Raw genomic sequence first — 51,262 nt, 5'->3', positions numbered from 1 at the left:
GGAGAGAAAGAACTTTGGGATGCTATATTGAACCTGTTAGAACCTAAAGTGACACTTGACCCTGTTGTTATAAAAGCTAATGGACCTCAATTTACTACAAAATTAACATGCTTGTAAAAGTTCGTTGCGCAACAGCCACGTCATCGCTCGTGACTAACTATTTCCAGGCCTCCGGCCTTTAATGGCACATGGGTAATTATGGGTACGTTTCAAAACACATCTTCCATCTCCCTACATGGGTAAATATGGGTATCCGCACTATGTGCTCCCGATAGCTACCGGGAAGCAAATTAATAATGACCTAATAACAGACTCCATGGGTAATTATGGGTAAATTTCAAAACACATCTTCCGTTTTCCATTTTACATCTTCCATCTCACTATATGGGTAAATATGGGTATTTCAAAGAACTGCTTTTGTCTTAACTCTTGATTCTTTAATGTTGAGTCTCAATCCATACAATGTAAGAAAAATCCTTCAAATTATCAAATCAGCACCTATATTTAAACCAGATTTGCCATCGTATGAAAACCAGACTACTATTACTATGCCTTGTAGCTCTTTTTGCATCTTGTATCTATGACCCGGGCAATGATGATATAACTATTATCAATCACACACCGGACTCTTTATACTGCTATGTTCACGGCTACAAGAGATTAAATGATTACAACTACAATTTTTCGTTCGACTCAACCGCAGCAAGCACAAATCGCAAGTACGACTACGATGTTGCTTATAATATTAACATTAGAAAAATATTGCCAAATGACACTATACACCCGTCAATCAATGCCCATAGTTGGAAGGATGTTGCATTAGCAGATAGCGGCTTGACTATTGCCTTTTATAAAAGAGATATTCAAAAACTACCTGAAAATACACCGCTATCACCAAGCAATATATTTCGTAGAATAGACCTTACACCAAAGCAGTTAGATAGCCTGAAGTATACGATTGTTCTTAAATAACAAAAAAGCCCCGCGAAACTCGCAGGGCTTTCCATATTTCAATATCGATTATCTCCTTCTGCCGAATATCCTCAACAGCATCATAAACAGGTTTACCAACGTAATGTATAATACTAAACCACCAATCAGCGCTAACTTTTTGCCCGATGCCGAACCATACTCGATACCCGCGCCAATGCGTTTTAACAGTTGCATATAATAAGCTGTTAAGCCCGTAAATACAGCCACACCGATAAAGCTTAAAATATAGTCTAACTGTTCGCTATGAATAAAATAGTTTATTCCGAAAGAAATAAACAAGGCGATGAAAGCAATATATATAATGTTTCCAAACTTCGTCAAATCCTGATGTGTGTAGTATCCTGCTGCAGCCATAACACCAAAAAGCAATGCCGAACTGATAAATACCGATGCGACAGAACCACCTGTATACTGGGAGCATATCAAACCAAGGCTAATGCCTATCAGGCTGGCATAGGTAATAAATAATAAAACCAAAATTGGGTATGATATTCTGTTGTAGCCAATCTGCATCACTAAGGCAAAAACTAAGGGCGAGAAAACCGCAAAATACCCGAACCCGGATAAACCTCCTGTTGTTGGATTGAAAACCAGCTCTTGGTAAGCCGAGTTACTGTAAAACAAATAAGCAACATATGCCGATATGCCCAATGCCACAAACATCCAGGTAAACACCCCGGCCAAAAACCTGCGCGAAGCAATAGTGGCTTCGTCTTCTACTTGTATTACGTTATCATAAACGTAGTCATCTCTTTTTACTTCCATTTTTAAGTTATCCTTTTATTAAAAAATTTTGTGATATAAATATAAACGTATTTTCCTTCGGTTTAGTAAGCCAAAGGTAAATTATTAGCTCAAACGTTTCACCAATTGTTCTTCAACTTTTTTAAATACCTGCAAAGGCTTTAGCGCCCGCCAACCCAAATCGTCCAACGCGCCGCCAAAGTTGATGTAATAGTCGATATTGTTTGTTTTGAACTCGTTGATGACATGCTCGCGGAAATTGATGCCCGCTATCCAGCCATCTTCCACCTCCTGAAACCATTCCTCGTAATAACAATCGTCGCTCGAGTGGAAGTTCAGCACATTTTCGCCAATCAGCACAAATTTGTTGATGCCTTCGTCCATCATCAGTTCCAGTATCTCGCGCTTGAGCAACATAATGTCATTGTCAATCGCGTCGTTCCATTCGCCAATCAGTTCTATAATGGTATAGCCACGGTCGTAATCCACATAAAGCACCTTCAGGTATAAAGTATTCGAGCCAAACGAATCCCATTGCGGGTGCAGCAGGTAATTGTACACCTGCTTATCAAACTCAAACTCATTGTATTCTACCGCGTAAAATGGCGAATGCTCATCTTCCGATGCTACATAATCATCGCGCCAGCGGTAATATGGTTCTATCTCGTGCATTTTATACTCCTAATTTTATTCGGCAAACCTGCCGCTTCGTTTAACTCACCCGGTCATCGCTCTGCTCGACCACCCTCTCTTCGCCTGCGGCGGAAAGAGGGTAAACCCCATTTTCTTTTTCTTTGCCCTCTTTTTCGCTTGCGAAAGAGAGGGCCGACCAGCGTAGCGTAGTCGGGGTGAGTCAACCCGCCGCTATCATTTCAAATCATCTGCACATTTACTCATCCCGATAGCTATCGGGAGCACATCCGCATATTTACGAAGTTTGAAAATGATGGTCAATAGCTTTACGCACACTGCCATACTTTTCCAACAGGCCGGCCGCTATCGGCTCGTTCAAGCCGGTGGCCTGCATCACCATCTTCGTCCCCCGGTCAATCAGTTTATTGTTAGATAATTGCATATCCACCATCTTGTTGCCTTGCACCCGGCCCAATAATATCATTACACTTGTGCTTAACATATTGAGCGCCATTTTTTGCGCGGTACCCGCCTTCATCCTGGTCGACCCGGTTACAAACTCAGGGCCGGTAACCACTTCAACAGGGTATTGGGCCGCCGCCGCAACCGGGCTGCCTGCGTTGCAAACAATACAACCCGTGGTTACATGGTGTTTATTGGCGGCCTGCAAACCGCCGATGACATAAGGCGTAGTGCCCGATGCCGCCAACCCTACCAAAACGTCCTTGTCGTTTATTTGGTATTTCTGCAGGTCTTTCCAGGCTTGTTCGGTATCATCCTCGGCAAACTCCACCGCTTTGCGAATGGCTCCATCGCCTCCGGCAATAATACCAATTACCCAATCAAAAGGCACGCCATAAGTCGGCGGTATTTCCGAAGCGTCAACAATGCCCAACCGGCCGCTGGTACCCGCGCCAATATAAAACAAGCGGCCTCCGGCCTTCATTTTTTCGGCGGTGATGGCAACCAATTTTTCCAGTTCGGGCAATGCCTTTTCAATCGTTAAAGCAACACTTTTATCCTCGTTGTTGATATTGTGGAGCAGTTCGGCAACCGACATTTGCTCCAAATCGTTATACTTCGAATCGCGTTCGGTTACTCTTTCCATGGTCTGTTGCTTTTATAGTACAAAAATCGGCAAATTTTATCAGATACATCAAATGCGCAACTATAAATATTATTATACAATCGTTAAATTAGCGCACTTATGCGAAACATCCAAACCTTTTTGAAAACCTTGATGCTGCTCATCATCGGTGCCATCATGGGCATTTGGGTAAACAATGGCTTTAGCGGCCATCGTTTTGTTTTTAGTAAGGACGACAAGCTGTCGCGTGTGGTGAAGCTGGTGCACGATAAATATGTCGATTCGGTAAACACCGACAGCCTGGAGGGCGAAACCGCCAACCAGTTTTTACAAAACCTCGACCCGCACTCCATGTACCTTCCGCCGCAGCGCGCTACCACGCTCAACGAGACGCTCGACGGCGGCTTTGAGGGCATCGGCATCGAGTACCTGCTCATTAAAGATACCCTTTACGTAAGCAATGTGATAAAAAACGGCCCTGCCGATAAAGCCGGCCTCGGCATTGGCGACAAAGTGATTACCCTCAACAACCAAAAATTCGCAGGTACACACCTCAGTGAAAATGTGGTGGATAATGCTTTCCGCGGTACAACAAGCACCGTGCTGCAATTGGGCGTATTGCAAGGCACCTCGCCGGTCATCAAAAATATCAGCATCACCCGCGACCGGGTTGCCCTCAGCAGTTTGGATGCCGCCTACATGGTCGCGCCGCAAACAGGTTATGTTAAGATAAGTAAATTTGCCGCTACCACTGATAAGGATTTTCAGGTTGCTATAAAAGCCCTAAAAGCGCAAGGAATGCAAAAGCTGGTGCTCGATTTGCGCTTTAATGGCGGGGGCTACCTCAACGCCGCTACAGCCATGGCCGACGAGTTTTTACCTGCCGGTAAACTCATTATGTACACCAAAGGTGTACACGAACCCCGTACCGATTACTTCTCTACCGATAGCGGCAGCTTTATTAAAGGTAAACTCGCCATCCTCATCAACGAATACTCGGCCTCAGCAAGCGAAATATTGGCCGGCTCCATGCAGGATCTCGACCGTGCCACCATCGTGGGCCGCCGCTCCTTTGGCAAGGGTTTGGTGCAGGAGCAATTCGCGTTTAATGATGGCTCGGCCATTAACCTTACCGTGGCCAGGTATTATACCCCGTCGGGGCGCTGCATTCAAAAATCGTACAAAAACGGCACCGGCGATTACCATAACGAACTGACCACCCGCATGCAAAAAGGAGAGCTTTTCTCGGCCAAAAGCAATATGGACGACAGTGTTTTCCGCCAACCCTCAAAATTCCATACCGCAAACGGGCGCAAGGTATACAGTGGCGGCGGCATTATGCCCGATGTGTTTGTGCCCGCTGATACCATGGGTAACACCAGCCTTTTTTACGACCTGAACAACCGCCGCCTGTTTGATGCCTATGTGCTGCAAAAAATGAAGGGAACACTCAGGAAATATACTAATTTCGATACTTTTAATGCAGGCTATCAGGTAAGCCCTGCCGAGTTTACCAACTTCATCATCTACGCCACGCAAACCCTCAAGGAACTTGATTCGAACGAAATAGCCCGCTCGGCAGATAACATCCGCCTGTACCTTAAAGCCGCCGCCGCCCGCTTTAAATGGGGCGACGAAGCCTACTTCAAAACCATCAACAAGGACGACCCAACGTTAAAAAAAGCTATTGAGGTGCTGTAAATATGCGAATGTGCAAATGATTTGTGTGTACCGGTTAGCTTTTACGTTATCAAATGCGCTGCTGCAACCTTACCCGGCAACTTCATGACTATTCACCAACGTAAATAAACGCCCAAAACCATCATAGCAAAAAAATAAGCTGTAAATAATTTTTTCCCGTTCTATTTCAACCATGAAACTGATTTTGGCCCAAGTTTATAACATGCCTCTCAACGTCTCTATGGTGTCCGCTTCTTCCTTCGGCTTGTCTAAACGCCAGCGCAATATCCGCGGAAAGCGCAGCGCGATACCCGATTTATGCCGCGTCGATCGGTTAATCCCTTCAAAGCCAATTTCAAAAACCAGCTCGGGTTTTACGGTACGTACCGGGCCAAATTTCTCGAGTGTGTTGCGCTTTACAAAATTGTCTACCCTGCGGATCTCTTCATCCGTCAGTCCCGAATAGGCTTTCGCAAAGGGTACCAGCTTATCGCCGTCCCAAACAGCAAATGTATAATCGGTATATAGGTCGGCGCGGCGCCCATGGCCCTTTTGGGCGTATATCATTACCGCGTCTACCGATAGCGGGTCGATTTTCCATTTCCACCAATCGCCCCGGCGGCGGCCTACCTGGTAAGGCGCGCTTTTGCGCTTTAGCATAATACCCTCGGCTATCATACGTCTCGATTGTGTTCGCATTTCGCTCAATTCGTCCCAGCTTGTAAAGTTGATGATTGGCGAAAGCCTGAATACCTCGGGGAAAGGGGTAGTTAATTGTAATTGCTCCAAAATGGCCCGGCGGGCAATCTGTGTTTTGCTACGTATGTCTTCGCCCTCAAACTCCAAACAATCATAAGCAATAACCGCCACAGGGCTTTCTTCCAATATCTTTTTGCTCAGGTTTTTTCGCCCAATGCGGGTTTGTAAAATACTAAAAGGCAATGGCTGTCCGCTTTTAAAGGTCAATATCTCGCCATCCAACACGGTGCCATCGGGTAGTGCATTTAAAAAAGGGTGCAATTCCGGAAACTTTTCGGTCGCCAGTTCTTCGCCCCGGCTCCAAATAAATATTTGGCCTTGGCGTTTAATCATCTGTGCGCGTATGCCGTCCCACTTCCATTCGGCCTGCCATTCTGCAGCATCGCCCAAACTGGCTTGTAGCTCTACCGGCGACTTTTGTTTTTCGGATGTTTCCTGTATGGGATAAGCCAAAAAGAAGGGATAAGGGCGCGATATATCGTCCAGCGCGCCTTGTTCTGCAATTAATTGCTCAAAGGAGTAGGTCTCTGGTTGCCATTTGCCCATCAGGCGATGCGTCAGCGTCGCCGCCTCCAGGTTCGAGATATCGGCCAAAGCTTTGATCACCAAATTTTGTGATACACCCACCCTAAAGCCTCCGGTTAATATTTTGTTGAACACAAATTTCTCCTGTGCGTCCATCATATCCCAGGAAGCAGTGAGCCAATCTTTACGCTCCTCCTCCGTTTTATTGCCTATCGCATTAATCTCGGCTATCCATTCCGTCAGGGTTTTGCTATTGCTCACATTGTTTTTTGGCAGCAGCAAAGCGATGGTTTCGCCCAGGTCGCCAACCACATGGTAACTTTCTTCAAACAGCCACGCGGGGATATATGCCATCTCTATAGCCCAGGTGCGCACCAGGCTAGCGTTGATGGGCCGTTTAGGCTTGCGGCCGGTAAACAAAGCCAGCATATGCATTTTGTCCGTGTCGGGTACCGACAGGAAGTATTCTTTCAGTATTCGTACCTTTTCGTTGGTTTTGTTCGTCTCGTCGAGCGAGAGGAAGAGTTGGGCAAAGGCTCTCATGAAGCCCCTCCCAGATCCTCTCCGTTGTATAACGGAAGGACTTCAAAAGCCTCCCCTTCCGGGGGAGCTTGGGTGGGGGCATCTTCTTCGCCACCAAACAAGGTATATACCTCGCGCGCGTCGAAACCGATTTCGCTGAGGTATCGCGAAAAGCTGGCGGTATAGCCGTGGGTCAGGTATACGGTCTCGCAACCGGTAGCATTAATGGCACTCAACAGCCCATCCCAGTCGGCATGGTCAGAAAGTACAAAGCCCCGGTCGGCCGCTCTTCGCTTTTTTGCGCCGCGTATACTCATCCAACCCGAGCAGTACCCAAAATCGTACGGGCCGAAACGCCGCATCCATGGCGTACCCACCGCAGATGGCGGCGCCAGTATAATGCCCTTGCGCACCTCATCTTTTGAGGTTAGTGGCGTTATTCGTTCGGTAGGGTTCAATTGTATCCCGTTACGGCGCAGGGCCTCATTGGTATTCTCGATAACACCGTGTGTATACACTTTACCTGTAGAAAGATCGAGGTTTTGCAATATACGTTGCGCCTTGCCTAAGCTGTAGCCAACAATCACGGTGGCTAAGCCGTTAGCCCGGTTATGCCGCCACCAATTATTCATCTCGGCAAATACTTCTGCTTGTGGTTTCCATTTATAAACGGGCATCCCAAAGGTACATTCCGAAATGAAATGGTGGCAGTGCACGGGTTCGAAGGGCGTGGAAATACCGTCGTCGGCTACTTTATAATCTCCCGACACAACCCATACCTCACCCTGATAACTTAACCTCACCTGTGCCGACCCTATTACATGCCCCGCTGGGAATAAGCTGATGGATACTCCGTTCTTTGTTACGGTTTCACCATATTCAACGGTTTGCAGTTGTATCTCGCCAAGGCGGTACCGCAACACCTGCGCTGAGTAATGATGCGCTAAGTAACGTTTATTGCCAATACGGGCATGATCGGAATGGGCATGGGTAATTACTGCGTAATCAACCGGCAGCCAGGGGTCAATATAGAAATTACCCTGCGCGCAATAAATGCCGCGATCTGTAAATTCGAGCAGATTTTTTTTTGCCATACTCAAAAAGCTTAGCGGAAAGTTAAGCCTTTTTGATTACAGGTTTTGCTTTTTGATATTTTATGGGATTCGGTTGACTGAATAAGCGTATTTCAAATCACACGACAACATAGATCAACACATTGCAGTGAACACACCTCATTAAAAAGTACTAAAAACTACTTCTGCCTAAAAAACACCTGTATCGGCACGCCGGCAAAATCAAAGTTCTCGCGTAGCTTGTTTTCGATAAAACGATAGTAAGGTTCTTTGATATACTGCGGCAGGTTACAAAAGAACGCGAACATTGGCGCCGTACCTTGTATCTGGGTAATGTATTTAATCTTCACGTACTTACCCTTAATGGCAGGAGGGGGGAAAGCCTCGATGATAGGCAGCATCACCTCGTTCAGTTTTGAAGTAGGTATTTTTTTGATGCGGTTTTCGTAAACATGGTTGGCGGCTTCAATGGCTTTAAATATCCGCTGCTTTTCCATTACCGAAGTAAATACAATGGGCACATCCACAAAAGGGGCAATTTTTTGATGGATCAGTTCTTCAAAAACCTTGGTGGTTTTGTTGTTCTTCTCTATCAAATCCCATTTGTTTACCACAATAACAATACCCTTTTTGTTCTTCTCCGCCAAGTGGAAAATATTGATGTCCTGCGACTCAATGCCTTCCACAGCATCTATCATCAGCAAAACCACATCGGCCTCTTCCAAAGCTTTAATGGTGCGCATCACCGAATAAAACTCGATATTCTCTTTCACCTTCGTTTTTTTGCGCAAACCGGCAGTATCCACCAGCATAAAATCGTGGCCAAACTGGTTGTAGTGTATATGTATCGAATCACGGGTGGTACCTGCTATCGGGGTAACAATGTTTCTGTCTTTACCAAGCAAGGTATTGATGAAAGATGATTTACCCACATTCGGCCTTCCGGCGATGGTATATTTAGGCAGGGTATTAGGCTCTAAAACTTCATCGTCAAAGCACTTCACTACCTCATCCAGCAACTCACCCGTTCCCGAGCCCGTCATTGATGAGATATTGTAAATCTCGCCCAGGCCAAAGCTGTAAAATACCGTAGCATCAATTTGCTGCGAGTTATTATCAACCTTGTTCACCACCACAAACACCGGCTTTTTGCTGCGGCGCAAAACAGTAGCTATCTCATCGTCCAAATCGGTAATACCGGTGGTAACATCCACCACAAACAATATCACCGATGCTTCTTCAATGGCTATCAGTACCTGTTCGCGTATGGCGCTTTCAAAAACATCTTCGCTGTTGGCTACGTAGCCGCCGGTATCAATCACGGTAAAATCGTGTCCGGTCCATTCCGATACACCATAGTGCCTGTCGCGGGTAACGCCGCTCATATCGTCAACAATGGCTTTACGGGCCTCTATCAACCGATTAAATAAGGTACTCTTGCCCACATTCGGGCGGCCTACTATGGCTACTATGTTGCTCATGTTTTTTTAATTTAGACTCAAGAGCCGAGAATCAAGAATTAAGACCTTGCGTTGTCTTGGTTCTTGATTCTTGCATCTTGATTCTTATTGCTCGTACCCAAATTGCTTCAGGTAATTCTTTTTACTGCGCCAATCGGTAATTACTTTTACAAACATCTCCAAAAAAACCTTTTGTTGGAAAAATTCTTCCATATCCTTTCGGGCGTAGGTACCAACTTTTTTCAGCATGGCGCCGCCCGGGCCAATCAGGATGTTTTTTTGCGAGTCGCGTTCAACAATAATTTCGGCGCTGATGCGGTATATTTTTGCTTCTTCCTTAAAAGCAGTGATCACCACCTCGGTGCTATAAGGTATTTCTTTTTCGTATAGTTTGAATATCTTTTCGCGGATAATTTCCGACGCGAAGAAACGGTCGTTCCTGTCGGTCAAAAAATCCTTTTCGTAATAGGCCGGGTGCTCGGGAATCATGTCCAGCACCAAATCCATTATCGACTGTACGTTATGGTTCAACAATGCCGAAGTGGCAAAAACTGCTTTTGGCTTCAGTGCTTCTTCCCAATAAGCAATCTTGGCCTTCACCGTTTCCTCGTCCGATTTATCTATCTTATTCACCACCACAATGAGCGGGGCCAAACTCCCGTTCAGCTTTTCCAGCACATCGGCTTCATCATATTTTTCGTTGATATCGGTAACCAGCACAACCACATCTGCATCCAGCAGCGAACCTTCCACCTGGTGCATCATGGTTTCCTGCAAGGCGTAATGTGGTTTGATGATGCCCGGTGTATCGCTGAAAACAATTTGGTAATCTTCCTCGTTTACTATACCAAGTATACGGTGGCGCGTAGTTTGGGCCTTAGGCGTAATGATCGACATTTTTTCGCCCACCAATGCATTCATTAGTGTAGACTTACCCGCGTTGGGTTTGCCAATAATGCTTACGAAACCAGCCTTGTGTGCCATGTAAAAAATATATGTAATTTTATTTGGACTGCAAAGAAACGAATTATATCTTTGCAGTCCAATTAAAACGGAGCACAAATTGCATTTCGATAATTGAAAACGCCGTTTTGGAGTAATGAACCAAAACAAATACCAACAAAAATAGTGCGGGATGGAGCAGTTGGTAGCTCGTCGGGCTCATAACCCGAAGGTCGTAGGTTCGAGTCCTGCTCCCGCTACCTCCAATAAATGAAGCCTTTAACTGAAAAGTTAGAGGCTTTTTTTTGTCAAAGATTTTTTTATATTAGAGATTCGGTAGCAACTCGTTACCTGACTTAACAATGAAAAAATTTAGGGTTGTCTTTATTATTATTGTAGGCTTGTCTTTCGCTGCTATGGGGTATACGCAGGTCTATTCTGAAACACAGTCTGTTTACTTATTGGCCCTTGAATTGATAGGATTGGTTGTCTTATTCATAGGGCTGATTGTTACTATCATTAGCAATGAAGGAAAATCGAAAATTTACAAAGTTTTTATTATCTGTTCCTACCTTTTTTTACTTGGATTTTTAGGTCGTCAAGATATTACTGAATACAAAGAAATGACCTGCCAGGATAAATATGGCAGGAGTTTTAATTTAGCACGGCGAAGACTGGGCGTACCTGAAATCCCTGCAGATTGGCATATTTTCGGTAGGGGGAATGGCTTCGTCTCCTGGGTGGCTAATAAGACTGACATTGGTCATAAGGTTAAGCATATAGAGATAGATTCCTCGTGCAGGATAGAAGTTGAGGACGACGGATACAAACTCAAACCACCGCGTGCACCATGGCTCAAACCCTGCTTATATCGACAAAAACTATGGCGGCGTTTTCATTATATGGGACAAGCTTTTTGGCACCTATTGCCCGGAAGGTGAAAAAGTGGCCTACGGCATTACTACCGGCTTTGCAGGCTACCGGCCTTTGGTGCTGGTATTTAAAGGCTTTGTGGATTTGGTTAAAAATAAGATGGATTACAAGGGGTGATACTAACGTTTTACTTGCTTGGGATTTATAGCATCCTAACAGCTTACTGTTCCGCAGACTACAAATCTGCAGCTTTTTAGTACCAGCACTGTTTAATTTTCCAAACTTTAAGCCCCTAACTTTGTAGTCTTAGATTATAAAACAAGGCCCACCCTAAGCTATCCTTATCAACCTGGCCAAATACTGCCCAAACTCATCCTCGAGCAACACCTCAAAGTTATAGCCCGCTTCGGCAGCAATGTCGCTCATACGCTCCTCGTCCATATACAGCCAGTTAAACCAATCGGTTTTTTGTTGATGGTATTCGTATTGATAGGCAATCTCGCCATGATAGCCTGTTTCGGGAAGGTTGCCTTCGTATAAATACGCCACGTCGCTCGAATCGAACAGGACTTGACCACCCTCGTTCAGTAAAGTATCCAGTTGCAACAGCAAGCGCGCGAGGCCATCGGTAGTACCCGCCAGCCCTATGCCGTTCATCAGTAAGAGCAGGGTATCAAACTTGCCCTGGTTATAGGTAAAAATATCAGCAACGGCAGCCTGGGTAACACCCCGCTGTTGCATTACCTGCACCGCCAAAGGCGAAATATCGATAGCCTTTACATCCAGTCCACGGTCTTGCAATGCGAGGGCGTGGCTGCCTGCGCCCGCGCCAATGTCGAGCACGCTGCCCCGGCATTCGTTCAGGGCAAGCCACTCCAGGTCGGGCATATCGTCTTCATCCCTAAAATAGACGTCAACAGGCATCTCTTCTTTGGGGCCATAGCGGTTATGTATCCAAAGTTTGTGTTTGGATAATTGGTGGTAATGGTTGTACAGGGCTTGTCCTAAAATATCGCTCATGGCAGCGCAAATGTATCGAAGGATATTTATACCGCAAACCATTCCGCATTTGCGGTGTTGTGTTAGTAATAGTTATTAATAAAACCATTATGAAAAAGAACATGTTTAGGATAATCGCCTTGCTGGTGCTGGTTGGCAGTTTAGCCTCGAGCTGCTCGGTAGAGTATCAGGAAAACCGCCGCCGCGACCGCGAAGCGCACCAACACGATCAGGATCACCACGATCCCGACCAACATCACAACAACAATTAACCCCAATAAAAAAATGCCTTCAGTAATTACTGAAGGCATTTTTGTTGGTATCAAAGCTGGTCAACTTAAACAAGCTTGCCGGTTTGGCAAATTAAGAGATACGTAATGCAAAAGCGTAGTTGGTGGCCAGTTTGTCTGTTGCTAATTTGATTTCCAGGCCTTCGGCCTTTCGTTCAAATTGTAGTGAGGGGCCGCCGCAAAGATCAACCCGATTGATCGGCTCGGGGCGAAGCTTGCTGTCGGCGGCCAGGCTTTTGATCAATACCTTTCCGTCTTCGGGCCAACCTAATACGATAGCATACAATACATCCCCTTTTGTTGTAAATCGGATATCTTTATAAGTAAAAGGTACGCCCTTGCCCTCATTAAAACCAAGGCCGTTACTCAATGCTACAGGCTTTTCCTGGGCAGGGCCTTCGCCGAAAACTTTCCATGGCCGTGTCGAGAAAATACTTTCACCGTTTAACTTTACCCATTCGGCAATTCCGTTTACAATAGCTGTTTCTTTCTCATCAATCGTGCCATCGCCCCTTACGGGGATACTTAATAAGAGGTTGCCGTTTTTGCTCACAATATCGGCCAGGTCATGGATTACTGTTTTAGCAGTCTTGTACCGGTTTCTGTCGTAAATAGTGCGGTCGTAATGCCAGTCTCCTATGCAGGTATCCGTTTGCCAGGGCAAAGGTTCAAGCGTATTGCTCGATCCCCGCTCAATGTCCCATACCATACATTTTTTTTGTATCTCATCTAAATCCTTTCCGTTCAATATGGCTTCCAGTTTGCCTCTTCTTTTTAAATTGGTATTATAAAAGTGTGCGGCTATTTTTAAGCCGGCATCGCTGATGGGGTATAAGGGCAAAATCGAATCATCAAAATATAACAAGTCCGGGTCATATTTATCAATCAGGTCGATGGTCCGGTTCAAAAATTTATCACAATAAGCTTTTGATGGTATGCTGGCACCATTATCCCAACGCCATTGCTTATGGATACTATTGACGTCATCGCTGCCAATACTCAGTTCATGGTTCTGTTCATATAAGGCTTGCGGATCCATGCCGTCCCACCAAGTGCCTGTGCCATCTTTCTTCTGCAAAAAACCATCATAGGGTACACCAGCTAAAGGGCCTTTTTTATCGGCACGTTTAGCCGTTTCCATCCATGTCCAGGCATGCGAAGCGTGTACGCTTACGCCAAACCGCATACCTTGTTTCTTAGTTGCTTTTGCCCAACCCCCTATAATGTCTTTCTTCGGGCCAACATTCATCGAGTTCCATTGTTGATATTTGCTGTCGAAAGCGTCAAAATTGTCATGGTGATTCACCATGGCAAAAAAATATTGCGCGCCTGTAGTTTTATATAGGCTCAGCAAAGCATCCGGGTCCCAATTCTCGGCTTTCCATTCATGAACAAGGTCCTTAAAACCGAATTTTGACGGATGCCCATATTTTTGAACATGATAATTGTAGCAACGGTCGCCTTCATTGTACATGCGCCTGGCATACCAATCGCCATATTCGGCCTGGCACTGCGGCCCAAAGACGGCCCAGATACCAAATTTTGCATCGCTGAACCATTGCGGGGTTTTGTATTGCTGTAAGGATTCCCAATTGGGTTCAAAAGGCCCTTTCGCTAACATATTGGTGTTAGCTATGGCGCTTTGTAATAGCGTATTGTTTAAACTCAAACCACCTGCAACAATTGCCCCGGTTTTTAAAAAACTTCTTCTGCTCTGTGTCATGTTTACTTACTAAAGCCCTTTAATTTACCAGCTCACACTTTAGGTCTTTTATGGCCGGTTCATTTCCAATCTTATTTCTTAAACTCCACCTTAAAACCAACCACCTGCCATTTGGGCAAGCTGGCCGGTTTGGTAATCACCAAGGCATCGTCTTGCTGTGTCCAGGTCAGTTTTTCTTTGCTGCCCAGCATAGTAACGGCTGCGATTTGCTTGTCCAAATATTTCGAGCCTTTGCCCAGCGAAGTCAGCTTGATGTCGCCGGTTTGAGCAGCCATGCAGTAAGCGTACAGGTTACCGCCTTTGGTGGTAAAACGTACGTCGGTTGGTTGGTAGCCGCGGGTATCGCTCAGGCCGCCAAAGTGGCCCTTTTGCTGGTTCGCTTTAACGGTAGATGGCCCTTCACCATAAATCTTCCATGGGCGCGAACCGTAAATGCCTTCGCCATTGGCGGTAGTCCAATCGGCAACACCCTGCACAATGGCCAACACATCGGGCTCCAGGTCGCCTTCGGGGGTTTGCACCACGTTGAGCAACAGGTTGCCGTTTTTACTAACAATGTCTATTAATAGTTGCGCAACCTCATCGGCGCTCTTATATTTTTGGCCGGTGCGGTAAAACCAATCGCCAATAGAAGTATCTGTTTGCCACGGGAAGGGGCTGATGGAATCCAACACGCCACGCTCCACATCCTGCGCCCATTTGCCTTCCGATGGTTGTTTGCAGTTGTACACGGCGTCCAGTTTGCCGCCGTTTTTGGCCATGTCGGTATTGTAAAAATGTGATATCATGGTGCGACCAACATCGCCGAAAGGCATGCCGCTATCCGAGTACAGCAAGTCGGGGTGATAATTGTCTATCAGTTCGGTAATGCTGGTTAACCATTCCTTTTGCCAGGCGGGGTTATTGCTCAGCCAGTTTTTAATGTCGGATGAGTCAGCTTTTTGATGATACAAATCCTGGTATTGCGGGTCGGCGCCATCATAAGGCACACCTGCCATCGGCCCGGTCTTATCTGCCCCGTGGCTCGGCTGAAACCAGTTAAAGCTGGCTGCCAAATGCTCCGAAACCCCAAAACGTAGTCCCTGGCCCTTTGCAGCTTTTTGCCACAGGCCAACCACGTCCTTGTGCGGACCCATATTCACAGCGTTCCAGCGGTGCACCTTTGAGTTCCATAAAAAAAAGTTGTCGTGGTGGGTGCCCATGCTCACAAAGTATTTGGCGCCGGCTTTTTTATACAGCGCCATCAATTTTTCGGGGTCCCATTTTTCGGCTTTCCATAGCGGGATAATGTCTTTATATCCAAACTTTGCCGGCGGACCGTAATGCTCAACATGGTATTTGTTTTGGCGACTGCCCTCCACATACATGTTTTTGGCATACCAATCGCCCTGGCGCGGCACGGCCTGCGGGCCCCAATGCGCCCAAATGCCAAACTTGGCATCCCTGAACCATTCGGGGTATTGGTATTGTTTTAGCGATTCATCCGTTGCCTTAAATTTACCCTGCTGTGCCGAGCAGGTAATGGCACATGCCGTTATTAAAAATGCAGATAGCACAAATTGTTTGATAAGCTGTGGCCTCATAACAGGTGTTTTAAATAAGTTTATAATTACAAACAGGTTTTCAAATGCGGTTAACCGGTGGAAGGTTTACGACAAATGTTTTTGGTAATGCAATTTGCTCATTTAAAAACCATTATGGCGCGACTATATGGTAAACTATTCTGTTATAATAGTAAACTATTCTGTCACCAAAAATGACGGTATGGCTAAACGAAGGTATTAATAGATTAATCCTGCGAAATAGGAGTCGGTAATTCATCCGAAAAGTGGAGTACCAAATCGAACTAAATATATCGGGAAGTGGGTTTTTCCCTGCACAACAGCAAACAGTATTTTGAACTTGCTTCAATAATTTCGTAACTTTACTTATCATGACGAATGTTGAGCTATACACACAGATTACGCTACTGCCTGATGAACTGCAGAAGGAGGTAAGCGATTTTGTGGAGTTTTTAAATCAAAAATCAAAAAGTGCAAAAAGTATAAAAGAGCGTCAGTTTGGTTATGCAAAGGGCTTTTTCAAAATGTCGCCTGATTTCGACGACCCCTTAGCCGATTTTAAGGACTATATGTAATGCAGTTCCTGTTAGATACGCATACCTTTATCTGGTTTATCAACGGCGATACTTCGCTACCGCCGGATGCCGCTGGCAAAATAAAGAACATCGAAAATAAGTGCTTTATCAGCATTGCCAGTATCTGGGAAATCGCCATAAAAACAAGTCTGGGCAAACTCGAACTGAGATCCGCCTTTGACCAAATCCAAAGCTTTTTAGTTGAAAATGCAATCGAAATATTGCCATTGGCCTTTCCACATATTCAGCGTCTCAATAATCTCGATTTTCACCACCGCGACCCATTCGACCGTATCATTATCGCGCAAAGCATAGTTGAACGATTGACAGTCATTACCAAAGATGAGCATTTCGGTAAATACCACTGTGAAGTTTTGTGGTGAAAACGAAGGTATTAATAGATTAATCCAGCGAAATAGGAGTCGGTAAAGTCATCCGAAAAGTGGAGCACGTTGGGCAAATGCACAAACTCATCTGGGAGGTGGGTAGTGGTGAGGATGACGGTTTTCATTCCCGCGTTCAAAGCGGCTTCGGCTCCTTTGGGCACATCTTCAAATACTAAGCAAGCGGTTGGCTCAATACCCAGTTGTTCGGCTACTTTTAGGTAAGTTTCGGGGTGGGGTTTGCTTAAGGTCACGTCATCTGCGCTTACAATGGCTTTAAAATAATGACGGATGTGCAGGTTGTCCAGCACAAAATCGATATTGAACGGTATGGCCGCCGAACCAATGACCATGGGGATACCTTTTTGATAGGCTGCTTCCAAAAATTCCATCAGGCCTGGCAGCAGGGCCAGTTGGTGCAGGTACTCCTGTTGGTAACGCTTTTCTTTTTCGAAGGATAAGGCAACCATTTCGTCCATGGTAAACCTTTCCGGACCGAACATACGCACCAGCACTTCGGGGTTTTTGCCATACATCTGTTGCTTCACTTCGTCCCAGGTAAAATTCCCGCCAAGGTCGTTGTTCAACAAATATTGCCATGCACGGGTATGAAACTCCATATCGTTTATCATGGTGCCGTTCAGGTCAAAAATAAAAGCTTTAAAAGGGTTTGCCATAAAATATTTTGGCGCAAAAGTATTTTAAATTAGTGTCAGATCAGCTAAGTAAATAAAGTCCTTGCTATTCAAGGTATACAAAGGGGTTTTATAATAAATTGCAGTTGCTGCTATGAGCATATCAGGAATGGATGGCCTGTGGCTTAGGGAATAATTTTCAAAAATACTGATCAATGTGTCGTTGATGTTCTCATCAACAGCGATCTGTCGAAATTTATTTAAGAATTTCATGTTGCGATAAAGGTCTTGTTTATCGCGACTGCCAACCAGGAATTCTACATATGATATTGAACTTATTGCAAGATTATCGACACCTAAAGCATCACATTTTTCAATTATATTAGCATTATGCCTAATAATTTCTATCAGGATGTTGGTATCAATGAGGACCATTATTTAGAAGGCCATGCAGTTTTTCTAATTTCTTCGATAGAAGGAAAATCAGGATTATAATCTATATCATCCCAAAAAGAATTTTTATTTTGAGTGTCTTTCGGGGCAGCCTCGTTAATTTCAAAAGCTATCACCTGAACTTTTTTCCCATAAAATTCTTTAGGTAATTCTATAGAATGATGGGTTTCGTCCGGTATCAATACTTCGTTTAACATTTTAATGTTCTTTTTATTACGATAAATATACGGAATTTCCTTTTAAAATAAAATTCAGCCTTCATCCGCCACAAACTTCATCGACAAGGAATTAACGCAATGCCTGGTGTTTTTCGGCGTAAACCTTTCGCCTTCGAACACGTGGCCCAGGTGCGCGCCGCAATTGGCGCAAACAATTTCCACGCGACGGCCATCGGCATCCAATACGCGATTTACCGCGCCGGGTATCTCATCATCAAAACTCGGCCAGCCGCAATGCGAGTCGAACTTGTCTGCTGAGCGGTACAGCGGCGAGTTGCACCTGCGGCATTCGTAAACACCCGGTACTTTATGGTTGGTATATTCCCCGGTAAAAGGCCTTTCGGTACCTTTGTGTACGATGACGTATTCTTCTTCGGGGGTGAGCTTATTATAGTTCATTTTTTATTGATTGAATGATTGATTGACAGAATGATTGAAGGTTTTCCTTCTCACAAAATATATCTAAATATACGCTTTAGTCGGGTTTTGGTTTGCAACCTTACGGTAAGGAATTGGTTATTTACAAAATGTTGACTTTATGGAATCCTTTTAAAAAGTGCATCTTTTAAATACTAACTTTAATGATATGAACTTAAAACTAATAATGGCGCTCATTTTGGTCTTTTTATCCATTGATAACGCCACTATAACTATTGCACAATCAAGCCAATCTATCAATTCATCGAAATATGCAATTTTAAAATTTAATCCCGGACTTGACCAGTATATTTTTAAAGGGAAATTTAAATCGACCAGTTTGTCGGATAACGAGATAAAAAACATCGAAAAACTAATTGCAATAAGGATTTCAGAATATAATAAAATGAAGCTTGCTGAGAATAAAAAACTGTTAGAAAAATACCCTTCCAAGCCTCATGAGATAATATCGGGCAATTTGATAAATAATCCTGCAGATTATTATAAACAGTTCATTGCCGTTACGGATGCCAAAGGCCAGAAAATTGTTTGGGCTAATTGTTTCTGTACTCCGGAGGAAAAATCGTATTGGAAGAAAGGAATAGTTGAGGTGGAAGACGGAGGTTCGTGCTTTTTTAATCTAAAAATCAACTTAACCACCAATACTGTTTACGACTTTATGGTTAACGGAGAAGCTTAAAACAAAAAAAATCCCGGCCCACCGGACCAGGATTTAAAATATCTATCCCGATAGCTATCAGGACGCAGCACTAAGTACTAAGCTACTACTTTTTCCAGCTTTGCCAATTCCTCGGCCATGGCTGCGCCAATTTCGGCAGGCGATTCCACTACGCGGATACCGCACTCCCTCATGATTTTCATTTTAGCGGCAGCGGTATCGTCGGCACCGCCAACAATAGCACCGGCGTGGCCCATACGCCTACCGGCAGGGGCAGTTTGCCCGGCTATAAAGCCCACTACGGGTTTAGTACCATTTGCTTTTATCCAGCGGGCAGCTTCGGCTTCCATGCCGCCGCCAATTTCGCCTATCATGATGATACCGTGTGTATCAGGGTCGTTCATCAGCAGTTCAACAGCGTCTTTGGTTGGTGTGCCGATGATCGGGTCGCCACCGATACCGATAGCTGTAGTGATGCCTAAACCTGCTTTTACCACCTGATCGACAGCCTCGTAAGTTAAGGTACCCGATTTTGATACCACACCCACATGCCCTTTACGGAAGATAAAGCCCGGCATAATGCCTATTTTAGCTTCGCCGGCGGTAATAACGCCCGGGCAGTTAGGGCCAATTAAACGACAATCGCGGTCGCTGATATATTCTTTTACCATCACCATATCCTTTGTGGGGATACCTTCGGTAATACAAACAATAACTTTTATACCTGCTTCGGCGGCTTCCATTATGGCATCGGCTGCAAAAGCGGGTGGAACAAAAATGATAGATACGTTGGCACCAACCTGGTCAACGGCGTCTTTTACCGTATTAAATACAGGTCGGTCTAAATGCCTCTGACCGCCCTTGCCCGGCGTGACACCACCTACTACATCCGTGCCATACTCAATCATTTGGGAGGCATGGTAGGTGCCTTCGTTACCTGTAAAACCTTGTACAATAACTTTAGAATCGTTGTTTACTAAAACACTCATGGTCTTTATTTTTGTTGGGTCAAATCTAAACTTAATGAATATAATCTCAAAGGATAAATCGTCTTAAATACAATTAATTCCAAATATTTAGAATTATTTGTCGGGTTCCGGGTCGAGCATCAAGAAGCCGAGTTCAGGCTCGCGTTTTTTGCCGATGGAAGCCGGCTCAACGGTTACATAAACTTCCAGCGTGGGCCATACAAAACCCTCGAACAGGTGGCCGCCTTTCATTACCCCGCTGGCCGGTGCCGTACCCACATGGGCGTGCACTACGGGCTTGTTGTTAAACACCGCGATGTTGCCGATAAACGATAATATTTCGGACTGCTCCTTTATCGGGACAACGTGGTACATTTTCTTATCGTAATCCAAACAGCCGAGGGTTGCCGTACTTACCGCGCCGATGCCGGTAAAATGCGCGCAGGTTACGTGGTATTTTTCGGCAAACTCCGTCATGCCGGAAAGGATCTCGTCGCCTTTGTTGAACACCAGCAGGTAGGTTTTTACATTGCCATTGCTGCTTACCAGTTTTACCCTGAGGTTGGGCGCCTTGCCCGGCACTACGGGTATTTGGCCCGGTTTAACGTATTCGTCCTGAGCGAGGGCGGCTTGGGACATGAGGAGGATGAGGAAGATTGGGAGGATGAGTTTTTTGAGCATGGGATAATGTTTAGGTAAATTGATATGCAAAAAAATCAGACGCGTTGATAATTGGTATACCCTGAAATGGATGTAACACTAATAGGTCTTTATCGCCGGAAATGATACATGAGGCTTTTGCAGCAACAGCAAGTTCAAGGAATTGATTGTCTTTTTTGTCGCGGGATGCAGTTATCTCTACTCTGGGTTGAACGAAAATTACCAGGGACTTTAAATTATTAATGATCTGGACACGAACCTCCAACGGCAAGTATTTATCAAACTTGGATCGGATAAACACATCGGCAAATTCACGGTTTGTTGATCTTGAGAAAACGATATGACCTATTTTTATGGCTTTATTTACTGCCTTACCGGATACAGAATCGGGTAATATAAAAGCGCTGATCAGGGTATTCGTATCTATTACGAATACATGGTCAGTCTTTTTCATTTAAAAGCTCGTTGAGTTTCTCCTCTGTAAGGCCGTTGCTTTTAGCTATTTTTCCGGCTTTATCAATCAGCTGAAAAAATTCTTCTTCTTTCATTTCCCGCAGTACATCGGTAATTTTACTTTCGTATTCCTTCCTGAACTTTTTCGAGCTGTTATTCCAGGTCTTTGCCAGCGCATCATCAACTTCTAAAACAATACGTTCCATGATAAACCTCCTTGTTATTACAAATATAAGTATATAGTTACCATTTACGGATCTCAATCTTCAGGTCGTCGGCAGTGATAAACCCGCAGCGTTTTATTTCGGCTTCACCGCTTTCCAATTCCTCATTATACTCCTTTAATGTTTGTGGTTTTTCGGTAGCCTGAAAACCAATACCCATTAACTTTAACGACTGTAGCAACCATTCCTTTTTACCGGGGTCCTTAATGTTATCGAAATCAATAATTTGTTCCATGAGCCGTAAATTAAACCGTGTTATACAAAGCTATCGAAATATAGGGAACGAAGCAAGGGGGTAAGATTTAAGAAGCCGGTTACTGTAGACACAGTCTACAAGCATAAGGATTCGAAGTTGGGAGACTTCGAATAGCGGGGGGGGGGACTTCACCACTTTATCCCGGTTTCCTGCGCCACCAACTGTAAGCCATTCTTGCAAAAAAAAATATCACCAAAAAATAATAAACCGGGAATGTACCGTTACCGTCATCCTTGTTTGCAAGAACTATTACAAACAAACTTATGATAAAAACACCTGCAAAACCTTTAATATACCGTTTTAGTTTTTCATTCCTTGCTTTTTTTGTCCAGGCTTTTCTGATCGATCTATTAACTATCTCAGCTTTTATTGCTTCCTCATTTACCAACTCCAATACCTTTCCATTAATATCGGCCCATTGTTCATAATTTTCGAGTGTGAACGCCTCGTAGATACTCAAGAAATTGATTAGTTCTACCTGTAATTGGGTTAGATCAGGTAAATAGTATATATCATAATCGTCGAACATGTAGATGGTGTCCGTTTCAAACGAAGTGAGTATATCCCAAGATGAAATACTTCCTACCAAAATGGCTACTTTTTCAACCTCTGTAACATCCTGGATAGGGTGACGGTGATAAATAAGAGCCAAAAGCACCCTGTAGCAAATGGGGCCGTATGGCGGTTTAACATATTGGCCAATTATCTCGATGAGGTTATTTGCATTGTTACCTAACGATAGTTCAATAAAAAAATAATCAGGGGCGTCGGTATCGTTTATGATTTTGTCAGCCCATTGTATTACGTCATTTTTTTGTACGATCCCTCTGCTCAGCCCTAAACGAAAAACCTCAAGTAGCGGTAAAAAGTCATTGTGCTTAGTCGTTTCCATTTGTATGTAATATTATGTATAATTTTATAATTTTCGCATAAAGACTTTCCGTCAACCTTCCCTATGCTGGGGTTGTGCGTACTTAAAGTGGTCGCTATTTCTTGCCAATCCCACCAAAATTTCGTACCTTGTATAGATTGTTTTAAAGAGTAAAGAATAAGGAACATGAGTAAAAACGTTCTCTGAAAGATACCCATAAATACCCATGTGCCTGGTAAAAAATGTCATTTCGAAACGGGGCACGAGTGAGAAAAATTTACGGAGCGAGTGTAGCGCCAATGCACGCCGGTAATGTCGGGTTTGTAAAGTTCTCTCCCTGCGGTCGAGATGACATGGTGGTTTAGGGGCAATAACGGCATGATGTGGATACCCATAAATGCCATGATGGGTGCAACGGTTGGCTTGTGGGTATGGGTTTAACAAATTGGCAATAGTAAGCCCATTTTTCAGGATAAACACCCATATTTACCCATATAACCTGGCGGAATTTTGGCGCGTATTAAGAAAATGATAAAATTTGGCCGGTGGGTGGCGAAAAATATTTTTTTGCGGATACCCATATTTACCCATAGGGTTGGTTCATTATTTCATTGGCCATTAGTTCATTGGTGCCTGTCGTGGCTTACCTCTCGCGCAGAGATTGCTCTCCCGAAACAAGTTCGGGACAGGCTGTGCCTGGCAATGACGTGGTGGTGAGCGGGTAAAGATTTGACAACTTTTTGAAAGTTGTCAAATCTGATTCGGGTGCGATGGGGAAAATGAAACGTACCCATAAATGCCCATATTTTGATGGAAGATGGAAGATGTGTAAAAATGCACCACCTTTTACCGTCCGGTGAGGGTTTGAGGTAAAAGGTGGTGGGTATACGTCTTCTACTGTTTCACCTGTCCCGGGTCGGCGACGTCGCTGGCGGCGGGGGGCGAGTTGAGGATAACGGGTGCCACGTAACGGGTGGGCAGCCATGTTTCCAGTTCGGCCATGGCCAGTTTGTTTTGCGGCTTAAATTTTGCCGAGGCCATATAGTCGAGGATGGATTTGCGCAGCGTTGCGGCAGCGGGCTTGCCTTCTACGCCATCCGTGCTGAGGTTGAAGGAGGTGACCACGAGCTTGCCGTTGCTTGCCTGACATTCAAACAGCATGGAAAGCCGCAGGTTACGGTTCCAGTCGTCGATGGGTTGCACCACCGATGTTAAGGTTGGCGAAAGGGCTTCCATGTTCATGGCTACGGTTTTGGGCAGCAGGTTTACCCATTGCCAGTCGCAGCAGTCCTCTGTCGGGAATCCCGCGAGGGCACCGTGGTTGGCTGCGTTGAGCAGTCCGAGCATCCAGGTGCGGGCCGGGTTCATCAGGCGGTTCCAAAATATGGGCGAGGTGGTGAGGGCCAGGTCGTTAGAGGGCTTTTCGGGCGCGCCCGAGAGGAACAACACCTTGCCGCCGGCATCCAAACGTGCTTTGGCCTCGTCCCAGGAACTGGTAACCAATACATCGGCAGGGGCTTCGGTTTTTACAGCCGCCGGGTATAGCCAAAACGACCAGTGGTTACTAAAGCCTGTGCCTTCAATCTCCAGCACCAGCGAGTAGGCTGCCGGAGCAGGCAGGCTTGCAAGCGGGGCCGAGATGGTTCCCAAAGCCTGGCCGCTGCCGCGCGATATGTCGCAAGCGGGCAGGCCACCCATCATGACCGGTTTGCCGGCACTGTCGTGTATCCGCCACATAGGCACAACACCCTTGAAGGCCTTAGGGCCGTAATGCGCTACTTCGGCACTGGCGGTGAGGGTTTGGTCGCCGGTAAAGATGCGGTTCTTCAAGCGGATGAGGGGCACGGTGGTATTGTTGAAGCGCTTGAACTCGTTGGCGGTAACATAGCCCTTCTCTTCCCAAAAGGCATCGAGCAGGCCGATGAGCGCGCCGCCCTGGCCAAGGTAGTCGTGCAGGTCGAGCAGCTGGTAGCCCGAGTAGGATGGCGTGCGCAGCAAGGCTTCAATCTCCTCCTTGTAACATGCCACCTGGAATTTGCCGGAGGCATGGGCAAGCGCCTTGTTACCGGCGAGGATGCCGTGCGCCTGTGCGCTATCGCGCATGATGATATAGTTGCCGGGGTGCATATAGGGCACCTTGCCCCAGCCAATCCCTTCGGGGAAGGCGGCATATTTGGCCTTGCCGTTAAATTTTTCGACGACGCCAAAATCGGGGTAAGCGCAATACTGGCCAATCTCGTGCCCGATGCAGGGGACGGTAACGCCGGCGCGTATGGTGCCCAGGTTCTCTTCGTAATCCGACCCGAACCAACCGCGCGGGCCGCGTGCCGGGCTACCGGTAACGAGGTAGTCGGCAGCGAAGGCAGTACCCTTACCACCCGGTGGCGGCGCCCAACGGCCCGTACCATCGCTGTAGAGGCGGCGCGGGTCGGCAGTGTGCCAGGCTTTGTCCCACAGGGGCAATTGTTCGGCGTAGTGGCCGGCAGGTTCGTTCGTGGCGTTGAGCATCACAAAGGATGGGTGGTTGCCGTAGGCTTTGAGCATTAAGGTGGTTTCGTCGTTCAGTACTGCCAGCATCTTGCGTTCGGTATCAAAGGAGTTCCACATACCGCATTCGGGCTGCAGGTAAAAGCCCAGTTCGTCGGCCGCTGTAAAGGCAGCTTCGGGAGGGCACCAGGAGTGAAAGCGCATACCGTTGAGGCCCCAGGCCTTGCAGATGCCGATGATCTTTTTCCAGGTGGGCACATCGGTAGCCGGGTAGCCCGTTAAGGGGAAGCCACCGCCATCGTGTGTGGCACGCAGGTATAGCTGGTCGCCGTTGAGTAAGATGCGGTTGCCGTCGGTCTTGATTTCGCGCATACCGAAGGTAAGCTGCTTTTGATGGTCGGCCCCGCCACCGTTTAGCGAAACGGTCAGGTGTTGCAATTCGGGCGTAAACTCGTTCCATAAACCAGCGTTGGGCATGGGCACGTCTATCACCGCTTTGCCGCCCTTATCGTCCCAGGTAACCGGCAGGGATACGCCGCCTGCCGATAGGGTGCCTTTCCCGGACTTACCGGTAAGGTTAACTATCGAAACACGGACCTGTGCCGTTTTGCCGGCGATGTTGGGGAACACCTGCGCGTCGGCTATCCAAACCGGCGATGTGGCCGAAAGTTCGATGCGGCCTACGATGCCGTTCCAGGTGGAGCCTTCACCGTCCGACACGGCATGCCCATCCGGACGGTAAGCCGGCGAAAGCATGCTGTTATCAATGCGGATGCTGAGCAAATGCTTGCCCGGCGTTAACACACCCAGGTCGAACTCGTGTGGTGCTACCAGCGAGCGGTTGCTGCCGACCAGCTTGTCGCCGAGGTATACGTCGGTTTGCCAGCGGGTGCGCTCAAGCAATAGTTCGATGCGTTTTCCGGCCCATGTTGCGGGTATATCTATATCCCGTTGATACCAGGCCACGCCCAAATAATGGCGCACCGGTTGCGACAGATAAGGCACCTGGATATTGCCGGGCACGGTGTATGGTTTATATTGGGGCAGCAGGTACCAGCGCATATCGCGGGGCAGCGCGGCTACAAATTTGGTATCGGCCGTTATTTCGTCGCCAAAACCCTGGGTTTGCAGTATGCCGGGCAAGGAGATATCGGTATTGGCCGCCAATGGCTTACCGAACCAGCCGGCAGTTACCCCTTCGTTGGTACGGTCGAGCGCGAAACGCCAGTTGCCTGCTAATGAAACTGCCCCGGGTGCAGGTGGCACGGCGGTTAACGCTTTTGCAAAAAGCCCGGTTTTTGGGTAGAATGCGGCTGTCGCTGCCACAATGCCGGTGGTGGTGAGAAAAGAGCGGCGGCTCATCGAAGGTTTTTTATCGTCGGTCATTTTAAATAGGTTAGGATGGTCAAATACCTGGTTTATTTTTTTGGTACACAAACCTATTATTTAAAAAGGGCTTTTTCATCAAAATTGTCAACATCACAGTTATAATACAAAATGGACTGCAGACTGAACCAGCATAATCATCGGGGTGCAGGCGTTAACTTATTGCTTCCCTGTACTTTGCTTCATCAAATTCCTTCTCGCTTTTCGCGATGACTACCGCCGCTATGCCATTGCCGATCATATTGGTCAAAGCCCGCGCTTCCGACATAAATCGGTCTACCGCGAACAAGATCACGAGGCCTTCAATCGGTATCATTTTAGTAGCCAGCAGGGTTGAACTGAGTACGATAAAGCCGCCGCCTGTAACAGCCGCCGCACCTTTGGAGGTTACCATCAAAATGCCCATCAGGCTTAATTCCTGCCCAAAGCTGAGCGGTACATGGAAAGCCTGTGCCAAAAAAATTACGGCCATGCTCAGGTATATGGTGGTGCCGTCTAAATTGAAAGAGTAGCCCGTCGGGATCACCAAATCCACTACCGACCGTGAGCAGCCAAAGCGCTCCATCTTCTCCATCATGGCTGGTAATACGGTTTCGGAGGACGAGGTGCCTACCACCACCAATATTTCCTGCCGGATGAACTTGAGGTATTGCCATAGGCTAAACTTGCACAGCCAGCATACGATGAACAGCACCACAAAAATGAACAAAAGCATGGTGAGGTAAACCGAGCCCATTAAAGCAGCCAGCGGGCGCAAGGTTTGTACCCCGAAAGCCCCTACGGTATAGGCCATTCCGCCAAAAGCGCCCAGCGGTGCCAACCGCATGATCATCTTCATGATGTTGAAAAATACTTTTGCCAGTTTGTCGAAGGTGGTGATAAGCGACTGCCCCTCCGCGCCCATTTTGCTGATACCGAAACCGAACAGGATGGCAAAAAGCAATATCTGCAAAATATCGCCCCGGGTAAAGCTATCGAACATATTAGACGAAATGATATGCGTGAGAAAATCCCAGCCGCTGCCGGCTTGCTTTTCGTAATCGGCGAGTTTGGTAAGGTCTTTAGCGTTATGCGATAAGTTGTTTACCGCGAGGCCATCGCCTGGTTTTAGTATATTGGCCACAGCCAGCCCGATAAACAAGGCGAAGGTGGTAATGATCTCGAAGTATAAGATGGCTTTGCCACCAACGCGGCCTACTTTTTTCATATCGCCCATGCTGGCTATGCCCAACACTATGGTAAGGAAGATGATAGGCGCGATGAGCCATTTGATCAGGTCGATAAATTTTTCGCTGATGATTTTCGCCGTAGGTGCAAATGCAGGGAAATATATCCCGACAACAATGCCCAACAGAATGGCAACAAGTACCTGGAAGTTAAGATTTAGTAAAACACGCTTCATATGGTCAGTTTACTGGCTTAAGGTAACAAAATTTAACAGCATCAAACCAAAAAAATAAATTTGAATATAAATATACCAAATGGTATATTTGATGCATGGAAAATAATTTACCCAAGGCCGAACGCACCCGTAAGTTTATTATAAAAACCACGGCCGGTATTTTTAATACCAAAGGGTACGCGGGCACGGCCCTGTCTGACCTGACGGACGCCACCAACCTTACCAAAGGCAGCATTTACGGCAATTTTGCCAACAAAGAAGAGGTTGCCCTCGCCGTGTTCGACCATAACCTCGACACGGTTACCAAACTGATCAGGGAGCAGATGGGCAAAGCCGAAACCTTTAGCCAAAAGCTGATGGTGTATGTACGCGTATACCATGATTATCACACCAAACCCTTCCCCGAAGGCGGCTGCCCGATACTGAACACTGCCATTGAAGCCGATGATACCAGCACCTCACTAAAGGAACGGGCCGCTAAAGCCATCCTACGCTGGAAAAGGGGCATCACCAATCTGGTACAGGCCGGTATGGATGCAAGGGAGTTTAAAGCGGGCAACTACAAGGAGCAGTTTGCCATCAGCCTGATGGCCCTGATAGAAGGCGGCCTGATGATAGCCAAAGTAACCGACGAGCCGAACACCATGGATGCTATTACCAAGACTGCCATCGTGCTCATCAATACCATCAAAAATTAGAGATTAATATTGAATTGTCTCGCCTCTAAGGCACTAAGTCGCGAATAAGAAAGGCTTAGTGTATTTGTGGCAATATCGGCTACCCCACCTTTATCCCCGTTGAGTTGAACTGCAGGTCGTATAGTTTGCGGTAATAGCCGTCGTTTATGCGCAGCAGTTCCTGGTGGGTGCCCATCTCCATTATTTCGCCATGGTCGAGCACGATGATCTTATCGGCGTTCTGTATGGTAGAGAGACGGTGTGCGATAACAATAGCCGTGCGGCCTTCCATCAGTTTGTAAATGGCGGTTTGTATCAGTTCCTCGGTTTCGGTATCTACGGATGAAGTAGCCTCATCCAGCACCAATATCTTCGGATCGTACACCAACGCGCGGATGAACGATATCAGCTGCGCTTGTCCCGCCGATAACGTTGCACCGCGTTCCATCACGTTATAATCGTAGCCGCCGGGCAAACGTTCAATAAATTCGTGGGCGCCGACTTCTTTAGCTGCCGCTATAATGCGCTCGCGCGAAATGTTGGGGTTGTTCAGACTGATATTGTTAGCGATGGTATCGGTAAACAAGAACACATCTTGTATCACAGTAGCTATTTGTGTGCGTAAAAAGTTGATGTCGTATTCGCGGATATCCACCCCGTCTATCATCGCGCTGCCTTTACCTATCTCATAAAAACGGTTCAGGATATTGATGGTGGATGATTTGCCCGCCCCGGTAGCACCCACCAAAGCCAAAGTTTCGCCGGGTTTTACATGGAAGGAAATATCCTTCAGCACCCAATTCTCCTCGTTATAGGCAAACCAAAGGTTTTTAAACTCGATCTCGCCATTGATGTGGGCAGGCTGCAAGGTGCCCGAGTTAACCACCACCTCATCGGTATCCAATACCTTAAAAATACGATCGGCACCCACCATGCCCATTTGCAGGGTATTGAATTTATCAGCCAGTTGGCGGATAGGCCGGAACATTAAGTTGATCAAAAAGATGAACGAGAAAATAAGCCCCGGTGTAATACCGTCCTTACCGCTGGTAAGCAGTACAATTTCCTGGTCGGACAAAATTCGCCTCGAACCATACCACACCAGCAGCCCCAATGACAATGCCGAAAATATCTCGACCACCGGGAAAAAGATAGAATAATAATAGTTGGAACGGATATTGGCGTCGCGGTACTTTTGATTTACATCCACGAACTTGCGCATCTCCTGGTCTTCGCGGGCGAAGTATTGGATGATGCTAATGCCGGTAATATGTTCGGCCAAAAAGGTATTCAAACGGGCAACTTGTGTTCGTACTTCCTGAAAAGAAGACTTAATGGCCTCTTTAAAAATATAGGTAGCACCTATCAAAAAAGGAATAGGCGCTAAAGTGATAAGCCCGAGTTTCCAGTCGCGGAAGATCATATAGGTTACGATAGACACCACCAATAGCAAATCGCCGATGATGGATATCAAACCTTCCGAAAAAATATCGGCGATGGTTTCCAGGTCGGATACGGTTCGGGTAATCAATATACCGATCGGCGTGCGGTCGAAATACCTTAACTTGAGACTGGTGATATGGTTGAAAATATCAATGCGTAAATTGCGGATAACCGATTGGCCCAACGAGTTGGTGAGGTAAGTTTGGTAATACTGCCCCGCTGTTTGTACAAGCAAAATGCCAACCATCAGGGCCACCATCGCAACCAGCCCGCTGTAATTACCCATCATGATATAATCATTAACAGCTTTTTCAGTCAGGATGGGTTGCACCAACGCGCCCACCGCCAAAAACACGGTGAGGAAGGCGGCGATGATAAACGTAACCTTGTAGGGCTTCACGTATTGCATTACGCGCCTCAGTAAATTCCAATCTAACGCTTTACCGGTTACCTGCGACATTTGGCCCCCTCTAAATCTCCTCCGTTAGCTAACGGAGAGACTTTTGATTTGTTTAATTGTTATTGTTTTAAATAGCTTTCAGCTTTATGCTTCCTGCTTTTAGCTTCTTCTTTACAAATATGGGTATTTTATTGCTGTTAAATACAACCCGAATGCCGGAACTGATGTCCCAGCATTCGAACGGTTTTTGCTTTTAATAATTTCACGCACACCTTCCGGCGCGATCTCTTTTTTACCTACCATCATCAACGTACCCACTATTGCCCGCACCATGTTGCGCAAAAAGCGGTCGGCGGTGATGTAGAACACAAGTTTGCCATCCTGCTCAACCCATTCGGCGCGGGTAATTTTACAGTTATTGGTTTTCACCTGCGTGTTCGATTTACTGAAACAGCTAAAATCGGTATATTCCATCAAAATTTGAGCGGCCTCGTTCATCAATCCCATATCGGGCATATCCCGCAACTGCCACGAAAAATTATACAAAAACGGGTCCTTTTCAAAATGGATATGATACTCGTAACTCCGTTCAGTTGCGTCAAACCGCGCGTGCGCTTCGGCATGTACCGGTATCAACCGCTTGGCAGCAATATCGTGCGGCAATAAAGCATTGATGCTTCGCACGATGTTTTGTCCATGGTCCATGGTCCATGCTCCATAGTCTTTTTCTTCCACATTCAGGTGTGCAAACAACTGTCGCGCATGCACCCCGGTATCCGTCCGCCCGCAACCCACTGTTTCAATAGCTTGCCGAAAAATCGTGCTCAGCGCTTTATCCAATACCTCCTGCACTGCCACGGCATTGGGTTGTGCCTGCCAGCCGTGGTAAGGCGTGCCGTTAAAAGCGATCTCTATAAAAAAACGTTGGGTATGGGCCACGCACAAAGTTAATATAAGCTGTAATATCAGCAGCCATAATATTGCCTAAACAGTTTATCTTTGCGCATCAATTTAACACACCATGATACAACGCATACAAAGCACATATCTATTTTTAGCGGCTCTGGCGGTTTTCGCCCTGTTTTTTTTACCGCTGGCGCACCATTTATACATCGGCAATACCGAAACAACTTTTAAAGTGGACGGCCAGTATCAGGACATGGGCGGGCAATTGGTGCGCACGGTTTCGTTTTTACCCATGACCATTGTTTGTGTGATTTTAGGACTGCTACCCATTATCATCATCTTCAGGTATAAAGAACGCGGGCAACAGATAGCCCTTTGTTATGGTTTGATATTAGCCCTCATCGGCTTTAGCTTCTGGATGACCCAAACGGTAAAACAACTATCGGAAGGCGTTGTTTTTAAGGTCGAAAATTACTCCTACGGCGTGCTGATGCCTTCGGTGAGCATTATTTTTGTGTTGTTAGCCATCAAAAACATCCGAAATGATGAGAAATTGGTGAAGTCGGCGGATAGGTTGAGATAGGGACCTCATGGAAGATGGAAGATGTAAAATGGAAGATGTAGGTTAATTTCGAATGTTCGATTTCGGATTTATGTATTAGAAGCAAACCTTTTCTCCTGATTCTTGACTCTAATAAAAAGCCCTCTCCCAAAAAAGGAAGAAGGCTTCAAAAAAAACTATTGCACTAAAAATTCTTAAAACCATTTAAAGGCTAAACCGGCCTGTAATACCTGGTTGCGGTATGCGGGGGTTTGGGTGGTACCATCCTGATTGTCTTGTTGCAGGTCGATGGTATAGCGCAAATCCAAGTCAACGCCTTTGCTCAGGGCAATACTGAAACCGGCAACACCGTCGATCAGGCTCTTTTTAAACTTGTTCGAGTCGTTTTCATACTGTTGCTGCACCACGGTCGAAAAGCCGTTATCATACGTATTGGTGGTCGACATTAAAAACGATACCTGCGGGCCAATCACAAAATGGAAGCCGGGTGCCAGTTTAAAATTGGCCAGCAATGGCGCGTCGATAAAATTAGTGCGCTGGTCGAACTGCCCGTAAGTGGTTTGTGCCGAATAACCTTTTTGGCTAAACAGTATTTCAGGTTCAAAAGCCAACGGGCCCACCAAATGGATATCCAACAAAACGCCGGCATTAAAACCCGCTTTAAAGCTCGTATTAAAATTCGGGTCGTTTGTTTTCACGATGTTCGACATATCGAGTCCGCCTTTTATACCAAAACTTATTTGTGCTTGTGTGGCGCCTGCCACCAAAAGAGCAGCAGCTAAAAATATTATTTTTTTCATGGTCGTTATTGTTATTTCATCAGCATAAGAAATAAACGTGCCATGATGTGCCCGTATGGGCTTTAGTTAGCTAAGTGTGCTGTAATGAGCTTTTTGCGCCATTTAAAACCAAATACCAATAAGTAAAACCCCAAAGCAAAATGTATTCTTTTAAATACATTTTCGCCGCAGCCATAAATAGCTTTCCAATTAAGCGCTATTTTGCGGATAATTGTGTTAATTGAACAGCAATGGCATTGATGAAGAAATTACGGATTTTATCGCTTTTCGTTTTATTAGGTTCCGGTGCTGTATCGGCATCAGCACAAAGCTTTATCCAATCGTTAAATCAACAAAACCATTGGGTCGACTCCGTTTTTAATCGCCTCAGCAAAAAGCAAAAAATAGCTCAGCTCTTCATGGTGCGGGCGCATACCAATTTGGGCCAGGCTTACGAGGATTCGGTCGGCAGGGTCATCAAACGCCAAAAACTGGGCGGCGTGGTGTTTTTCCAGGGCGGGCCGGTACGCCAGGCCGAACTCATCAACAAATACCAGCACAAGGCAAAGGTGCCACTGCTTATCGCGATGGATGGCGAGTGGGGACTGGGCATGCGGCTCGATTCGACCATTTCCTATCCCTACCAAATGACCCTGGGCGCCATACGCGACAATACCCTGCTCTACAAAATGGGCCAGCAGGTGGCGCAGGACTTTAAACGCCTCGGCGTACAAATGAACTTTGGCCCCGATATGGACGTGAATAATAACCCCAATAACCCGGTCATCGGTTTCCGCTCCTTTGGCGACAATAAATACAACGTGGCCGAAAAAGGCATTGCCTATATGCGGGGTATGCAGGATGGCGGCATCCTCACCACGGCCAAGCACTTCCCCGGGCATGGCGATACGGAGGTAGACTCGCACCTCGATTTGCCCCAACTGCCCTTTACCCGCAAGCGTTTGGATTCGCTGGAAGAATACCCTTTCCGGGAAGCGATTAAAGCGGGCATCAGCGGCGTAATGGTGGCGCACATGAACATCCCTGCTTTGGATACCACTTTGCATTTACCATCTACTTTATCCAAGCCGATCATCACGGGCATATTGAAGGATTCACTGGGCTTTAAAGGACTTGTAGTTTCGGATGCCATGGGGATGCAGGGCGTGGTAAAATTCTTCCCGAACGGTGAGGCCGATGTGCGGGCATTTATAGCCGGCAACGATTTGCTCGAACTATCGCAAGATAGCAAACGCGCGATCAAAATGATAAAAAAAGCCATCCGTAAAGGCCAAATACCCATGAGCGATCTGGACGCGCGGGTGAAAAAAGTACTGACCGCCAAATACTGGGCAGGGCTAAACAACATGGGCACCATCCCCACCCAAAACCTTTACGAAGACCTGAACCGCCCCGAAGCCAAAGCATTGGTACAGCAATTAACAGATTCGGCGGTTACTTTATTGAGTAAAAATCCGTGGTTCGATATGAATGATATTGCTCAGAGAATAGCCATCATCAGTTTTGGTACAACGGATACAACGGTCTACCAGCGGGAGTTGCAAAAGCATTTTACCAACAGCAGCTTGTTTAGTATTGCAAAGAATGCAAGCGCGCAAGGGTTGGACAGCTTGCTGAAAACACTGCAGTATTACGACCACGTAATTATCGGCATCCACGATATGCGTTTGCGTCCTGCAAGTAAGTTGGACTTTGGTAAAGATGAAAAACTATTGATACAGGCATTGGCTACCCGCCCGGGTTCAATTGTCAGTATTTTTGCCAGTCCATATACGGTTAGCGACATGCCTTATATTGGCAGAAGTAACATGCTCATCATGGGCTACCAAAAAAGCGATGAAATGCAGCAATCAGCGGTCAAAGTAGTTATCGGTAAATTAAAAGCGACGGGGAAATTGCCGGTGAATGTTCAGGTTTCTGATGACCGGTCGGTTCCAAAATGGTGAAAATATTTGATGGCATTTTTGTATATTTACATAGTAAATAATCGGATATGAAAATAGTGCCCGTTGTAAGGAAAGCCAAATTGAAAGATATTGACGAGGATTGGGAAAACCTGCAATATTGGCTATCCAGACCAGTGAAGGAACGTGCTGCCGCGGTAACAAAACTCATTTCATTTAGCTTAAAGCCGGACCAGCAGATGGATAAGACATTTGTTGTGAAAAGGAAACTTCATTAATGATACTCGATAAGAACTTCGAAGATTTTATTGGCCTGTTAAACACCTATCACGTAGAATATTTGGTGGTTGGCGGCTACGCTTTGGCTTTTCATGGTAAACCCAGGCATACCGGCGACCTTGATATTTGGATAGCTATATCCGACATCAATGCGCAAAAAATGATTTTGGTGCTAAATGAATTTGGGATGGCATCATTAGGATTAACAAAAGCCGACTTTTTAGAAAGTGGCGGCATTACTCAGATTGGCTACCCACCTTTACGTATTGATATTTTAAATGAAATTGATGGTATCACATTTAGTGAAGCCTACCAAAATAAGCTGGTTTTTGATATCGACGGATTGATGGTAAATTATATCGGCTTAGATGACCTTATAAAAAATAAAACCGCCAGCGGACGTTCGCAGGATAAAACAGATTTAAAGACTTTGAAAAAGTTGAAAAAGTAGTGTTGATTTTTGAAAAGACCGTGAAATTAAAACAGTTATTCGACGAGCTAAAAAAAGCGACTGATGGCAAAGAAGCAACCTTTGAAGAATCAGGAATCGTAAACTGCTTTAGCAAAATGCAGTATGGATTTTTTCCGGTAGGGAATGGGATATTAACAGAAGATTTAAAAAATGGAAGAGTCGATACCTCTTGCCTTGAAATTGGGAAAAATGGTATAATGGTTTTGGGAAACGATTTCGGCACACTCACTTATGTAAAAAAGTATAGCGATAGAGTTGGTGAAACAGATAGTATAACAATAAATAATCTGTGTAAAAACACAGATTTAGATTGTAATAAAACATTCTTTACAAATTTTTACTTGGGGGTTCGTGATGACGAAACACACGGCAGTGCAAAAATGACTTTTCGAGCCGTTGCTTTAAAGAAAGATTATAAGGCACTATGTTTAGATTTTTTTATTACTCAATTAGATTTAGTTAAACCTAAAGCTATTATTTGTTTGGGACAGGACGTTAAAAATGCGCTACTGAGTTCAATGGATTCATTTACTCAATGGGGGTCTAAGTCTACCAGTTTAAAAAAGCTATATGAGAGCAATAAGTATATAATCAAAAATGAAGTGGGTAAACAAACATATATCGTTATTCCACATCCATGCGACCTTAGAAACTTCAAAGGTGATTATATAACGAAACTTAATCAACTATTGAACTCTATTCAATAGTTCTGTTATTACAGCCACTCCCACCCACATTTCATAACTTTACCCTATGCAACCCACCTACCATAAGTACAACGCAAAATTCCAGGAAGCTTTAGCCACATTGAACCCGCAGCAGCTGGCGGCGGTAAATAAAATGGATGGGCCGGTGCTGGTGGTGGCAGGGCCGGGTACGGGTAAAACGCAGATACTGGCCGCGCGCATAGGCAAGATACTCACCGAGACCGATGCCTTGCCGCACGAAATTTTATGCCTTACCTATACCGATGCCGGCGCTGTGGCCATGCGCAAACGTTTGTTCGATTTTATAGGCCCCGATGCCTACAGGGTGAATATTTATACCTTCCACGCGTTTTGCAACGAGGTGATACAGGAGAACCTGGAGTATTTTGGCAAGATCAATTTGGAGCCTCTGTCCGATTTGGATTCGGCATTGCTGTTCCGTGAGTTGGTGGATGAATTGCCCAATACCCACCTGCTAAAACGCTTTACCGGCGATGTGTATTATGATGTTTCGCGACTGAAAAACCTGTTCTCGACCATGAAACGCGAAAGCTGGGATGCCCCGATGATAAAAAATGCGGTGGATGAATACCTGGCCGACATCCCGCTGCGCGAGGAGTTTATGTACAAACGCGCCAACGCAAAGGCGGGCATCGCCATTGGCGACCCCAAACAAAAAGACATTGACGCCGTTGCCGACAAAATGCAGCAACTGTTGGCTGCCGTGGGTCTGTACGAGCAATACACCGCCAAAATGAAAGCCGCAGGACGGTACGATTATGACGACATGATTTTATGGGTGCTGCGGGCTTTCCGTGAGGATGAAGAGATATTGCGCAAATACCAGGAGCGTTACCAGTACATTTTGGTGGATGAGTTTCAGGATACGAGCGGCTCGCAAAACGAACTACTGCGCTTTATCCTTAACTACTGGGAAACGCCCAACGTTTTTGTGGTGGGTGATGACGACCAGTCCATTTTCAAGTTTCAGGGTGCCAACATGAAGAACATTTTGGATTTTGCCAATGACTATGTGAACACCCTGTACACCGTGGTGCTCAAACATAATTACCGCTCCAACCAGCATATCCTCAACATATCCAAAGCCCTTATCGACAATAACCGCGAGCGTCTGACCAAACAGCTTGCGCTGGATAAAAACTTGCAGGCGGCTCACCCAAGGTTCTTCGATCTGGAAGTTGAACCGCTCATCCGCGAATACGACAATCCCGACCAGGAAATGGTGGACGTTGCCCTGCAGATAGAAAAACTGATAGCCGATGGCACCGAGCCCGGCGAAATCGCGGTGATATACCGCAACCATAGTCAGGTGGAAGATTTGGTGCATTTTTTGGACCAAAAGAAAATCGCGGTAAGCACTAAGCGAAAAATTAATGTGTTGGAACTGCCTTTCGGTGAAAAAGTCATTAATATACTTCGTTACATGGCCATGGAACTCGATTCGCCATACAGCGGCGACGAGTTGCTGTTCGAACTGTTGCATTATGATTTTTTCGGGATAGCGCCCATCGAAATAGCCAAGGCCAGCATACAGGTATCGCGCGATAATTACAGCGGCAACCAAGCCAAAACATCGCTGCGCAGGTATATCGGCGAAATGAAAACGCCCAAGACCGACCTTTTCAATACCGGCGAACCGACCAACAAAATGAAGTTTTTAGTGGGCGACATTGACTTTTTATTGACCGATGCCCTGAGCATGACCCTACAGCAGTTTTTCCAGAAGATGGTGGCCAAAATGGGCATCCTCAAATACATCATGCTGCAGCCCGACAAGGGCTGGTATATGCAGGTGCTCACCAGTATCTTCAATTTTTTAAAGGACGAGAGTCGCAAAAACCCCGAGATTACACCGGGTGAATTTATCGCCACCATCGATTTGATGAAGCGCAACAATATCGCGCTGGAACTCAACCAGGTGATATTCGCCGAGAACGGCGTGAACTTTATGACGGCGCATGGTTCCAAAGGTTTGGAGTTTGAGTACGTTTTCCTCATCGGCTGCACCAAAAAAATATGGGACAGCAAAGGCCGCAACACCGGCTTTAGTTATCCTGATACCCTGACACAGGCCTCTGCCGATGACCTCGCGCAAAAAGAGGAATCGCGGCGTTTGTTTTATGTGGCCTTAACCCGGGCCAAGCAAAGCCTGTTCATATCCTATCCCCGTAAGGAAAAAAGTGGCAAAGAACAGGAAGCATCCCAATTTGTAGGCGAAATTTTGGCCGATACCGACTATGCTGTTCAATACCCCAAAGTGGGCGAAGATGCGATGATGGAATTTTACCTCACCCAATTTAACGAGGCCGAAAAACCCAAAGTAGAGTTGATAGACAAAAACTATATCAATCAGCTCTTGCAAAATTACACCCTTTCGGTAACGCACCTGAGCAATTATTTGGATTGTCCGTTGAAGTTTTATTTCCAGAACCTCATTAAAGTACCGCAGGGCAAAAGTCCGGCCATGGCCTTTGGCAACGCGGTGCATTACGCCCTGAACAGGGTGTTCCAAGAATTAAAGGACAATAACGGCGACTTTGCGCCTACCGATGAATTTATGGGGCATTTCCGCTGGTACATGTACCGCAACCGCGACGCCTTTACCAAAGAGGATTTTAAACTGCGGGTTGATTTTGGCGAAAAGATACTGCCCCCTTACTACGAATTGAACACCCCGCGTTGGAACAAGATAACTATTACCGAGCGCAGCATCCGTAATGTGGAGGTACAAGGCGTACCCATAAACGGCAAGCTGGACAAGATAGAGTTTACAGGCAAGCAGGTAAATGTTGTCGACTATAAAACCGGCCGTTACCGCAATGCCAAAGACAAATTTAACCGCCCCAACGACGCCGACCCGAACGGCGGCGATTATTGGCGCCAGGCGGTGTTTTATAAGATACTGATTGACCACGACCGCACTTCGGATTGGGAGGTGATTAGCACCGAATTTGAGTTTGTAGAGCCGGTGAGCGAAGGAGAATACATCAAAGAAAAAGTGGTCATCAATCCGCAGGATATTGAAACGGTAACCGGGCAAATAGTAAACGTTTACCACAAGATACTAAACCATGAGTTTAACATAGGCTGCGGCAAAAAGGAATGCGAGTGGTGCCATTTTGTACGGAGTAATTTTGAGCAGGAACCTGCCAACCTGCTTTCGCTCACTGGCGAAGATGATGTTGAAGATGGGCGTGGATAATACCTTCTGTTTTTTTAAAACTAATCCATTTAGCCTAATAGGTATCCGGCCAATGGCATTTTGCACAAACCATAAATAAATCCCGACGTTTTTTCAAGTAACTGTCTTTCGGCAGGGCGTAACTCAAGGCCGCCTTTCATGGCAACGCTGTTTCCATTCTTCTTTAAATTTGGCGCGTTCGCCATCGCTCATGTTCATCAGTTTTTCGCGGATATGTTGTGGCATACCTCCTCCGCCAAAGCGGCCGCGGCCACGACGGCCAAAAGGCACGCCGCCGAATAGGATGCGACACAATATCAATAAACCTGCCGCTTGCCAATAAGAGACGGTGCTAACATGCAATATCGCCGGCAATAGGGCATTCCACAACAGCATCACTACCGCGCTCACCACAAAAAACAGGATGGCAAATCCTACAGGAAAGGATATCCTTATCCTTCGCTTGCCTGGTTGATTTCGGTTAAACATAGCTTCAATATTAAGAGTTTAAAAAATCATTGTAAAAAGTTTCGAGCCGCATGCGCAGGTATTTTACCGCGTAGCCCTTGCGAGATATAGTGGTTTTGAGGTTTTCGCCTGTTTCATCGGCTATTTGCTGCAGGGTTTTGTCTTCCAGTTCGTTCCAAACAAATACCTTGCGCTGGGCTTCAGGCAGTTCATCCAATGCGATAAACAGTTCCTGCCAAAACAGTTCTTTCAGGTAAATGCTTTCGGGGTCATCATCATCGGCCAATAAAATATCGTTGAAGTTGAATGCGCCTTCTTCGTCCTCGTATTCCAGGTCGTCGATGGAATCGGGAGTTTTTTTGCGGTATTTATCGATGATCTTATTCTTCGCTACCCGGAACAGCCAACCGCTCATGTGCTCTATTTTGTCCACATCAATCACATTGCTGAGCTGGTACCAAACATCCTGCAAAATATCTTCGGCATCCTCTTCGGTACCTACCCGCCCACGGATAAAGCTGAACAGACCTTTTCCATAGTCGGTTATAGTTTTAACGATGCTGTGTTTGGGTTGGTCGGCCATTAAATTATCCGTAATTGCTTGTTTTTATTAAGATGACGGATATGGATTAAAATTACTTTAAAAGGCAATAAAAAATAGCGATGGGTTTCAAACCCATCGCTATTTTTTTCGGTTGCAGCGTTGTTTTACCCCGCCAGCTTTTTATACCTGATACGCTTAGGCGCGATATCGCCGAGGCGTTTTTTACGGTTCTCTTCGTAATCGGAGTAATTGCCCTCAAAGAAGTATACCTGCGAATCGCCTTCAAAAGCGAGGATGTGCGTACATATCCTATCCAAAAACCAGCGGTCGTGGCTGATGACTACCGCGCAGCCGGCGAAGTTTACTAATGCTTCTTCCAATGCGCGCAGGGTGTTTACGTCGATATCGTTGGTGGGCTCATCAAGCAGCAATACGTTCGAGCCTTTTTTGAGGGTGATAGCTAAGTGAACACGGTTGCGCTCGCCGCCGGAGAGTACGTTGATCTTTTTCTGCTGATCGGCGCCGTTAAAATTGAACTTGGAAACATAAGCCCTTGAGTTTAAAGGACGGTTACCCAACATCACAGTTTCGTTGCCATCGGTAATATTTTCCCAAACGGATTTATTGGGGTCCAGGTCATCGTGCATCTGATCGACGTAACCTAAGGCCACGGTTTCGCCTACGCGGAAAGTACCTGCGTCTGGTTTATCCTGCCCGGTTATCAAGCGGAACAGCGTGGTTTTACCCGCGCCATTGGGGCCTATAATGCCTACAATACCTGCCGGCGGTAATGAAAAGCTCAAATTATCGAACAATACCTTATCGCCATAGGCTTTGCTCACGTTGGTAGCCTCGATAACGATATTGCCCAAACGCGGGCCCGGCGGGATGAAGAGTTCCAATTTGTCTTCGCGCTCCTTGCCATCCTCGGCCGCCAGTTTTTCATAGTTTGATAAACGTGCCTTGCCTTTGGCCTGACGGGCCTTTGGCGCCATGCGCACCCATTCCAGCTCGCGCTCCAGGGTTTTTTGTCGTTTGCTCTCGGTTTTTTCTTCCTGGGCTAAACGTTTGGCCTTTTGGTCGAGCCATGAGGAGTAATTGCCTTTCCATGGGATGCCTTCTCCGCGGTCGAGTTCGAGTATCCAGCCGGCCACATTATCGAGGAAGTACCTGTCGTGCGTTACTGCGATAACGGTACCTTTATATTGTTTTAAGTGTTGCTCCAGCCAGTCGATAGACTCGGCATCTAAGTGGTTGGTCGGCTCATCGAGCAGCAACACATCGGGTTCTTTTAACAACAAACGGCAAAGGGCCACACGGCGGCGTTCACCACCGGATAATACCGAAATTTTGGTATCAGGCTCGGGGCAGCGCAGGGCATCCATGGCACGCTCCAATTTGGTATCCAGTTCCCAGGCGTTAACGGCATCAATCTGGTCCTGCAGTTCGCCCTGGCGTGCCATCAGTTTGTCCATGGCGTCGGCATCCTCGTATATTTCGGGCAGGCCGAATTTTTCGTTCACTTGTTCGTATTCCTTCAGGATGGCGGTAATTTCCGACACGCCTTCTTCCACCACTTCGCGCACGGTTTTGTTAGGGTCCAACTCAGGCTCCTGGGCCAGGTAACCCACGGTATATCCCGGCGAAAAAACAACCTCGCCCTGGTAACTCTTATCCAACCCGGCGATGATCTTTAACACCGACGATTTGCCCGAACCGTTTAAACCGATAACGCCGATTTTGGCGCCGTAAAAAAAGCTGAGGTATATATTTTTTAAAACCTGTTTTTGAGGGGGATAAATTTTGTTTACCCCCGCCATTGAGAAGATGATCTTTTCGTCTGCCATGGGGCAAATATAGGAAAAGGCTCACGACCGCTTAAAGGGGGATGGTGAAAAAATGTTTGAGTTGAGGGGGAAATGAAAAAGCCATCTGTGAGGGGCAGATGGCTTTTGGGAAGAGGGATTTGCTTGCTTATTAATTTTTTGGATCGATATTGAATGTTAAGTCGATAAAGCCAAACAACTTCCCCTTATCTGGATCGTAACTTAGTGTAACAGGTATCCAAAAACCTCCGAGTCGTGAAACAAGATAGCGATATGTTAAATTAGCTTTTACAGCGGTTGGTATTGTTGTTGTATTAAAACTCTTATCATAACTGCCAAAAAACTTCAATTCCATATCTGATTCCTCTTCGGTATTTTCATGAAGGATTCTATTAAATCCTGTTTCGAAATGGAATTTTTGAGAAGGTGATGTTTGCGGCAGTTTACTTCTATAACTTTGAAAATAGGTTGACGCGTTAAACTCCCAAAAGTTATTTGTTTTACTACGCAAACCAACTAAAAAGTCGCTTTGTATCGTAGCTGTGTCAATTGTGTTTTGTATAGAGTGTAAGTAAGTACCAGCCAGACTCCAAAGGGGCCTATTTTTTATTACTTTAATTTGTTGATTAAAATAATTTTTGGCGGAATCAGCTAATCCATTACCAAATACTATTTTACTATGTATGCTTTTAAGCGTATCGATTAACTGAGAATCTAAATCCATAATTCTTAATGTTAAATTATACTTTTCTTTAGACGCCATAATCACATCGAACTTTTTCTGTGAAATACCTGATTTGCTGATTTTTCCTATAGCATCTTGAAAATCTCTCGATATTTGGTCAACAAAACCCCTCATATGCTGCTGAAATACATTGTCTCTTTTTGTTATATCCCTTTTGTTTAATAAGTAAAATTTAATTCCTCCCCCAAAACTCGCTACATTATTATTACTATCTAATTTCCCAGAAACACTTAACTGTATATTCCGGGCCCAGCGATATTTTAAATAGTCAGCATCATTCGTATATTTTGATGTATCTTGAGCGTTTAATTTAAGCAACCCAAAAATTGTTGACGAATAAGATAATTGTTTTTTATTCCCAAAAACATCTTTTATGGTCAGTTGATAAAAGTTAGTTAGTAAATCGTTTGCGAGCCCTGTTTTGACGCTATTTACCTTTCTAATTTCCATAGCTTTATTTTCAACTTCCAGTGAATCAATTTGTTTTTGACTGTTTTGTGCACGCACTTCATGAATGATACACATGAGCAGCGCAGACAATAAAAATATCTTTTTCATGATTATTAGGATTTTATTGTGAAATCTGCCATGAAAAAGCTTGAATAGCTTTTCGATATACTGTTTTGAATGTCTCCGTCAATTTTTATATCGAATGTTCCAGTTGTTGATCCTGTGATTTCTATATAATAGGTATTGTCGGGAAGTAGATCATCAAACACTTCTGTAAATGAACTTTGATATCTCTTATGAAAGTTGTAACCGTTCGTGCCAAATTGAAAAACATCCAATGAAAGTGTGTTGTTGTTTGAGTTGTTAAAGTTCCCTGTAATTGTTATTGTGCTCATGGTATTAAGTTTTTTTGTGCCTACTCTAATTCCGTTTTCAGCTTTCCCGGTTTTATTTAAATTTTATTAATTGCTCTTTAGTGCGGAAGATGTTTTGTTGAAGCCATAAGGGATAACACCGATGCCCAAGCCCCAGATGACGTTGGTCAAGTTCGACAGGTCGACAGTTTTGTTGGGGTTAACAAAGTAGCAATACATGTAAAATGTGCATAGCGAAACGCCGATTGCGAGGGCTACCAACCCTGTTACAAACGCGATAAACCTGCTTACGCTTTGGCCGGGCGTTGTATTGGCAGGTGGCGTTGGTACGGGTTCTTGTTGAGGTGTTGGTGTAGTGGAGGCAACAGAAGTTTCTTTTTCTGCGAACAGGTCAGATAGCTTGGTGCCGTCTTTTCTCAATTTAATGACGGTTAAAGCCATAATGAGTATGTAGAATACGATTGGCGCGAAGGCGATAACGTTTTCTGCGCCCGATGTTTCGGCGAAACATCCTACAGGGCTCAATAGCGTTATTGTAATAAATAACTTTTTCATGGTTTTTGAGTTTAGGGGGTTAATTAATAACTCAAATCTCAATATGAAATGACAGACCGATTACCGTAACATAACCCTTTTTAATAGGGTGTTTTTACGGTATTAAATGGGTGTAAATACGCTGGAATTATGAGTGTTAAGTGCGGAAATTTGGAAATAATAAAAAAACATAAATTAATTTATTATTTTCACCCTTAAACCCCTAAACTTTATGACAACTACAGAACAACTCTTGTCTTTCGCACAATTATTTAATTTGGTTCAAACTCGGCCCGATGATAAGCCGGTACCCACCAAATTCGCCAACGATTGTCTTACAGCTTATGCAAACATGTATGAAAGCCCTAGTACAGGTCAACTTGCTGCAATGAAGGCAGCTTATACTGCTAGTGCGGATTTTGGCTCTGACAGCTTAATTACCTGGGCTAGTGGAATAAAAGATAATTCAAATATAACCACCATCAAAGTTTGCCTAGGCATTTATACTCAAGCTATGGCGGACGATCCAATAATCGCTTTGCCGCAGGAAAAAGTAGGTCGGGTAACAGTCTTTTTGTATCCTTATCACGAAGAATACGATGCTGGCACAGGTATTCGCACTCTCTCGGTACAAGCGAAGTATAGCGCGACAACTACGTTAGCCAATACCACCGCAGATGCCCCTGTTGACCCGTTTAACTTTGCCGGTATAGAACCATAAAGGTATGCGCTTAATTTGGCCACAATATTTGTTTTTTGAACTCTTTAGTCTCTTGTTAGCAATTTTGTTTAACAAGGGGCTAAAGAAGTTTAAGCTTAGTGCATTTATACCATTGCTTTTTGTGGTTTGTATAACAGAATTTATAGGTTCGAACCTGCATTATTTTGGGTGGAAAAAAAATTATTTGATATATAATTGCTATATCGTAGTCTCATATCCAATAATATATTATGCATTTGAACGAATGCTTCGATTTAGTAACAGGACAAAGATGGTTTACTATGGGGTAGGTGCTATTATCAGTATTTTCCTACTTGCAAACTTTTTCTTTTTGCAAGGTGAGGCTTCTTTTGATACCTATTCATTAATCTTAACTGAGCTGATATTTATTTTGCTATCGTTGGTTGTTTTGATGGATTTATTTAAAGACGATGACTATACTTCGATGATTTACCATCATCCATATTATTGGATTTGTTCAGCGACGCTAATATTCGGTATCGGGACACTAATGGTGCTGGGGCTTCAAAAAATTATAGTCGATCATAACCTAAAGATAGGGGGCAGCTACATTTATAAGAATCTATTGCCCGGGCTCAGTGATGTATTGTATACGGGTTATAGTTATGCTTTTTTTCTATGTCACAGGTCGATCAGGAAATCGCGATAATCGTCTCGGTCATAATTATTTTGATTACGCTGGCTGTAATCCTAATTTTGTTTGCTGCGTATTACTCTACAAGTAAAAAGGGCCTTCTCAAAGAAAAAGAAGTATTAAAAGCCACTTACGAAAAAACCATCCTCCAAACCCAGCTTGAAGTACAAGAGCAAACCATGCAAACCATTGGTGCCGATCTGCATGATAATATCGGACAGTTGCTGAGCCTGACTTCGCTGACGCTGAACTCGATAGAGATTGAGAACCGGTTGAAAAGCCAGCAGAAGATAGAGGCGGCTATCGATTTGACGATGCGGTCGATCAAGGAGATGCGGTTGCTGGGCAAGTTGCTGCAGGGGGATCAGTTGATTGTTTTGGGGCTGTCGGAAGCAATACAGCACCAGGTGAGTTGGTTGGAGCGGTCGGGCCAGTACGAGATCAGTTATGTGCAGGAGAGCGAAATGCCGGCCGCCAATAACCCCAACAAGGATTTGATCTTGTTCCGTATGGTGCAGGAGGTGTTGAACAACATCATCAAACACGCCCGGGCCACCCGTATCAACATCAAATTAGACTATCTGGAGAAAGCTATTTTGTTGCACATTGAAGATAACGGCGTTGGTTTTGACCCGGAGGAACTGTCGGCAGACAAGAAGGGGATGGGTCTGCTGAACATCAACAAACGGGCGGCCATTGTTGGCGGTGAAGTGGGCATCACCTCGAAACCCGGCGAAGGCACGGTTATCCTTATTTTTATCCCCTATCCGTAACAACATGGAAACAGAGAAAATCAATATTGCCATTGTTGACGACCACACCCTGTTTAGGAATGGCGTTGCGGCGCTGATGGGCGAGTTTGCCGAACTGAACATTGTTTTTGAGGCCGAAAACGGCGTGCAATTGCAACAGGCACTGACCAAACATGCTTTGCCGGATGTGATATTAATGGACATCAACATGCCGGTAATGGACGGTTACGAAAGCACCAAGTGGATAAAGGCGAATTATCCAAAAACAAAGGTTTTGGCACTGAGCATGTTTGAGGACGACAAAGCGGTGATACAGATGATAAAATGCGGTGCCAGCGGCTATGTGCTAAAGGAATCGCGCCCGAGAGACTTGCTGGAGGCTATTAAAACCATCCACACCAAAGGGGTTTACATCAACGACCTGGTTTCGGGCAAAATGCTGCGCTCGATAACGGACGATGAGGGTGTACCCGGACTGACAAAAAATGAAGTGGAGTTTATCAAGCTTTGCTGTTCGGAACTGACCTATAAGGAAATTGCCGAACAAATGTTTGTGAGCCCACGCACGGTGGACAATTACCGGGAATCGTTGTTTGAGAAGTTGAATATCAAATCGCGCACGGGCCTGGTGCTTTACGCGATACAGAAGGAGATATTTAAGTTTGCCCCGTAGGGGAGAATCAAGAAGCCAGAGTCAAGACGAGATAGCTATAATACATCCCGGTTTTCATTCGTCGTATCCCGTCAAAATTTCGTATATTGCAGGGAAGCGCATTGGCGTGAATGGTGATATAAAACATAAAATTCAGATACCCATATTTATAGCGGAGCGCATCGAGCTAAGCGCAAAGCGTACTGAAAAGTTTTTTGAAGTTATACCCATAAACCCGGCGAGTGGGTTATGGGTGCGGGATTATCAAAATGGCAATGACGACCTCGTTTTTTGCTTCAAAACACCCATAAATACCCATGTGATTGGCGAAATATGGGTATTTAATTGCGAAAATGGCAAAATTGTACCCATAAGAGAGGTGTGAAATATTTTTTTAGGATACCCATAAATACCCATGTGCCAGTAAAGATTTGACAAATTTTAAAAGTTGTCAAATCTACCCGGGCTAAATATTGAAGTAAACCTTCAGCAAATAGTACCTGCCGGGTATGGTGTAGGTGTTGGCGGTAAAGGTATTGGCCGATAGGTACAGGGCGCTGTAGGTTTTGGTATCGGCAAGGTTTACGGCGCTCAGTTCGATGTCGGTTTTGATCTTGTTGAACTTGTATTTGGCGGCAAAATCCGCGAAGGTATAGTTGAGGTTAGGCGAGCCGTCCTGATGGGTATAATAGTTATCGCCCGAGAGCCTGAAGTTGAGGTTGCTGATGGGCATATAGTTAATTCCGCCGGTTTGCTGCAATTGCTGAATTTTTGATTCGGTTGTTGAGCCTTGCAATTGGCTGGTGGTTTGGGTAAAATAGGCCTTATAGCTCAGGTTCAGCTTGTCGCTTATTTTCGATTCGATGCCCGCGCTGTAGGTCGTAGTTATGGTGTTATAATCCAAGAACTGTTGGTTGAGGAATTGCGTGGAGTGGCTTGCCTGCCAGCTGATGCCCGCGCTTAGGGTAGTGCGCAATGCAAAATTATATTTGCTGATGCTGCTGCTTGCCTGCCAAGCATTAAAGGCGTTTTCGAAAGGCAATACAATGCGTTTGGTTAGGGCGCTATCAATTTGTACAGAAGTGATGTTGTTGGCTACCGAGTGTGTATAGCCGCCGTTTATCCCAAAAAAGAACAAGGTGATGGCCTTGCGGTAGTTGAAACCAATGTTGGCCGATTGGGTTTGGCGCTCGGTAAGGTCGGCACTGTTGGCGTACAGGCTGCGGTAGTTGGTCAAAATATCGCCATGGTAAATATCGGTAATGCTGCCAATGGTATTGTTGAGGTTATAGGCGGCGGTTACATAGTTTTCGATACCGGTATTGTACTTCAGGTTAAAGTGCGGGTTAAAGTATACTCGCGTAAGCGATTTATCCAAAGCAAAAGCATTTTCGGAATAGTTGAGCTGTTGCAAAACCAGTGGCAGGGTGATGTTGAGCTTTAATTTTTTGCCCGGTACATCATAAGCGGCTTCGGTGTATAGCTTGGTTTTGGTCCAGTTGAGGTTGTTGATGGTACTGTCGGACACGGGGTTCATCGTATTATTCGGCTGTACCACGCTCAGCATTGATTGTAATTGTTGCGATTGCAAACTGGCACCAACTTTATAACTTTCGGTTACATAGTCTGTTGGTATTTTGTACGAAAAATAGTTGTTGGTAAACCAGGTGGGTATATTGGTGGTTTGCACCAAGGCCGAGTAGGGCGCGTTGTGGTTAAATTCCGAAGGGCTAAGGCCGGGCGTAATGGTCAGGTTTTCGGGTTCGCTAATGCGGTCGATATAGGAGTAGTACTCGAATATTTTATTGCTTTTGGTGGTGTTGATGAGGTGGAACTCGTTCGAAAAATCGAGCGGGTCGTCCTTTAAAACCTGGCCTGCATAGGTGCCGTTGGTGATGAGGTCGGAGTTATTGGTATTGTGAGCATAGTCCACCAAAAAAACATTGTTGAGATAATATTTATCGCGGTTGATGTTGAGCGTAAATTGCCCGTGTAAAATATCGGGATGACGGCGGTTTTGTTGCGTTTCGGTGTAGCTTACGTTGCCCAATGGCGAAAATATCTCGCTGCTTTTGGTATAATCCTGACTTTGGGTATCGTGCAGGTAGTAAAAGTTAGCCTTTACCTGTACATCCTTTTTAATGTTGTACAGGTTGTTGAGGTTAATGATGCCCGACTGGTCGAACAGGTAACGGCTGCGGGGCAGGTCAGGGTCGCCGGCGGTGCCGAGGGATAATACGGTTGCTGGTTTATCATTATCCAGGCGTGTAAGGTAATCGGAATAATTATGCGATATGATGTCATTTTGCAGATCATACCCTGTATTATTGCCTTTCAGGTAGTTGATGGCCTTGTACTTGTCCTTAAACATCATGGCGTTCAGGTCTTCTTCGTATTTGCCGGGCAGGCCCGCGCCAACGGTTTCCTGGCCAACCAGGTGTATTTTGGCTTCGGGTTTGAAAGTGAGGTTAAGGGCTACGTCGTCGCTTACCACTTTATCTTTTAAGGCTTTGATGGGTTGGTTATTTTCTAAAACCTGCACCTGGTCGACCGAGCCGCTGGGTATGCTGTTGGTGGCGATGTTGTATTTATCGTCGAGCAGGTTATCGCCGCCAAGGTAAACGTTGGATATGGCCTTGCCGTTATAACTGATCTTACCATCGGAAGCGACATCGATACCCGGCAGTTTTTTGATCACGTCGCCGATAACACGGTCTTGCGGGCTGCTAAAATCGGACACTTTATAGCTCGTGGTATCGCCGCTCACCTTGAGGTGCGGGCGACTGTTTTTGATGGTTACGGCATCGAGTTGTTTGCTAGTGGCCGATAGTTTGAAGTTTACAGGTGCCGAAATATCAGCTAAGGCTTTGCTTTGTTTTTTGTACCCTACAAAACTGACCTCGATGGATAGATTGGTTTTCGGGGCATCATCAGGTACGTCTAATGAGTAGGCGCCCTTGGTGTTGGTGGTGGTAAACGACAGAATTACATTGCCGGCGCCTTTTAAACTGACGTTGGCAAACGACACCGGTTTACCTAAACTATCGGTAACTGTACCTTTAATAGTTTGCGCGAAACCGCCTGCCGATACTACCGTTAGCAGCAGGCATACAAAAAACCTGATATGCGCACTCATTTCTTTTCGGGGAGTTCGATAGGGTTATTGATGACGGTTTTTGGACCGCTTGATATTCTGATATCCGTCTTCATGTTCGGGTTTGGCTTCATGGCCATACCTGAGCCCCCCATTGCCGATTGTATAAAGGCATTCGGGTCTTTGCGCATAGCTTCTTTCAGGTTGTCGAACTCCTTTTCTGTAGTTTTAACGCCGTTATCGGGCAGGGCTATCAGGTTTGGGTCGGCATTGGGGTCATCGCCGCCTATCGCGATCATGCGCATGCCAGGTTGTGGGGCGGCTGTGGCGGCTGAAGCAACTTTGTTCGTTTTTATCACAGGGTCGATACCGTCGAATTTAAATACCACTTCTTTTTTGGTATCGTATGCTTCTACAATCAAGCCAGGCAGACCGCTCAATTTCCATGGCCCGGCGCGGTAGGGGAGTTCTGAGCAAAACCAGGCGGTATAGTCGCGCCCTTTAAAATGTGCCATGGCTTTTTGGCAATGCAGGTTACCTATGGTTGAGGTATCGGCTTTGATTTTCCACTTGATGATGGGGAAGGGTTCTTCGATGAGATAGGCTGTCATGAGCGATTCTTTCCGGATCAGTTTGTTCTCGTTAGGGAATTGGAAATACTCGCTGGATGTGCTTTCGCCACGTGAGCTCACATTAAAGTTATGCGCGCCCGATGCCATTTGCTCTTGTATTTGTTTCTTCATCAAGTCGGCCTGAAGTTTTTTGTCGTAACTTTTATAAACACTGGCATTTTGGCCGACGAACAACACCATGTTTTCGGTATAGGGTTTGTCGCGTTGGGTGGTATCGCGCAGCCAGGTAAATTTGTAATGCACCATGGCCTGGGCGGAGTCGGGTTTTTGGGCGCTAACGGCTTGGGCGACCAGCATGCAGCTAAATAAAGTGAGTAATTGTTTTTTCATGTTGTGATGGGTTATTGATAATGAGTACAATAGTTTAGTTTAACGTTGTGATGTAAATATAGGCGAAGTGTTACATTAAAACTAAATTTATAGTTTAACTTTAACATAATGTGTTTGGTTTTAACAGAATTTTAACAAAGTTTAACAGTTGGAAGAGGTTGATAGTTCATGGTTCATAGATCATGGCAGAAAGATGGTGTG

At 45.5% G+C, this 51,262-nt stretch carries 50 protein-coding genes and 1 tRNA gene; 18 read left to right on the top strand and 33 right to left on the bottom strand.

Annotation, left to right across the window (positions count from 1 at the left end):
• Positions 1 to 525: 525 nt before the first annotated feature.
• The gene (locus tag QZX97_RS11710) at positions 526 to 972 is read left to right on the top strand and encodes a hypothetical protein (protein ID WP_295654879.1); all 447 of its coding nucleotides are present in this window, start codon (positions 526 to 528) and stop codon (positions 970 to 972) included.
• 48 nt (positions 973 to 1,020) lie between these two features.
• On the opposite strand, the gene QZX97_RS11705 is transcribed toward QZX97_RS11710, so the two are convergent.
• From QZX97_RS11705 to murQ, 3 genes are all read right to left on the bottom strand, one after another.
• Positions 1,021 to 1,758 carry a Bax inhibitor-1/YccA family protein gene (locus QZX97_RS11705; protein ID WP_295654877.1) on the bottom strand — a complete coding sequence of 246 codons (738 nt, stop codon included), beginning with the start codon at positions 1,756 to 1,758 and terminating at the stop codon, positions 1,021 to 1,023.
• Between the two features lie 84 nt (positions 1,759 to 1,842).
• The gene (locus QZX97_RS11700; protein ID WP_295654875.1) at positions 1,843 to 2,409 is read right to left on the bottom strand and encodes a hypothetical protein; all 567 of its coding nucleotides are present in this window, start codon (positions 2,407 to 2,409) and stop codon (positions 1,843 to 1,845) included.
• A 256-nt stretch (positions 2,410 to 2,665) separates the two neighbouring features.
• Positions 2,666 to 3,478 (bottom strand): N-acetylmuramic acid 6-phosphate etherase, encoded by an 813-nt coding sequence (murQ, locus tag QZX97_RS11695; protein WP_295654874.1) that lies wholly within the window; start codon positions 3,476 to 3,478, stop codon positions 2,666 to 2,668.
• A 99-nt stretch (positions 3,479 to 3,577) separates the two neighbouring features.
• Here murQ and QZX97_RS11690 point away from each other — a divergent pair, with 99 nt between their 5' ends.
• A complete protein-coding gene (locus QZX97_RS11690) occupies positions 3,578 to 5,158 on the top strand; it encodes a S41 family peptidase (RefSeq protein WP_295654873.1) in 1,581 nt (526 codons plus the stop codon).
• 195 nt (positions 5,159 to 5,353) lie between these two features.
• Here the strand turns inward: QZX97_RS11690 and QZX97_RS11685 are convergent, their stop codons facing one another.
• The 4 genes from QZX97_RS11685 to era form a co-directional block, all read right to left on the bottom strand.
• A complete protein-coding gene (locus tag QZX97_RS11685; RefSeq protein ID WP_295654871.1) occupies positions 5,354 to 6,964 on the bottom strand; it encodes an ATP-dependent DNA ligase in 1,611 nt (536 codons plus the stop codon).
• Positions 6,961 to 8,037, bottom strand: coding sequence for a ligase-associated DNA damage response exonuclease (locus tag QZX97_RS11680; RefSeq protein WP_295654869.1), 1,077 nt, complete (start codon positions 8,035 to 8,037; stop codon positions 6,961 to 6,963). The genes QZX97_RS11685 and QZX97_RS11680 overlap by 4 nt, the downstream gene beginning before the upstream one ends.
• Positions 8,038 to 8,195: 158 nt before the next feature.
• On the bottom strand, positions 8,196 to 9,497 hold the full coding sequence (gene der / locus QZX97_RS11675) for a ribosome biogenesis GTPase Der (RefSeq protein ID WP_295654868.1): 1,302 nt from the start codon (positions 9,495 to 9,497) through the stop codon (positions 8,196 to 8,198).
• 84 nt (positions 9,498 to 9,581) lie between these two features.
• Positions 9,582 to 10,460 carry a GTPase Era gene (gene era, locus QZX97_RS11670; RefSeq protein ID WP_295654867.1) on the bottom strand — a complete coding sequence of 293 codons (879 nt, stop codon included), beginning with the start codon at positions 10,458 to 10,460 and terminating at the stop codon, positions 9,582 to 9,584.
• A gap of 145 nt (positions 10,461 to 10,605) precedes the next feature.
• Between era and QZX97_RS11665 the strand changes: the two genes are divergently transcribed.
• Together QZX97_RS11665 and QZX97_RS11660 are read left to right on the top strand one after the other, a co-directional pair.
• Positions 10,606 to 10,678 (top strand) — tRNA-Met (locus QZX97_RS11665).
• Positions 10,679 to 11,228: 550 nt separating this feature from the next.
• Positions 11,229 to 11,468, top strand: coding sequence for a sterol desaturase family protein (locus QZX97_RS11660; RefSeq protein ID WP_295654865.1), 240 nt, complete (start codon positions 11,229 to 11,231; stop codon positions 11,466 to 11,468).
• Between the two features lie 153 nt (positions 11,469 to 11,621).
• On the opposite strand, the gene QZX97_RS11655 is transcribed toward QZX97_RS11660, so the two are convergent.
• Positions 11,622 to 12,311: a class I SAM-dependent methyltransferase gene (locus QZX97_RS11655; protein WP_295654863.1), complete on the bottom strand. Its 690-nt coding sequence runs from the start codon at positions 12,309 to 12,311 to the stop codon at positions 11,622 to 11,624.
• A gap of 89 nt (positions 12,312 to 12,400) precedes the next feature.
• Between QZX97_RS11655 and QZX97_RS11650 the strand changes: the two genes are divergently transcribed.
• Positions 12,401 to 12,562 carry a hypothetical protein gene (locus QZX97_RS11650; RefSeq protein ID WP_295664663.1) on the top strand — a complete coding sequence of 54 codons (162 nt, stop codon included), beginning with the start codon at positions 12,401 to 12,403 and terminating at the stop codon, positions 12,560 to 12,562.
• Between the two features lie 91 nt (positions 12,563 to 12,653).
• Here the strand turns inward: QZX97_RS11650 and QZX97_RS11645 are convergent, their stop codons facing one another.
• Together QZX97_RS11645 and QZX97_RS11640 are read right to left on the bottom strand one after the other, a co-directional pair.
• Positions 12,654 to 14,303, bottom strand: a complete 1,650-nt coding sequence (locus QZX97_RS11645) for an alpha-L-fucosidase (protein ID WP_295654859.1) — start codon at positions 14,301 to 14,303, stop codon at positions 12,654 to 12,656.
• A gap of 71 nt (positions 14,304 to 14,374) precedes the next feature.
• A complete protein-coding gene (locus QZX97_RS11640) occupies positions 14,375 to 15,886 on the bottom strand; it encodes an alpha-L-fucosidase (protein WP_295654857.1) in 1,512 nt (503 codons plus the stop codon).
• Positions 15,887 to 16,236: 350 nt separating this feature from the next.
• Here QZX97_RS11640 and QZX97_RS11635 point away from each other — a divergent pair, with 350 nt between their 5' ends.
• Together QZX97_RS11635 and QZX97_RS11630 are read left to right on the top strand one after the other, a co-directional pair.
• Positions 16,237 to 16,440, top strand: coding sequence for a DUF2281 domain-containing protein (locus QZX97_RS11635; RefSeq protein ID WP_295654856.1), 204 nt, complete (start codon positions 16,237 to 16,239; stop codon positions 16,438 to 16,440).
• Entirely contained in the window at positions 16,440 to 16,823 is a 384-nt protein-coding gene (locus QZX97_RS11630) for a type II toxin-antitoxin system VapC family toxin (RefSeq protein ID WP_295654854.1), read from the top strand. Before QZX97_RS11635 ends, QZX97_RS11630 begins: the two co-directional genes overlap by 1 nt.
• A gap of 11 nt (positions 16,824 to 16,834) precedes the next feature.
• On the opposite strand, the gene QZX97_RS11625 is transcribed toward QZX97_RS11630, so the two are convergent.
• From QZX97_RS11625 to QZX97_RS11610, 4 genes are read right to left on the bottom strand one after another with little or no spacing between them, the layout of a single operon-like run.
• A complete protein-coding gene (locus tag QZX97_RS11625) occupies positions 16,835 to 17,500 on the bottom strand; it encodes an HAD family phosphatase (RefSeq protein ID WP_295654852.1) in 666 nt (221 codons plus the stop codon).
• A 24-nt stretch (positions 17,501 to 17,524) separates the two neighbouring features.
• Positions 17,525 to 17,893: a type II toxin-antitoxin system VapC family toxin gene (locus tag QZX97_RS11620; RefSeq protein WP_295654851.1), complete on the bottom strand. Its 369-nt coding sequence runs from the start codon at positions 17,891 to 17,893 to the stop codon at positions 17,525 to 17,527.
• On the bottom strand, positions 17,893 to 18,108 hold the full coding sequence (locus QZX97_RS11615; RefSeq protein WP_295654850.1) for a hypothetical protein: 216 nt from the start codon (positions 18,106 to 18,108) through the stop codon (positions 17,893 to 17,895). Before QZX97_RS11615 ends, QZX97_RS11620 begins: the two co-directional genes overlap by 1 nt.
• A 54-nt stretch (positions 18,109 to 18,162) precedes the next feature.
• Positions 18,163 to 18,528 carry a methionine-R-sulfoxide reductase gene (locus QZX97_RS11610; RefSeq protein WP_295654848.1) on the bottom strand — a complete coding sequence of 122 codons (366 nt, stop codon included), beginning with the start codon at positions 18,526 to 18,528 and terminating at the stop codon, positions 18,163 to 18,165.
• A gap of 187 nt (positions 18,529 to 18,715) precedes the next feature.
• Between QZX97_RS11610 and QZX97_RS11605 the strand changes: the two genes are divergently transcribed.
• Complete coding sequence (locus tag QZX97_RS11605; protein WP_295654846.1) at positions 18,716 to 19,246, top strand: hypothetical protein; 531 nt, start codon at positions 18,716 to 18,718, stop codon at positions 19,244 to 19,246.
• 77 nt (positions 19,247 to 19,323) lie between these two features.
• Here QZX97_RS11605 and sucD read toward each other — a convergent pair whose 3' ends face one another.
• The 8 genes from sucD to dctA form a co-directional block, all read right to left on the bottom strand.
• A complete protein-coding gene (gene sucD / locus QZX97_RS11600) occupies positions 19,324 to 20,214 on the bottom strand; it encodes a succinate--CoA ligase subunit alpha (RefSeq protein WP_295654844.1) in 891 nt (296 codons plus the stop codon).
• A 93-nt stretch (positions 20,215 to 20,307) separates the two neighbouring features.
• On the bottom strand, positions 20,308 to 20,874 hold the full coding sequence (locus tag QZX97_RS11595; protein ID WP_295654842.1) for a PPC domain-containing DNA-binding protein: 567 nt from the start codon (positions 20,872 to 20,874) through the stop codon (positions 20,308 to 20,310).
• 10 nt (positions 20,875 to 20,884) lie between these two features.
• Positions 20,885 to 21,307, bottom strand: coding sequence for a putative toxin-antitoxin system toxin component, PIN family (locus QZX97_RS11590; protein ID WP_295654840.1), 423 nt, complete (start codon positions 21,305 to 21,307; stop codon positions 20,885 to 20,887).
• On the bottom strand, positions 21,294 to 21,512 hold the full coding sequence (locus tag QZX97_RS11585; protein WP_295654839.1) for a hypothetical protein: 219 nt from the start codon (positions 21,510 to 21,512) through the stop codon (positions 21,294 to 21,296). The genes QZX97_RS11590 and QZX97_RS11585 overlap by 14 nt, the downstream gene beginning before the upstream one ends.
• A 37-nt stretch (positions 21,513 to 21,549) precedes the next feature.
• Positions 21,550 to 21,765, bottom strand: a complete 216-nt coding sequence (locus QZX97_RS11580; protein ID WP_295654838.1) for a hypothetical protein — start codon at positions 21,763 to 21,765, stop codon at positions 21,550 to 21,552.
• A gap of 157 nt (positions 21,766 to 21,922) precedes the next feature.
• Positions 21,923 to 22,678 (bottom strand): hypothetical protein, encoded by a 756-nt coding sequence (locus QZX97_RS11575; protein ID WP_295654837.1) that lies wholly within the window; start codon positions 22,676 to 22,678, stop codon positions 21,923 to 21,925.
• Positions 22,679 to 23,551: 873 nt separating this feature from the next.
• On the bottom strand, positions 23,552 to 26,530 hold the full coding sequence (locus QZX97_RS11570; protein WP_295654835.1) for a sugar-binding domain-containing protein: 2,979 nt from the start codon (positions 26,528 to 26,530) through the stop codon (positions 23,552 to 23,554).
• Positions 26,531 to 26,684: 154 nt separating this feature from the next.
• Positions 26,685 to 27,932 (bottom strand): C4-dicarboxylate transporter DctA, encoded by a 1,248-nt coding sequence (gene dctA / locus QZX97_RS11565; RefSeq protein ID WP_295654833.1) that lies wholly within the window; start codon positions 27,930 to 27,932, stop codon positions 26,685 to 26,687.
• 95 nt (positions 27,933 to 28,027) lie between these two features.
• Between dctA and QZX97_RS11560 the strand changes: the two genes are divergently transcribed.
• On the top strand, positions 28,028 to 28,630 hold the full coding sequence (locus tag QZX97_RS11560) for a TetR/AcrR family transcriptional regulator (RefSeq protein ID WP_295654831.1): 603 nt from the start codon (positions 28,028 to 28,030) through the stop codon (positions 28,628 to 28,630).
• A gap of 79 nt (positions 28,631 to 28,709) precedes the next feature.
• On the opposite strand, the gene QZX97_RS11555 is transcribed toward QZX97_RS11560, so the two are convergent.
• Positions 28,710 to 30,512 carry an ABC transporter ATP-binding protein gene (locus QZX97_RS11555; RefSeq protein WP_295654829.1) on the bottom strand — a complete coding sequence of 601 codons (1,803 nt, stop codon included), beginning with the start codon at positions 30,510 to 30,512 and terminating at the stop codon, positions 28,710 to 28,712.
• A 111-nt stretch (positions 30,513 to 30,623) separates the two neighbouring features.
• Positions 30,624 to 31,391: a tRNA pseudouridine(38-40) synthase TruA gene (gene truA, locus QZX97_RS11550; protein WP_295654827.1), complete on the bottom strand. Its 768-nt coding sequence runs from the start codon at positions 31,389 to 31,391 to the stop codon at positions 30,624 to 30,626.
• 82 nt (positions 31,392 to 31,473) lie between these two features.
• Between truA and QZX97_RS11545 the strand changes: the two genes are divergently transcribed.
• Positions 31,474 to 31,941 carry a DUF4293 domain-containing protein gene (locus tag QZX97_RS11545; protein ID WP_295654825.1) on the top strand — a complete coding sequence of 156 codons (468 nt, stop codon included), beginning with the start codon at positions 31,474 to 31,476 and terminating at the stop codon, positions 31,939 to 31,941.
• Between the two features lie 173 nt (positions 31,942 to 32,114).
• On the opposite strand, the gene QZX97_RS11540 is transcribed toward QZX97_RS11545, so the two are convergent.
• Positions 32,115 to 32,720 carry a porin family protein gene (locus QZX97_RS11540; protein WP_295654824.1) on the bottom strand — a complete coding sequence of 202 codons (606 nt, stop codon included), beginning with the start codon at positions 32,718 to 32,720 and terminating at the stop codon, positions 32,115 to 32,117.
• A gap of 239 nt (positions 32,721 to 32,959) precedes the next feature.
• Here QZX97_RS11540 and QZX97_RS11535 point away from each other — a divergent pair, with 239 nt between their 5' ends.
• The 5 genes from QZX97_RS11535 to QZX97_RS11515 are packed head-to-tail and all read left to right on the top strand — an operon-like array spanning position 32,960 to position 39,305.
• On the top strand, positions 32,960 to 34,666 hold the full coding sequence (locus QZX97_RS11535; RefSeq protein ID WP_295654822.1) for a glycoside hydrolase family 3 N-terminal domain-containing protein: 1,707 nt from the start codon (positions 32,960 to 32,962) through the stop codon (positions 34,664 to 34,666).
• Positions 34,667 to 34,713: 47 nt separating this feature from the next.
• A complete protein-coding gene (locus QZX97_RS11530) occupies positions 34,714 to 34,902 on the top strand; it encodes a hypothetical protein (protein ID WP_295654820.1) in 189 nt (62 codons plus the stop codon).
• A complete protein-coding gene (locus QZX97_RS11525) occupies positions 34,902 to 35,354 on the top strand; it encodes a nucleotidyltransferase (RefSeq protein ID WP_295654818.1) in 453 nt (150 codons plus the stop codon). The genes QZX97_RS11530 and QZX97_RS11525 overlap by 1 nt, the downstream gene beginning before the upstream one ends.
• Positions 35,355 to 35,374: 20 nt before the next feature.
• Positions 35,375 to 36,082, top strand: coding sequence for a hypothetical protein (locus tag QZX97_RS11520; protein ID WP_295654816.1), 708 nt, complete (start codon positions 35,375 to 35,377; stop codon positions 36,080 to 36,082).
• Positions 36,083 to 36,128: 46 nt separating this feature from the next.
• The gene (locus QZX97_RS11515; RefSeq protein WP_295654814.1) at positions 36,129 to 39,305 is read left to right on the top strand and encodes an ATP-dependent DNA helicase; all 3,177 of its coding nucleotides are present in this window, start codon (positions 36,129 to 36,131) and stop codon (positions 39,303 to 39,305) included.
• A 123-nt stretch (positions 39,306 to 39,428) separates the two neighbouring features.
• On the opposite strand, the gene QZX97_RS11510 is transcribed toward QZX97_RS11515, so the two are convergent.
• The 6 genes from QZX97_RS11510 to QZX97_RS11485 form a co-directional block, all read right to left on the bottom strand.
• Positions 39,429 to 39,773 (bottom strand): hypothetical protein, encoded by a 345-nt coding sequence (locus QZX97_RS11510; protein WP_295654813.1) that lies wholly within the window; start codon positions 39,771 to 39,773, stop codon positions 39,429 to 39,431.
• 10 nt (positions 39,774 to 39,783) lie between these two features.
• The gene (locus QZX97_RS11505) at positions 39,784 to 40,335 is read right to left on the bottom strand and encodes a sigma-70 family RNA polymerase sigma factor (protein WP_295654811.1); all 552 of its coding nucleotides are present in this window, start codon (positions 40,333 to 40,335) and stop codon (positions 39,784 to 39,786) included.
• Positions 40,336 to 40,460: 125 nt separating this feature from the next.
• Positions 40,461 to 42,143, bottom strand: a complete 1,683-nt coding sequence (gene ettA, locus QZX97_RS11500) for an energy-dependent translational throttle protein EttA (RefSeq protein WP_295654809.1) — start codon at positions 42,141 to 42,143, stop codon at positions 40,461 to 40,463.
• A 130-nt stretch (positions 42,144 to 42,273) separates the two neighbouring features.
• Positions 42,274 to 43,425, bottom strand: a complete 1,152-nt coding sequence (locus tag QZX97_RS11495) for a hypothetical protein (RefSeq protein WP_295654808.1) — start codon at positions 43,423 to 43,425, stop codon at positions 42,274 to 42,276.
• Positions 43,426 to 43,430: 5 nt separating this feature from the next.
• A complete protein-coding gene (locus QZX97_RS11490) occupies positions 43,431 to 43,712 on the bottom strand; it encodes a hypothetical protein (protein WP_295654807.1) in 282 nt (93 codons plus the stop codon).
• Positions 43,713 to 43,778: 66 nt separating this feature from the next.
• On the bottom strand, positions 43,779 to 44,246 hold the full coding sequence (locus QZX97_RS11485; RefSeq protein ID WP_295654804.1) for a hypothetical protein: 468 nt from the start codon (positions 44,244 to 44,246) through the stop codon (positions 43,779 to 43,781).
• A 211-nt stretch (positions 44,247 to 44,457) separates the two neighbouring features.
• Here QZX97_RS11485 and QZX97_RS11480 point away from each other — a divergent pair, with 211 nt between their 5' ends.
• The 3 genes from QZX97_RS11480 (at position 44,458) to QZX97_RS11470 (ending at position 47,026) form a co-directional block, all read left to right on the top strand.
• Positions 44,458 to 44,946 carry a hypothetical protein gene (locus QZX97_RS11480; RefSeq protein ID WP_295654803.1) on the top strand — a complete coding sequence of 163 codons (489 nt, stop codon included), beginning with the start codon at positions 44,458 to 44,460 and terminating at the stop codon, positions 44,944 to 44,946.
• Positions 44,947 to 45,585: 639 nt separating this feature from the next.
• Positions 45,586 to 46,374: an ATP-binding protein gene (locus QZX97_RS11475; protein WP_295654801.1), complete on the top strand. Its 789-nt coding sequence runs from the start codon at positions 45,586 to 45,588 to the stop codon at positions 46,372 to 46,374.
• Positions 46,375 to 46,378: 4 nt separating this feature from the next.
• Complete coding sequence (locus QZX97_RS11470; protein ID WP_295654799.1) at positions 46,379 to 47,026, top strand: response regulator transcription factor; 648 nt, start codon at positions 46,379 to 46,381, stop codon at positions 47,024 to 47,026.
• 445 nt (positions 47,027 to 47,471) lie between these two features.
• Here QZX97_RS11470 and QZX97_RS11465 read toward each other — a convergent pair whose 3' ends face one another.
• Together QZX97_RS11465 and QZX97_RS11460 are read right to left on the bottom strand one after the other, a co-directional pair.
• Positions 47,472 to 50,141 (bottom strand): carboxypeptidase-like regulatory domain-containing protein, encoded by a 2,670-nt coding sequence (locus QZX97_RS11465; protein ID WP_295654798.1) that lies wholly within the window; start codon positions 50,139 to 50,141, stop codon positions 47,472 to 47,474.
• A complete protein-coding gene (locus tag QZX97_RS11460) occupies positions 50,138 to 51,061 on the bottom strand; it encodes a GLPGLI family protein (protein ID WP_295654796.1) in 924 nt (307 codons plus the stop codon). The genes QZX97_RS11465 and QZX97_RS11460 overlap by 4 nt, the downstream gene beginning before the upstream one ends.
• Positions 51,062 to 51,262 lie beyond the last annotated feature (201 nt).

The sequence above is a fragment of the uncultured Mucilaginibacter sp. genome (assembly GCF_903893715.1).
In the GTDB taxonomy this organism is placed as follows: domain Bacteria; phylum Bacteroidota; class Bacteroidia; order Sphingobacteriales; family Sphingobacteriaceae; genus Mucilaginibacter.
The sequence above is the reverse complement of the archived record's forward strand: the minus strand, read 5'-3'. Positions and strand labels throughout refer to the sequence as shown.

Bases quoted from the DNA above. Each gene is read 5' to 3' on its own strand.
- der (WP_295654868.1), bottom strand. From the start codon at position 9,497: ATGAGCAACATAGTAGCCATAGTAGGCCGCCCGAATGTGGGCAAGAGT.
- QZX97_RS11700 (WP_295654875.1), bottom strand. From the start codon at position 2,409: ATGCACGAGATAGAACCATATTACCGCTGGCGCGATGATTATGTAGCA.
- QZX97_RS11625 (WP_295654852.1), bottom strand. From the start codon at position 17,500: ATGGCAAACCCTTTTAAAGCTTTTATTTTTGACCTGAACGGCACCATG.
- QZX97_RS11545 (WP_295654825.1), top strand. From the start codon at position 31,474: ATGATACAACGCATACAAAGCACATATCTATTTTTAGCGGCTCTGGCG.
- QZX97_RS11560 (WP_295654831.1), top strand. From the start codon at position 28,028: ATGGAAAATAATTTACCCAAGGCCGAACGCACCCGTAAGTTTATTATA.
- QZX97_RS11595 (WP_295654842.1), bottom strand. From the start codon at position 20,874: ATGCTCAAAAAACTCATCCTCCCAATCTTCCTCATCCTCCTCATGTCC.
- QZX97_RS11525 (WP_295654818.1), top strand. From the start codon at position 34,902: ATGATACTCGATAAGAACTTCGAAGATTTTATTGGCCTGTTAAACACC.
- QZX97_RS11470 (WP_295654799.1), top strand. From the start codon at position 46,379: ATGGAAACAGAGAAAATCAATATTGCCATTGTTGACGACCACACCCTG.
- QZX97_RS11585 (WP_295654839.1), bottom strand. From the start codon at position 21,512: ATGGAACGTATTGTTTTAGAAGTTGATGATGCGCTGGCAAAGACCTGG.
- era (WP_295654867.1), bottom strand. From the start codon at position 10,460: ATGGCACACAAGGCTGGTTTCGTAAGCATTATTGGCAAACCCAACGCG.
- QZX97_RS11485 (WP_295654804.1), bottom strand. From the start codon at position 44,246: ATGAAAAAGTTATTTATTACAATAACGCTATTGAGCCCTGTAGGATGT.
- QZX97_RS11530 (WP_295654820.1), top strand. From the start codon at position 34,714: ATGAAAATAGTGCCCGTTGTAAGGAAAGCCAAATTGAAAGATATTGAC.
- QZX97_RS11570 (WP_295654835.1), bottom strand. From the start codon at position 26,530: ATGACCGACGATAAAAAACCTTCGATGAGCCGCCGCTCTTTTCTCACC.
- QZX97_RS11685 (WP_295654871.1), bottom strand. From the start codon at position 6,964: ATGAGAGCCTTTGCCCAACTCTTCCTCTCGCTCGACGAGACGAACAAA.
- QZX97_RS11460 (WP_295654796.1), bottom strand. From the start codon at position 51,061: ATGAAAAAACAATTACTCACTTTATTTAGCTGCATGCTGGTCGCCCAA.
- QZX97_RS11630 (WP_295654854.1), top strand. From the start codon at position 16,440: ATGCAGTTCCTGTTAGATACGCATACCTTTATCTGGTTTATCAACGGC.
- QZX97_RS11620 (WP_295654851.1), bottom strand. From the start codon at position 17,893: ATGGTCCTCATTGATACCAACATCCTGATAGAAATTATTAGGCATAAT.
- QZX97_RS11615 (WP_295654850.1), bottom strand. From the start codon at position 18,108: ATGTTAAACGAAGTATTGATACCGGACGAAACCCATCATTCTATAGAA.
- murQ (WP_295654874.1), bottom strand. From the start codon at position 3,478: ATGGAAAGAGTAACCGAACGCGATTCGAAGTATAACGATTTGGAGCAA.
- QZX97_RS11480 (WP_295654803.1), top strand. From the start codon at position 44,458: ATGACAACTACAGAACAACTCTTGTCTTTCGCACAATTATTTAATTTG.
- QZX97_RS11510 (WP_295654813.1), bottom strand. From the start codon at position 39,773: ATGTTTAACCGAAATCAACCAGGCAAGCGAAGGATAAGGATATCCTTT.
- QZX97_RS11640 (WP_295654857.1), bottom strand. From the start codon at position 15,886: ATGAGGCCACAGCTTATCAAACAATTTGTGCTATCTGCATTTTTAATA.
- QZX97_RS11690 (WP_295654873.1), top strand. From the start codon at position 3,578: ATGCGAAACATCCAAACCTTTTTGAAAACCTTGATGCTGCTCATCATC.
- QZX97_RS11540 (WP_295654824.1), bottom strand. From the start codon at position 32,720: ATGAAAAAAATAATATTTTTAGCTGCTGCTCTTTTGGTGGCAGGCGCC.
- QZX97_RS11515 (WP_295654814.1), top strand. From the start codon at position 36,129: ATGCAACCCACCTACCATAAGTACAACGCAAAATTCCAGGAAGCTTTA.
- QZX97_RS11465 (WP_295654798.1), bottom strand. From the start codon at position 50,141: ATGAGTGCGCATATCAGGTTTTTTGTATGCCTGCTGCTAACGGTAGTA.
- QZX97_RS11590 (WP_295654840.1), bottom strand. From the start codon at position 21,307: ATGAAAAAGACTGACCATGTATTCGTAATAGATACGAATACCCTGATC.
- QZX97_RS11610 (WP_295654848.1), bottom strand. From the start codon at position 18,528: ATGAACTATAATAAGCTCACCCCCGAAGAAGAATACGTCATCGTACAC.
- QZX97_RS11680 (WP_295654869.1), bottom strand. From the start codon at position 8,037: ATGGCAAAAAAAAATCTGCTCGAATTTACAGATCGCGGCATTTATTGC.
- ettA (WP_295654809.1), bottom strand. From the start codon at position 42,143: ATGGCAGACGAAAAGATCATCTTCTCAATGGCGGGGGTAAACAAAATT.
- QZX97_RS11505 (WP_295654811.1), bottom strand. From the start codon at position 40,335: ATGGCCGACCAACCCAAACACAGCATCGTTAAAACTATAACCGACTAT.
- QZX97_RS11645 (WP_295654859.1), bottom strand. From the start codon at position 14,303: ATGACACAGAGCAGAAGAAGTTTTTTAAAAACCGGGGCAATTGTTGCA.
- QZX97_RS11635 (WP_295654856.1), top strand. From the start codon at position 16,237: ATGACGAATGTTGAGCTATACACACAGATTACGCTACTGCCTGATGAA.
- QZX97_RS11705 (WP_295654877.1), bottom strand. From the start codon at position 1,758: ATGGAAGTAAAAAGAGATGACTACGTTTATGATAACGTAATACAAGTA.
- QZX97_RS11710 (WP_295654879.1), top strand. From the start codon at position 526: ATGAAAACCAGACTACTATTACTATGCCTTGTAGCTCTTTTTGCATCT.
- QZX97_RS11495 (WP_295654808.1), bottom strand. From the start codon at position 43,425: ATGAAAAAGATATTTTTATTGTCTGCGCTGCTCATGTGTATCATTCAT.
- QZX97_RS11535 (WP_295654822.1), top strand. From the start codon at position 32,960: ATGAAGAAATTACGGATTTTATCGCTTTTCGTTTTATTAGGTTCCGGT.
- QZX97_RS11555 (WP_295654829.1), bottom strand. From the start codon at position 30,512: ATGTCGCAGGTAACCGGTAAAGCGTTAGATTGGAATTTACTGAGGCGC.
- sucD (WP_295654844.1), bottom strand. From the start codon at position 20,214: ATGAGTGTTTTAGTAAACAACGATTCTAAAGTTATTGTACAAGGTTTT.
- QZX97_RS11655 (WP_295654863.1), bottom strand. From the start codon at position 12,311: ATGAGCGATATTTTAGGACAAGCCCTGTACAACCATTACCACCAATTA.
- QZX97_RS11650 (WP_295664663.1), top strand. From the start codon at position 12,401: ATGAAAAAGAACATGTTTAGGATAATCGCCTTGCTGGTGCTGGTTGGC.
- QZX97_RS11605 (WP_295654846.1), top strand. From the start codon at position 18,716: ATGAACTTAAAACTAATAATGGCGCTCATTTTGGTCTTTTTATCCATT.
- QZX97_RS11580 (WP_295654838.1), bottom strand. From the start codon at position 21,765: ATGGAACAAATTATTGATTTCGATAACATTAAGGACCCCGGTAAAAAG.
- QZX97_RS11475 (WP_295654801.1), top strand. From the start codon at position 45,586: ATGTCACAGGTCGATCAGGAAATCGCGATAATCGTCTCGGTCATAATT.
- QZX97_RS11490 (WP_295654807.1), bottom strand. From the start codon at position 43,712: ATGAGCACAATAACAATTACAGGGAACTTTAACAACTCAAACAACAAC.
- QZX97_RS11575 (WP_295654837.1), bottom strand. From the start codon at position 22,678: ATGGAAACGACTAAGCACAATGACTTTTTACCGCTACTTGAGGTTTTT.
- dctA (WP_295654833.1), bottom strand. From the start codon at position 27,932: ATGAAGCGTGTTTTACTAAATCTTAACTTCCAGGTACTTGTTGCCATT.